Here is a 54,680-nt window from a genome sequence, read left to right as displayed (position 1 = left end):
AAGCCACCAGTCAAGTCGAGTCGCCTGCGGTTTGGCCAGGTTCGGGTTGATTCCTTCGTGGGCCAAAGACGACAAGATCTCACGCCACACTTACAACGCTCGCAGCGAAACAGTCGCAGAAAAACCCAGCTATCGCAACGGTTGGCGACTTCGACAGTTTGGACTGGTACTCAATTCCCATGGTTTGAACCGTCTATAAAACATCAAAGAAAGTTTTTGCGCCTACGGAGCGCCAATCTTTGCGCCTATGGCGGCGGGCAAAAAAAAATCAAGCACCGCTAAGTGCTTGATTTTTAAAGTGGTGCCCGGGGCCGGACTCGAACCGGCACGCCTTGCGGCGGGGGATTTTGAGTCCCCTGAGTCTACCAATTTCACCACCCGGGCGGTATTTGTGAAGACGCAGATTATGGCATATTTTTGACGCTTTTGGCTCCGCGTCCGGGGCTGGTTGTCAAATGATTTTGGCTTGGGTATGGGGCGAGCTTTGGTAAGCGTGGCACTTTCATGCCACCAAATATCGTGACGCACAGATAGCACGCGGGTTGAACCCCATATCCGTTCGCAAGCACTTTGCCACGCTGAATTCCATGCTGAACTTGTCATTCAGGCATCTTGACATTGATCGCTTGAGTCCTTTTCGTGGTTTGCACATACCGGGGGAGGGCGAGGTCGAACGCTACATGCGAAAGATCACTCCCGAATTGCTGCAGTCGGTCAAGAGTCACTTGCTCGTCCGCAGAACACCGAACAAGCTGCTGGCATTGGTTCAGTTGAACACGGGATTCCGCCTGTCTTAGCCCTTGTTTGCAAGGCGTGAGGATCTGGTGCTTGAGCATGACATTCCGCATTTGTGGATTCGCAGGAACAGTCTTTCCGACAGAAAAACCAAGTCCAGCATCCGTGCAGTGCCGCTTGTGGGGGTGTCGTTGCAGGCGGCAAAGGAGCTGCATCACCTGTCTGTGCTGGCCAAACAACGAGTTAGAGGGAATGCTGTATCTCATTTTCGCCTTTCGATAAACAAGGCTACTGCACATGAAATATAAAAGAGTGATGATCTTTATGGTGACTATTTTTAATTCCAAAGTTAAAAGAAGTTTTGCTTTTAGCTGAAGTCACTTGGTTTTGGCCGGCTCACAACCACTTGGATAGGCACTTTTTCAAGGGCTTTTGCATTTGAAAAGTACCCATATAAAAGAGTGAAATTTTTTTTAGGGAGTGCGTTTAATGCCAAAGTTAAAAGAAACTGTCTTTTTGGAAAAGCGCCAACACATATTGATGTGTGCAAGACAGGTCTTTGCGCTGCATGGTTATGAAGCCACAACCATCAAAGACATCTTGATCGCCAGTGGGATCTCCAATGGGGCTCTTTTCGTTTATTTCAAAAGCAAGAGAGAGATTTTGTTGGCCATCGTTGATGAGAACCTGGGTTTGTTTTGTAAGCGAATTGATGAGATCGCAGATTCATCGCATGAGATGGAGCGTGAAGAGGCTTTTGTGATGTTGTTGGATTTGGTGCGGCAAATTTCATTGGGTGCAGGACGTGCGATGAGTCTGCACGTATGGAGTGCGGCCATGGTGGACGAAGTGATCAAGGCACATTTGCAGCTGCACTTCCAGCACATTCTTCGTGCGATTACCCACCTGCTGGCCAACTTACATGAAGAAGGCAAGTTGGCGAAATCGGTCAAGGTGAATAAAGCTGCACATGGTCTTTTTGCTTTCTTTATTCCTGGTTACATCATCCAGTTGCTTTTTTTCTCAGCGATGGAGCCACGTGCTTACATGGATGCACATCGGGACTTGTGGTGATGCTCCCCCTCGTTCAGAGATTCTTACCCATTCCGATTTTGCTAAAACCACTCTTTTAAGGCAGGTTCTAATCCTTAGAATATTTTATACAGTCAGGAAAACTTCCGAGCCATTAAACGCTTTAGAAAGTCGTCATGAACAGACCGATCGGTCTTTTATGTGAATTGAACTTTTCTGTATAACTTGCGGATTCCATCATGCGCTTATATAAATTCTTGATTGTCTGTTTATCAAGTCTGTTGATTTCATGTGGTGGTAGTGGTGGCGCCAGTTCCTTTTCTTTCTTAAGCATTTTTGCCGGTAATCCGTATGATGGGAATGCAGGTTTCGACGGTACCGGAACCGAAGCGAGGTTTAACAATCCATTTGGTGTCGCCACAGATGCTAGCGGGAATGTGTATGTGGCCGACACCAGCAATCACACCATTCGTAAGATCACCCCGGCTGGTTTGGTCACAACCCTGGCGGGCACGGGGCGTGTATCAGGAAGTATCAATGGCACCGGCGGAGCAGCGGCGAGGTCCGATGGTAGTGTCGATGGCACCGGCGCCGCAGCGAGGTTTAACGCTCCCCTTGGTGTTGCCACCGATGTCAACGGCAATGTGTATGTGGCCGATACCAGCAATCACACTATTCGCAAGATAACCCCTGCTGGGGTGGTGACCACTTTAGCGGGCACTGCTGGTACGAGTGGAAGTGCCGACGGCACCGGCGCCGCAGCGAGTTTTTATTCACCTCGTTCTGTTGCCACCGATACCAGTGGCAATGTGTATGTGGCCGACAGCAGGAACCACACTATCCGCAAGATCACACCTGCTGGCGTGGTCACTACCTTGGCTGGCAGCGCGGGGAGTTGGGGCAGCGCAGACGGTACTGGAGCAGCAGCGAGGTTTGCGGTACCTGTTGCTGTTGCAACCGATGTCAGCGGCAATGTGTATTCGGCAGACTCTGATAGAGGTACTATCCGCAAGATCACCCCAGCTGGCGTGGTCACCACCCTTGCAGGCACACCGGGTATTTATGGAAGCGCGGACGGCACTGGAGCAGCAGCTAGATTTTTCGGTTTAAGTGGTCTTGCAACCGATGCCAGTGGCAATGTGTATGTGGCCGACTATTTAAACAACACCATCCGCAAAATCACCCCAACTGGCGTGGTGACCACTTTAGCGGGCACTGCTGGTACGAGTGGCAGTGCCGATGGCACCGGCTCCGCAGCTAGATTCGATAACCCTAGGGGTGTTGCCACAGATGCCGACGGTAATGTGTATGTAGCTGACAACTATAACGAAACCATTCGCAAGATCACCCCAGCAGGCGTGGTCACCACTTTGGCGGGTAAACGTATTGGTGCTGACGGCACTGGAGCCGAAGCGAGTTTTGATGCCCCACGTGGCGTTGCCACAGATGCTAGCGGTAATGTGTATGTGGCCGACTGGTACAACCACACCATCCGCAAGATCACCAAAGACGGTGTGGTCACCACCTTGGCTGGCACAGCGGGTGTGAGTGGTAGTGCCGATGGCACCGGATCCGAAGCGAGGTTCTTCTTACCCTATGGTGTCGCCACCGATGCCAGTGGCAATGTGTATGTGGGCGACTATTCAAACAACACCATCCGTAAGATCACCCCATCTGGCGTGGTGACCACTTTAGCGGGCACTGCTGGTACGAGTGGAAGTGCCGATGGCACCGGCGCCGCAGCGAGGTTTAACCTCCCCACTGGTGTTGCCACAGATGCCGACGGTAATGTGTATGTGGTCGACAGATCAAACCACACCATCCGCAAAATCACCCCAGCTGGCGTGGTGACCACTTTAGCGGGCACTGCTGGTACGCGTGGAAGTGCCGACGGCACCGGCGCCGCAGCGAGGTTTAACGCTTCCAATGGTGTTGCCACCGATGTCAACGGCAATGTGTATGTAGCCGACCAAGACAACTCCACCATTCGCAAGATCACCCCGGCTGGTGTGGTCACAACCTTGGCGGGCACTGCTGGTACGCGTGGAAGTGCCGACGGCACCGGCGCCGCAGCGAGTTTTTATTTCCCTCGTTTTGTTGCCACCGATACCAGTGGCAATGTGTATGTGACCGACACTGTCAACAGTACCATCCGCAAGATCACCCCGGCTGGTGTGGTCACCACCTTGGTGGGTACGGCAGGCCGTAAAGGCTTTCAACCCGGAGTGTTGCCTGGCGGTCTTTCGGAACCTTCGGGTATCGCAGTTCATGGTTCAAAAATTTACTTTTCAGACAAAAATGGCATTGGAGTGATCAATTAGATGTGATGACGCTCCACCAAAACTGAAGATGTTTTCACTTCTGTGGTCCAATTTCTTTTCTCAATCAAACCAATCCCTGCCGTCACGAACTGAGATGTCCAAGGCCCGTGCAAGCAAGACTCTCAGAATGAGACTTGCCCAGCCCAACGTCCAGAAACAGGACGTTCAAGCAGCTCAAACTTGCTGAAAATTTTGGGGAATTTAGCGAGTTTTTTCAGCGTGATTTTGTGCTGAAAAAATCGTGTGCTTTTGGCGTCAGCGTTCTACATTGCGTAGGACAATTTTTTGTCGCCTTGCTACAACCCGCATAAATTGTAGTGTTTACTAGGGCATTCACTTTTTTGAGTCCCCTGAGTCTACCAATTTCACCACCCGGGCGGTATTTGTGAAGACGCAAACTATGGCATTTTTTGAGGCGAATTTTGCTGGTCTGGTTGGCGTTCTTTAAAAGATGTTCACGCGGACTCAGGGCTGCTGTTGTCCCGAGACCATCACTTCAACGCGTCTATCTGCCCGCAGGCAAGTGATCAGCGTCCGTGAGGCTTGGGTGCCTTGGCATTCATTGGCCAGAGTTTCTGGTTGCATGGCGCCCATGCCCGTGGTGTTGATTTTGGGCGCAGAAATGCCGCCCGTTTGGATCAAGTAGCTTTTCACCGCTTCGGCGCGCCGCAGCGACAGTTTGTCGTTGTAAGCCTTGCGACCCAAGCGATCGGTGTGACCCGTGACTTCGATCGCTTCAATGTCAACCCGTTGAAGCGACAAGATCAGTTGGTCTAAGGCTTTTTTGCCATCGGCCTGAAGGCTGTCTTGGTCAAAACCGAACAGCGAATCGGCCTCGAGTTTGACTTTGACCCAGGGTGCAGGTGCCGGTGTTGGCTCAGGTGCTGGGATGGGTGGTGCCAGCACGATGGGCGCGGGAGGTGGCAGTGGAGCGGGTGCAGGTGCTTGGGCTTGTGCCAGTGCAATAGGTTCTGCGGGCGGTACATAAGGGGTGTAAGCCACGGTTTGGGCGGGTGCTGCGGGGCCACCAAATCGGTAAATCAAACCCAAGGTGTACAAGTCCACATCGCCGCGCTGGCCTACTGCGTCGTTGACTCTGTAACGCTCAGCCTCTAGCCGCAAGCTCAGTGCAGGGGTGAAGGCGTACTGCGTACCGAAGCCATATTTGTAATGGGTTTCGCGTCGGCTGGGTGAGGGGTCGGTCACAGTGACGGCACCGGTGCCGCTGAAACGGTCTTGGGTTTGCGCATAGGCCGCACCTACGCGCCCCATCAAAGACCAGCGTTCGGTGATGGGCAAAAAGCCGACCAAGTCTAAGTTCAGGCCGCGAATACGGGCGGAGCCGGTGAGGCCCCCGACGGGCGCGGTGGTGGCGTCAAATCCAAATCGACCCAAGTCAAAATAACCGGCCTCCACAGCCCAGTTGGGGTGAATGGGAATGCCCACATAGGCTTTGTAGCCGGTGTCACGGCCATCTTCCGTCAAGGTGCTGGTGCTCAAGCCTTGATCGAGTAAGCCTTGTCGGATGCGTTCGCTGTCGATGCGTGCTTTGGATTCACCCGCGCCAAGGCCCAGGTAAATGCCACTGTGGGTGTTGAGACCTTGTGCCAAAAGACCAGGGCTGACCAAGAAGGCCAGCGGCCACAAAAAGATTCGGGTGAGGACAGGCATGGGGCTCATTTTTTTCTCCAGATGGGCGCGATTCATGGGGTGGAATGTCGTGCGACTCAAGGACTGGGCACTGTGATCGTGCAGGCATCGCAGGTGATGGCCGCTGCGGCGGCACCTTGGTTCAGTGCCCGACCTTCCAGTTGGGCACCGGTTTGCAGGGTGATGGCGGTGCTGGCCAGCAAAGAGCCTTTCATGACCGAGTTGACGCCCAAGGTGATGGCGCTTCCCGCAGACCAGAAAACGTTGCTGGCTTTGGCGCCGCCGCTCAGCACCACTTGGCTGGTCGATAAAGCGTTGATGGCCGTGGCGCTGCGAATCACAAACACGGCGTTGGGATCACCCTGTGCGTCCAGCGTCAAGATACCGCCCGCCGACAAATCGATGGTCGTCAGCGATTGGTACAAGCCTGGATAAAAGGTGAGGCCTTCAAGATTGGTGCTGATGGCGGTGGGCGTGCCGCGAGCAGCGCCCGTGGCGTTGGTGAAGGCGGCCAGTGCATCGGTTTTGGCATTGCCCAGCAGCACGGCGTCGACCAGCGCACAGGCGGGGCCTGAGCTGTTGACGGCATAAATGCGGCCCACCACTTCAGGGCAAGTCAGGGGTGCGCTGAAGCCGGTGATGTTGGCCCCAGTGTCGGGTGTCAGGCCGACATCGCCTGTGATCAGTGAGGTGGGGATGTTGGTGATGGCCGCAGATCCCAAAATGGCGAAGTTGGACGCAGAGCCCAAGGCCACAGGGGTTTGGCATTCACTTGTGCCCGTGGTGAAGCGCCACACTTTGTCAACCTGCAGGGCGTTGCCCGCCAGGTCTTTGGCGCCTAGGGCACCGCCCAACACCGTGGCGGTGTAAGCCGTTGACGCGCTCAAGTTGGTGCTGGGATTGATCGATGCGATGCGGGTCTGTGCATCGTAGGTGATGACGGCCGCAACGGGTGTGTTCAAGCTGCTGGAGGGGGCCAAAGTCAGGGTGTTGTTGGTCAAACTCGAGGGCGCCATGGCTTCACTGAAGGTGACGTTCACGGTTTTGTTGATGCACACGCCCGAGATGTCGTTGTCCGGGTTGACCAAGCTGACCGTGGGTGGCGTGGTGTCGAGCGATTGGGCGGTGCTGAAGGTCCAGACTTTGGGGGCCAGCATGGCGTTGCCTGCCAAATCGATCGCTGCTGTGCTGATGGTGGCGGTGTACGTCGTGTTGTTGGTTAAAAGCGTGGTGGGCGTTAAAGTGGCTGTGCGTGCGCCCACGGCATAGCTGACGGTGCCTAGGACCGGGGTGTTGTCTGTGGTGGTTTGGAGGGTAAAGCTCACGGCGTTGAGGCTGGAAGGCGTCATTTCTTCGCTGAAGGTCGCGATCAGCTGAGTGTTGGTGGCTGAAATGGCGCCTTGTGCAGGCACTTGCTGTGTCACGGTGGGGCGCGTGATGTCGCTGGTGGAGCCCGTTACAAACGCCCATGTGTAGTTGGCAGGTAGAGGGGCGCCGTTGGTGTCTTGGGCACCAGTGGTTACCGTAGCTGTACATCTTGTGCCTGCAGGCAAATTAGCCGCTGGCGTCCATGTGGCCACGCGGCTGGGGGCGTCGTAATCAACGCTTCCGACGGTATTGACGCCCGCTGGACATTGCAAGGTCAAGGTGTCGGCGTTGAGACTGGTGGGGCTCATCGGCTTGTTGAAGGTGGCCGTAATGCGGGTGTTGACGGCTATGCCAGTCACTGCCGGGTTGCTTGCCAAAGGCGCGGTGGCCGAGACGCTGGGGGCGAGCGTCACCAATTGGCCCATGCCCAGGATCGGGTCTTTGCTGCCACCGCAAGCTGTGATGAGCAAAGATGACGACAGAGCCAGCAACCATGGGAGGGTGGTGGTGCTGAACATAGAAGTGCGCATAAAAGGGGCTCCTGTCTCGATGGTCTGCAATGTCAAAGGTGGTTGGACGGTTCGGTCTGTGGCTTGGCCTGCATCCCGCTTATGGGCGTTGACACGGCCTGTTGCCCATTTGTCGACGGTTCAGTCTGGGCCAGGGTTTATGCAACTTCAGTGCGTTGAAGCACCATGGGGGTCATTGACTGCTCAGCCCCTACTTGGATGGCAGACGAGACCTGTGGCGATGGAGAGGACTTGCTGAACAGGCTTTTCCTGTGAGAGTTTTAAGTCGGGTTTCTACGTTAGTTTCAGACGGACTCACCGCCATCAAGGGCGTTCAAGTTATGGCAAAGTACGGCCATGACTTATCCAACCATTGAAGATGCGATCGGCAAAACGCCATTGGTGGCTTTGCAGCGCTTGGGGGCAGCCGATTCGGCGGCGCGTGGCAACGTGATTTTGGGCAAGCTGGAGGGCAACAACCCGGCTGGTTCCGTGAAGGACAGGCCCGCTTTGTCGATGATTCGCCGAGCCGAAGAGCGTGGCGAGATCAAGCCGGGTGACACCTTGATCGAGGCCACCTCGGGCAACACCGGCATTGCGCTGGCCATGGCTGCGGCCATCAAGGGTTACCGCATGATTTTGATCATGCCCGAGGATTTGTCGATTGAACGCGCTCAGACCATGAAGGCGTTTGGTGCCGAACTGATCTTGACGCCCAAGAGCGGCGGTATGGAATATGCCCGAGATTTGGCTGACAACATGGCCGCCCAGGGCAAGGGTCGCATTCTGGACCAGTTTGCCAACGCCGATAACCCGCGCATTCATTACGAAACCACCGGCCCCGAGATCTGGGAGCAAACCGGTGGCAAAGTCACCCACTTTGTCAGTGCCATGGGCACGACCGGAACCATCACTGGTGTATCGCGGTTTTTGAAAGAAAAAAACCCAGCGATTCGCATCATCGGTGCCCAGCCCAGTGAGGGCTCTCGCATTCCGGGTATTCGCAAGTGGCCGCAGGAATACCTGCCCAAGATCTACGACCCCAGCCATGTGGATGAGCTGATTTATGTCAGCCAGAGTGATGCTGAGGAAACTTGCCGCCAAATGGCACGGACCGAGGGGATTTTTGCGGGCATTTCGGCTGCGGGGGCGTGCTGGGTGGCCCAGCAAGTGGCCAAGACGGCGCAAAACGCCACCATCGTGTTCATCGTCTGCGATCGCGGTGACCGTTATTTATCGACCGGCGTTTTTCCCGCCTGACTTGACCGGAGCTGATGGAATGGCTGAATACCGTTTTTGCCCACAGTGCGCAAATCCCCTGTCTTGGGTGACGCAAATGGAGGATGGCGGCGAGACCATGCGTCTGCGTTGCACGGCGTGTGACTTCACGCACTGGAACAATCCGACGCCTGTTTTGGCGGGCATTGTGCAAGTGGGCGATCAGATTTTGTTGGCCCGCAACGCGGCATGGCCTGGACGCCGCTTTGCGCTGATCACCGGCTTCATGGAGGCGGGCGAAAGCCCCGAGGACGGCATCAAGCGCGAGATTGCCGAAGAAACCAATCTGAAGGTTTCAGCGCTCAAGTTGATTGGGGTGTACGACTTCCAGCGCATGAACCAAGTGATCATTGCCTACCATGCGGTGGCTGAAGGTGAGGTGCGTTTGTCCCCCGAATTGGCCGAGCACAAGATGTTTGACTTCAAAGATCTGATCTGTTGGCCTGCAGGCACGGGCTACGCCTTGGGCGACTGGTTGCGCACCATTGGCATCGAGCCTAAATTCATGACATGGGAAGAACGTGCTGCGCAGAGTCAAGAAACTGCTCAAGAACAAAAACAGGATGCATGATGCAGATCGACAAAGAGATTGACACCAGTGGCCTGAACTGTCCCTTGCCCATTTTGAAGGCCAAGAAGGCCCTGAACGAGATGAGCAGCGGGCAGGTGCTCAAAGTGACCGCCACCGACCCCGGTGCTTGGCGCGACTTTGAAGCCTTTGCACGTCAGACGGGCAACGATTTGCTGATGCAGGAAAAGACAGAAACGGCGTTTGTGTTTGCCCTCAAACGCCGCTGAAAGCGGTCAGAGGCTCAGGCCTTTGAGGTATTCGCGGAAAGATGCCCCCACTTGCGGGTGCTGTAAAGCCAGCTCCACCGTGGCTTCCAGAAAACCTTCTTTGCTGCCGCAGTCGTAGCGTTTGCCTTGGTATTGAAAAGCGTAGACGGCTTCGCGTTGCATCAGTCGAGCGATCGCATCGGTCAGCTGGATCTCGCCGCCCACACCCGTAGGCTGGTTGCGGATTTCTTCAAAAATTCCAGGTGTCAAGATGTACCGGCCGGCCACGCCCATGCGGGAAGGGGCCTGTTCGGGGCTGGGTTTTTCCACAATTTGCTCAACACGGATGAGCTGTTTGCCCGCAGATTCACCGGCCACGATGCCATAGCGTTTGACATGTGCCAAAGGGACCTCTTGCACCGCCAAAATCGAGCGCCCTTGCTGCGTGTGCGCGGCCACCATTTGGCTGAGCACCGAGGGGCCGCCTTCCAGACCGACCATCAGGTCGTCGGCCAGCAGCACGGCAAAGGGTTCGTTGCCCACCATGGCTTCGGCGCACAACACCGCATGACCCAAGCCCAGTGAGCGGGGTTGGCGCACGTAGGCACACACCATGTCGTCGGGCTGCACCGAGCGCACCAATGCCAAGAGTTCGTCTTTGTGTGCGGCTTCGAGTTCGTTTTCGAGTTCGTAAGCGGTGTCAAAGTGGTCTTCGATGGCGCGTTTGCTGCGGCCCGTCACAAAGATCATGTGGCGTACGCCAGCGCTGTAGGCCTCTTCTACCGCGTACTGGATAAGCGGCTTGTCCACCACCGGCAACATCTCTTTGGGTGCAGCTTTGGTGGCAGGTAAAAAGCGGGTGCCCAAACCGGCGACCGGAAACACGGCTTTGCGAATGACTTGGTGGCTCATGGTGCTTTCCTTGCGAATCGGTGCGGCAATCAGCCCAAGCGTTGGAGCTGTTGGCGAATTTTGTCAAGCGTGGCACCGAAGTCGGCCACGCGTTTCTTGGTTTCGTCGAGCACCGCTGGCGGGGCTTTGGCCACAAAGGCCTCGTTGCCGAGCTTGGCGTTGGCCTTGGAGATTTCGCCTTCCAAGCGAGCAGCTTCCTTGGTCAGTCGAATTTTTTCGGCGTCTGCATCCACTTCGATGAACAGGCACAGGCGGGCCTCGCCCACCACCGCCACAGGCGCGGCTTGTGCAGCAGCGATCCATTCGGCTTCCGTGTCAAACACCTTGACTTCGCTCAGCTTGGCCAGCGACTGCAGCACCGGTGCCACGCTTTGCATGAAGGCCGTGTCACCCAGCACATACATGGGCATGCGGGTGGCTGGCGAGACATTCATTTCACCGCGCAGGTTGCGACAAGCGTCCACCAGGTTTTTGAGTTTGGCCACATGCGCTTCGGCATCCAAATCAATGCGTTCGGGCTGACTCACGGGGTAAGCCGCGATGCTGACCGATTCGCCCGCACGGCCCGCGACCACCGACACTTTTTGCCAGAGTTCTTCGGTGATGAACGGGATGATGGGGTGCGCCAAGCGCATGATGACCTCGAGTGTGCGGATCAAGGTGCGGCGGGTGGCACGTTGTTGCGCTTCGTTGCCGGTGTTGATCTGCACTTTGGCAATTTCGAGGTACCAGTCACAAAACTCGTTCCAAACAAAGTCATAGATCGTGTTGGCCACGTTGTCCAGGCGGTATTCGGCAAAGCCTTTGGCCACATCGGCCTCTACGCGCTGCAGTTGTGAACTGATCCAGCGGTCGGCCTGGCTGAACGCCAGGTAGCCATGCGCCGGGCCGCCCACTTCGCATTCGGCTTTGGTGTGCTCTTTGAGGCCGCAGTCTTGGCCTTCACAGTTCATCAACACAAAGCGGGTGGCATTCCAGAGTTTGTTGCAAAAGTTGCGGTAGCCCTCGCAGCGCTTGCTGTCAAAGTTGATGCTTCGGCCCAAGCTGGCGAGTGCTGCAAAGGTGAAGCGCAGCGCGTCGGCACCGTAAGCCGGGATGCCTTCTGGGAATTCTTTTTCGGTTTGTTTGCGCACCTTGGGCGCGGTTTCTGGCTTGCGCAAACCTTGTGTGCGTTTGTCGAGCAGGGGCTCCAAGGTGATGCCGTCGATCAGGTCCACCGGGTCAAGCACGTTGCCCTCGGATTTGCTCATCTTCTTGCCTTGGGCATCGAGCACCAAGCCGTGGATGTAGACGTGTTTGAAGGGTACTTTGCCGGTGAAGTGGGTGGTCATCATGATCATCCGGGCGACCCAGAAGAAGATGATGTCGTAGCCGGTGACCAACACGCTGCTGGGGAGGTAGAGGTCGTAGTCGCTTTGGCTGTTGTTGGCATTGACGTTGGCGTTGACGTTAGTTCCGCTGGCGAACGTACCGGACTCGGCCTTGCTCCTACTCGCTTCGCTCGCCATGTCGCTGCGCCCGAGCCCGGCACGCTCGCCAGCTGCGTTCTTGGTGCTTGTCTCGTTGTTAGGCCAGCCCATGGTGCTGAAAGGCACCAAGGCGCTCGAATACCAAGTGTCCAAAACGTCTTCGTCGCGCTTGAGGGTTTTGCCCGGGGCTTGCGCTTGTGCTTCGGCTTCGTCTCGCGCCACATACACATTGCCCTCTGTGTCATACCAAGCCGGGATCTGGTGGCCCCACCACAGCTGACGCGAGATGCACCAGTCCTGGATGTTGTTCATCCACTGGTTGTAAGTGTTGACCCAGTTCTCGGGCACAAAGCTCACTTGGCCGGACTGCACCGCATCAATGGCTTTTTGCGCGATGCTTTTGCCGGTGGCGTCGCCTTGGCCCACCTGGTTCATGGCCACAAACCATTGGTCAGTCAGCATGGGCTCGATCACCTGGCCGGTGCGTGCGCAGCGGGGCACCATGAGTTTGTGTTTCTTGACCTCGACCAAAGCGCCGGCGGTTTCCAGGTCGGCCACCACGGCCTTGCGGGCCACGAAGCGGTCCAGGCCCCTGTACTTTTCTGGCGCCTGGGCGTTGATCGTGGCGTCCAGGTTCAGCACGCAGATCATCTCCAGCTGATGGCGTTGACCCACCGCGTAGTCGTTGGTGTCGTGGGCTGGCGTGACCTTGACCACGCCGGTGCCGAAGTCTTTGTCCACGTAGTCGTCTGCAATCACGGGGATGGTGCGGCCGCAGAGTGGCAGGTTGACCTGTTGGCCGATCAGGTGTTTGTAGCGCTCGTCTTCAGGGTGCACCATCACGGCCACGTCGCCCAGCAGGGTTTCAGGGCGGGTGGTGGCCACTGTCAATGAACCACTGCCATCGGCCAAGTCGTAACGGATGTGCCACATCGAGCCGTCCTCTTCGGCGCTTTCAACTTCCAAATCGGACACCGCGCTCATGAGCACCGGGTCCCAGTTGACCAAGCGTTTGCCGCGGTAGATCAGGCCTTGTTGGTAAAGCTGTACAAAGGTTTCGGTCACGGTTTGTGACAGCTTGGGGTCCATCGTGAAGTATTCGCGGCTCCAGTCCACGCTGTCGCCCATGCGGCGCATCTGGCTGGTGATGGTGTTGCCGGACTCTTCTTTCCACTCCCAGACCTTGCTCACAAAGTTCTTGCGTGCTTCGGCAGGGGTGGGGCCCATGTCATGGCGGCTGATGCCTTTGGCCTGCAGCTGGCGCTCGACCACAATTTGCGTGGCAATGCCTGCGTGGTCTGTGCCCGGAATCCAGGCGGTGTTGTGCCCCAACATGCGGTGGTAACGGGTCAACGAGTCCATGATGGTCTGGTTGAAGGCGTGGCCCATGTGCAAAGTGCCCGTCACGTTGGGCGGCGGCAGCTGGATGGCAAATGCCGGGGCGCCTACCTTGGGGGCTTGTGTCCCACGGAAACCGGCCACACCGTAGCCGCGCTTTTCCCATTCGGGGCCCCAATGGGCTTCGAGTGAGGCAGGCTCAAACGATTTGGACAGGCTCTCTAGGCCGGGTTGATGGACCGGACTGGTGGGGACGTTGCTCATGGCGGGGGTCTTCTTAAAAATGAAAACAGCAACTCAGCAGGTGCTGTTGGGGACAAGCTGTGTCCGAAACGCTGATTTTAACGAGCCCTCCCGGGCGGGGCGGGGGGGCATTCAGGGCAGCGTTGATTGTGAGGAGCTGACTTTAGAGATCAATAGCCTGGATCAATCGATTTAATTGAATCAATTTATTGGTCGCATCGGAGGTTTGACGCTAATCTTCGATTTCTCTGGCGATTCTGCCAGGGCAATTCAAGTTAAAACCCAATAGGAGATATCCATGGCAGCACTCAAAGGCTCGCGCACGGAACAATGCCTGAAAGACGCCTTTGCAGGCGAATCCCAGGCCAACCGTCGCTATTTGTATTTCGCGAACAAAGCTGACGTTGAAGGTCAGAACGACGTGGCAGCTCTGTTCCGTTCCACCGCCGAAGGTGAAACCGGTCACGCTCACGGCCACCTGGAGTTCCTGGAGCAATCCGGCGACCCAGCGACTGGCATGCCCATCGGCTCGACTCGCGAGAACCTGGCCTCTGCTGTGGCTGGCGAAACCCACGAGTACACCGACATGTACCCCGGCATGGCCAAAACTGCTCGCGAAGAAGGTTTTGACGAAGTCGCCGACTGGTTTGAGACCCTGGCCAAGGCTGAGCGTTCACACGCCAACCGCTACCAGAAAGCTTTGAATGAACTGGTGGATTGATCCCCGGTGATTCAGCCTGCTGCACGACCCCGTGCAGCGGGTTTTTCTCAGGCCTCTGACAGCAGAGTTCTCAGACAAACCCAAAACAAAAAAATACAGGAGCACCACATGGCCAAAGAAGGCAACCTCGAAGCCCCCACACGGCACGCCCTCGGCTGGGAGAGCCCAGACTTTTACAACGAAGAAAAATGCTTCGACGAGTTGGAGCGTATTTTTGACATCTGCCACGGTTGCCGTCGCTGTGTGAGCCTTTGCGGCTCTTTCCCCACCTTGTTTGACTTGGTGGACGAGAGCAGCACCATGGAAGTCGATGGCGTCGACAAGAAGGACTACTGGAAAGTGGTGGACCAGTGCTTCATGTGCGACCTGTGCTACATGACCAAGTGCCCCTACACCCCGCCCCACGAATGGAATCTGGACTTCCCGCACACCATGCTGCGGGCCAAGGCCATCAAGTTCAAAAAAGGCGAAGTGGGTGCGGCTGAAAAGTTTTTGGCCTCGACCGACACGCATGGCTCCTTTGCGGGCATTCCGATCGTGGTACAGGCGATCAACGCGCTGAACAAGACCGAAACCGCTCGCAGCATCATGGAAAGCGTGGCGGGCGTGGACAAAAACGCCTGGTTGCCTTCATTGGCCACCCAAAAATTCCGCTCCAGCGCCCCTGACGCCCAATCGGTCAAAGTGGTGGATGGCGAGAAGACACCCGGCAAAGTGGCGATCTATTCGACCTGCTACATCAACTACAACGAACCCGGCATTGGCCACGACTTGCTCAAAATCTTGGACCACAACGACATTCCGTATGTGTTGGTCGAGAAAGAAAAGTGTTGCGGCATGCCCAAGTTGGAATTGGGCGACTTGGACTCGGTCAAAGACTCCAAAGAAGCCAATATCCCGGTTTTGGCCCAATACGCCAAAGATGGCTTCGCCATCATGGCGGCAGTGCCCAGCTGCGCCTTGATGTTCAAGCAAGAGATTCCTCTGATGTTCCCCGACTGCACCGACACCCAGTTGGTCAAAGAAGCCATGTGGGATCCTTTTGAATACTTCATGGCCCGCAAGCGAGATGGCTTGCTCAAGACCGAGTTTCCGCAAAAGCTGGGCAATGTGAGTTACCAAATTCCTTGCCACGGGCGGGTGCAAAACATTGGCAAGAAGACCGAAGAAATGCTCAAGATGATCCCTGACACCGAGATCAACACCATCGAGCGCTGCTCGGGCCATGCCGGCACCTACGGCGTCAAGAAAGGCTCGCACGACGTGGCGATGAAGATCGGCAAACCCGTCTTCAAGGCCATGGCCACCATGAAGGACGGCTCCAAGCCCGACTTCATCAGCTCCGACTGCCCGCTGGGCGGCCACCACATTGCCCAAGGCTTTGAGGTCAATGGCTTGGGTGCCCCCGAACTGAACCACCCCTTGACCTTGGTGCGCAAAGCCTACGGTCTCAAATAAGGAACAACGCCATGCAACTGACCGGAAAAATCACACCCGAGACCTTGATGTCTTTGGAGGCTTACACCAAGTGGCGCAAGCTGCACAAGCCTGAGGTGATCGCCCACCGCAAGCTGCGCAGCGTGCAGCTGGGTGAGCACATCAACATGCAGTTTGAGAGCGAAACCACCATCCGCTACCAAATTCAGGAGATGCTGCGCATCGAAAAAGTCTTCGAAGAAGAGGGCATCCTGCAAGAGATCGAGGCCTATGCCCCACTGGTGCCGGACGGCAGCAACTGGAAGGCGACCATGATGATCGAGTACACCGACATCAACGAACGCAAGCGTGAACTCGCCAAGCTGATTGGTGTGGAAGACCGCATGTTTGTCGAGGTTGAAGGCCATGCCCGCGTGTACGCGATTGCCGACGAAGACCTGGACCGCGAGACCGAAGAGAAAACCTCGGCGGTGCATTTTGTGCGTTTTGAACTCACGCCGGTCATGTGCGCGGCGGTGAAGGCGGGCGCTGGCGTCAAAATGGGTTGCGACCACACCCACTACCCCTCACACCTCGATATCACCGCGGACACCTTGGCCAGCTTGGCCGGCGATTTGAAGTGAAGCGTCGGGTCTTTTTATAGGCCCAGCAGCGCCGGGTCGCCACGACCTTGGCGAATCACTTCAGGCGCGTCGCCACTCATGTCGATCACGGTGGTGGGCTCCAGCGAACAAGCGCCCGCATCAATGACCGCGCCCAAGTGGTGTTCAAGGCGCGCACGAATCTCATCGGGATCGTTGAGCGGCACTTCTTCACCGGGCATGATCAGGGTGGTGGCCAGCAAAGGTGCTCCGTGCAAGCTCAGCAACTCTTGCAGCACCTTGTGCTCGGGCACGCGCAGCCCAATGGTTTTGCGCTGCGGATGACTGACGCGACGAGGGACTTCTTTGGTCGCCTCCAAAATGAACGTGAAGGGTCCTGGCGTGGCTTGTTTCAGTGCCCTGTACTGGGGGTTGTCGACCCTGGCGTAGTTGGCCAGCTCACTCAAGTCGCGACACAGCAGGGTCAGATGATGTTTGTCGTCAACCCCGCGAATGCGGCGCAGTTGGTCTGCGGCGCTTTTGTCGTCCAGGTGGCAGACCAGCGCGTAGCTGGAGTCGGTGGGAACCGCCAAGACTCGGCCTTGATGCAGCAGTTGCACCGCTTGCTTGAGCAGCCGGGCTTGAGGGTTGTCGGGATGAACTGTGAAAAATTGGGCCATGGTTCTTCGGATTCAGTTCATCGCATGTTTGGCGCAGTGCCTGAGCACTGCGCTGCCTCACTGTATGCGGTCTGCCAGCAATTCCCAAACAGGGGTCAATTGGCCTGGCAAATAGGGCAGGGTGCCCAAGTCGATTCGGCTTTCATCGGGGCTGTGAAAGTCGCTGCCACGAGAGGCAGCCAAGTCGAACTCTAAAGCGGTCTCGGCATAGCGCACGGCTTCTGGCGAGGAGTGGCTGCCGGTGACGACCTCCACACCACGCCCGCCATGGGCTTTGAATTCGCTGAACAGTGCGTATTCCTCGTTGGGGGTAAAACCATAGCGTGCCGGGTGGGCAATGACCGCGATGCCACCGGCTTCGCTGATCCATTGCACAGCTTCTTGCAAGCGTGCCCACCGGTGGGGCACGTAGCCGGGTTTGCCTTCGGTGAGGAATTTGCGAAACACTTCTGAGGTGTCGCTGCACACACCGGTTTCAACCAAGTGCCTTGCAAAGTGCGTTCGAGAGATGAGTTCAGGGTTGCCCACATATTGCAAGGCGCCCTCGTAGGCGTTGAGGATGCCGACTTTGGCCAAGCCATCTGACATTTCCTGGGCCCGTTCACTGCGCCCACCTCGCGTTCGGCGCAAGCCTGCCACCAAAGCGGTGTTGTGGGCATCAAAACCCAAGCCCACAATGTGCACTGTCTGATGGGCAAAGGTGACAGAGATTTCAGTGCCGGTCAGGTACGGCAAACCCAGTGCTTTGGCCGCTGCCAAAGCCCTTTCTTGGCCTGCGACCTCGTCGTGGTCGGTCAGTGCCCAGAGTTCGACGCCGTTGGCTTTGGCACGTTCGGCCAAGGCCTCGGGGGTGAGGGTGCCGTCGGACATGACGGAGTGGCAGTGCAGGTCGGCGTTCATCATGCAGGTCATTTTAGGCGCATGCCGCAGTTCAAGAGTGGCTTGTGGGGTCTTGTTTTGCCTTCAGGCGGGTTGCGAACAGCCCTGCAATTCTTCGGGCTCAAGTCTGTGGCCGATAATTCGGCCATGACCCCCTTGCAGAATTTTGCGGAGCCCCAGCCATGGCACTGATGATCACCGACGAATGCATCAACTGCGATGTGTGTGAACCCGAGTGTCCCAACGAAGCGATTTATTTGGGCGAAGAAATTTACGAAATCAACCCGTCTAAGTGCACCGAATGCGTGGGGCACTTTGACGAGCCACAGTGTGTGCAGGTCTGCCCTGTGGCTTGTATTCCCGTCAACCCGCAACACATCGAAAACCAAGAGTCTCTTTGGGCCAAATACCGCCGCCTGCAAGCTCAGTGAGGCACAAGGCTCAGCCCTGAGCGTCGGGCTCGTTTTTCGGGGGCTGCGCCACTTTGGGTGGCTTGGGCGGTTTGGGCCTATGGGGTTTGCTGGTGTGGATTTTGACCATGGCTTTTTCCATGTCTCCAGCCAGCAACAGCGGCAAGGCCAGCAGCGCACGGTGGATGCTGTCGTCGATGGCTTTGCGGTGCTCCAGCATCGGCTTCTTCAAAACCCAGCTGACCACTTCGGCCTTGTCCCCGGGGTGGCCTACGCCAATGCGCAGGCGCCAATAGTCCGCCGTGCCCAGCTGGGCATGGATGTCGCGAAGGCCATTGTGCCCAGCGTGGCTACCGCCCAGTTTGAGCTTGGCTTCGCCCGGCAGGATGTCGAGTTCGTCGTGCGCCACCAAAATTTCTTGGGGCTGAATTTTGAAGAACCTGGCCAGCGCGCTGACCGACTTGCCCGACAGGTTCATATAGGTTTGGGGTTCAAGCAACCACAGGTTTTGGCCGTTGACGGTCGTGCGGCCCACCAGGCCGTGGTAACTGCGCTCGGGCACCAGCGACACCTTGAGGTCGCGGGCTACCGCGTCGATCCACCAAAAACCTGCGTTGTGGCGTGTCTCTTCGTATTCGTTGCCCGGGTTGCCCAGGCCGACTAGCAGTTTGATCATGGTGTCTGATTATCCTTGGTGCTGTGTGGGCTGTTGCAAAGCATGGGCACCAAGCAAAAGGCCCGCTTGCGCGGGCCTTGAAGGTGCAGGGCTTTGCTGCCCGGGCCAGAAGATTACTTCTTGCCTTTGCCCTTGCCTTTGGCGTCCACAGGAGCGGCCACAGGGGCTGCCACCACTTCTTCGACAGGCGCCACCACGGACACGAGGACCGGGTTCTTTTTGCCGTGCGTGATGGCTTTGCAGCCAGCAGGCAAAGTGATGTCGTCGAGGTGCAGTGATTTGCCCATGGTCAGGCCCTTCAGGTCCACCGCGATGAATTCGGGCAGGTTGGCAGGCAAGCAAGCCACTTCGATTTCAGTGGCAACATGGGTGATCGTGCACTTGTCGGTCTTGACGGCTTCAGACTCGTCTTGGCCACTGAAGTGCAATGGCACTTTCATGTGCAATGTGGTGTTGGCATCAACACGCTGGAAGTCGATGTGTTGCACCAACTGCTTGTAGGGGTGCATCTGGTAGTCACGCAGCAAGACTTTGCTGGACTGACCGTTCAGTTCCATGTCCAGGATCGAAGCGTGGAAGGCTTCCTTTTTCAGGGCATGCCACAAAGCATTGTGGTCCAGCTCGATCAGTTGGGGGGCCGATGTGGAACCGTAAACGATGCCAGGCGTGCGACCGGAATTGCGGAGACGGCGGCTCGCACCCGTGCCCTGCTTAGCGCGCTCAAAAGCGACAAATTTCATACATTTCTCCTTCTAGGGTCCACCGCGACCAGTGCGACCCTGACTCAAAAAAGCCAACCAGTCCATGAGGACGGCTGACCACTGGGGGCCCGTAACCGATCAGGTTTGATCGGAGAACAGGCTCATCACCGACTCGCCATGGGCAATCCGGTGGATCGTTTCGGCGATCAACGGAGCCACGGAGAGTTGGCGAATCTTGGAACACGCCGCGGCTTCGGCCGTCAGCGGGATGGTGTTGGTGACCACGACTTCGTCGAGGGCTTCGCCCTTGGCGATGCGGTCAATGGCCGGACCTGAAAAAATCGGGTGGGTGCAATAGGCGTAGACTTTTTTGGCGCCACGCTCTTTGAGAACTTCGGCAGCTTTGACCAAGGTCCCAGCGGTGTCAATCATGTCGTCCATGATCACGCAGTTACGGCCTTCGATTTCACCGATGACGTGCATGACTTCACTGACGTTGGCTTTGGGGCGGCGTTTGTCGATGATGGCCAGATCGCAACCGAGTTGCTTGGCCAAAGCACGGGCGCGCACCACACCGCCTACGTCGGGCGATACGACGATCAAGTTGTCGTAATTTTGCTGGCGCAGGTCGCCCAACAAAACAGGCGAGGCATAAATGTTGTCGACCGGGATATCAAAGAAACCCTGGATTTGGTCGGCGTGCAAGTCCATGGTCAGCACACGGTCAACGCCTACGGCCTGCAACATGTTGGCCACCACCTTGGCTGAAATGGGTACGCGGGTCGAGCGGGGACGGCGGTCCTGGCGGGCGTAGCCAAAGTAGGGGATGACGGCGCTGATGCGGCCAGCCGAAGCGCGTTTGAGCGCGTCGACCATGATCAGCAGTTCCATCAGGTTTTCGTTGGTGGGGGCGCAGGTGGACTGGACCACAAACACTTCGCGGGCACGAACGTTTTGCTTGAGCTCGACGGTGACTTCGCCATCAGAGAAACGGCCCACGTCGACCGCGCCGAGCTGAGTGCCCAAGTGCTTGGCGATTTCGGCCGCCAAAACAGGGTTGGCGTTGCCGGTGAACAGCATGAATTCGGGAGGAAGTGGAGCAGGCTGCATGTGCATTCCAGCGATCAGATAAAAGGGCCTGTACGTTTGAACGTATTTGGCAGGGGAAGAAGGACTCGAACCTTCGAATGCCGGAATCAAAATCCGGTGCCTTAACCAACTTGGCGACTCCCCTACACGGGTTGACTGCCAAAGACAGTCGACCGATCAACTTTCGCTGGATGCCCACCCCAATAAAGGGTGAGACTCCATGTTGCTGCAGTGGCGTGCCAGAAATCCATCGGGTACCGACATTTCAAGGGTGTTTGCGACGCAAGGGGCAAACACAGCACTGCCAGAGCCCGTCATTCTAGCTTTCAAACCGGCGGTTGTGAGCACTTGGAGTGCCTGTGTAACGCCTGCGCAAAGAGCTTGAGCAACAGGCTGCAAATCATTTTGACCAAAGTCATATGGGTCTGCAGCAAAGACCGAAATTATAGCAGCGTTTGTGTCGCGTTTCAGGCCAGGATGCCCAAAAATTTCAGCGGTATTGATGCCTTCTGGCGGTTTGATGACCCAAAAATCAGCGGGCGGAAGTTCGATGGGGGTGATTTTTTCGCCCACACCCTCTACCCAAGCATTGCGTCCGCGCAAGAAAAAAGGGACATCAGCACCCAGTTCAAGGCCCAGTTTTTCCAAGCTGACCAAGTTTAAATTCAGATTCCAGAGTCGGTTCAGAGCCAACAAGCAGGTGGCTGCGTCGGATGAGCCCCCGCCCATGCCCGCTTGAGCCGGAATTTGTTTGTCCACGGCGATGTGCACGCCATCAGTGCAGCCGGTGCGTTGCTGTAACAGGCCGGCTGCCCGGGTGATCAGGTCTTGGGCAGGCAAAGCCACGGTGAGGTCTTCTCGGCTGATGGCGCCACCTGAACGCTTTTCGAAATGCAGGGTGTCGCACCAGTCGATGAGCATGAAAACCGATTGGAGAAGGTGGTACCCGTCGGGCCTGCGCCCGGTGATGTGCAAAAACAAATTCAATTTGGCCGGGGCCGGCACATCGTGCAACGTTTTCATGGACGGAGTGTTTCTGTTTTTGAGCCGATCAGCGGTCCAAAGCGATGCGCAGCACGGTTGCGGGAGGCGGCAGGCGACGCTCTGCGGTAATTCGGCCTTGGGCGTGCTGTGAAAGGTCAACTTGCCAACCTGCCGCATCGGCGGGTCGACCTGCCATCCATTCGAACAAGGCTGTGATGGGCAGTTCTGTGCCCGTAAGCCCTTTGGCCAGATGTTGCAAGCTGGTGCTGTCGATCTGCTGTTGGCCCTGTTCAAGGCGGGCAAACTCTGGCTGCCATTGAAGGCGAGCCAAGGTGGTGCCAATCGGGCTGAGCAAAACCATTTGCCCAGATTGGGCAGAGCCCTGCAGTTCAAAGCCGGCACTCAAGGATTCAGGGGGGTCTTTGAGCACTTGAATGGCCAAGCGGCCAGACCAGTCAGCGCCAGGCGTTGAAACTTTGGGTTGTGGTGTGGCGCAGGCCGTTAAAAGCACAAGCCATGACCAAAAGCTCCATCGGCGTAAAACCTGTAACGTCATGGTGCTGGCTACGCAAAAGCCATATTGGGCATGAAGCGACTCATGGTTTGAACTGGAAACGCTTGAGCGTTTCGTTCAAGGTGTCGTTGTCGGACTTCAGGAGCAAACCTTCGCGCCAAATGATCGCCGCCGCGTCGCGTTGCCCCATGACCCACAGCACCTCGCCCAAATGGGCGGCTATTTCAGCGTCAGGCTTGGCTTTGTAGGCTGTCTGAAGCAGTTGCAGGGCTTCCGCCAGCTGACCTTGCCTGAAGGCCACCCAGCCCAAACTGTCCTGAATGTACGCATCGTTAGGAGCCAGCTGGAGTGCTTGTGTGATCAGTAGGCGGGCTTCGGGCAGGCGGATGTTTCGATCGGCAAGAGAGTAACCCAAGGCGTTGAAGGCATGCGGGTCATCGGGTTTTCGCTTCATGAGTTCGCGCAACAAACTTTCCATTTCGTCAAAGCGTTTGAGCTTTTCACAGACCATGGCCAACTCTGACATCAATTCGGTGTTTTGAGGGTTCTGGGCCAAGGTCTGTTTCACCAAGACGTAAGCGCTTGAGGCTTGTTTGTTGTCTCGCAGCCATTGCGACTGCACCAAGGCTTTTCTGATGGCCAGCTCTGGGGTGTTGGCTCTGATCTGCTCCAAAGTCTGGCGGGCTTCGTCCAGCCGGCCCTGTTGGGACAATAAATCCGCTTGTCGGCTGGCCAGTTTGATGGGGTCGGCATCGGCAGGCACTTGCGCCAACCATTGTTGGGCTTGCGTCCATTGGCCCTTGCGTTGGGCAATTTGAGCCAATCCCATCAAAGACTCGGTGAGGCCCGCAGGCGCTGATTTGTCTGTTGCCACAGCGGCCAGCGCCACATGTTTCGTCAGTTTTTGCTCGGCTAATGCCCATTGCCCTGTTTCAAGCAAAAGCAGGCCGTGTACCCACCAAGCATCGGCAAATTCAGGCTGGTCGGTATTGATTTTTTGAAGCTGCTCCAACGCCTGGGTGTATGAAAGCTGGCCTATGAGCAAGCGGGCATAGCCAAGGCGAAGCTCGGGAGGCACAGGGCCTTGCATGGCGCGGCTGATCAAGGGGGAAAGCTCGGTCGGTGCGGCGCCGACCAAACTCAGGGCCAAGATCAAGGGGCCGGAGGCCGTGGCGTCGGCTAACAAGGCTTGGCGGGTAGCTTCAACGGCCAGAGCCAACTGGCCTGCCTCGCGCCTCATTCTGCCCACCGTAGTCCATGCTGATGCGGCTGAGGGGGCTTGTTTTAAGGCAGTTTGGAGGGCTTTCTCGACCGTATCTGCGGCCAGTTTTTTGTCTTGAACGCGTGAGAACACTCTAGGAATTGACGCGATGGCTGTGTTTCTCTCATCGGCAGGCAGTTCTCGGATCGACACGGTCAAAGCCTGCCCGGCCTCATCCAAGCGGTTCAAGGCCAACAAAATTTGCAACAAGTAACGGTTGGCTTCAGAGGACTCGGGCAAGGCGCTTTTCCAGGCCTGTGCGGCTTGAAGCGCGGCATCGCCCGAACGCGACTGGAGTGCAACATCCACGGCCCGTTGGAACAGCAAAGGGTCTCGGGTTTTGCGTGCAGCGTCCAAAATAATGGAGAAGCCACTGCCCGGAGCGCCGCCCCTGACGTTCATTTCGCCCAACAACAGTTGGTAAAAAAGCATGGCGTCCAGCCCGGACTTTTGAGCCGCAGGCCGGTCTTTTGGGGCAGCAGATGGCGCGACGGATTGTGCCCATGCGCTGTGAACGCAAAGAAACATCAACGCGACTCGATACCAGGATTTCATGGCTTCATCATAATCCACGCATCCGCCGCCCAGCGCTGTGCGGCCCTTGTCCCTTTTTTGCGCCAGAGCCCATGCCTGAACTCCCCGAAGTTGAAGTTACCCGTCGCAGTTTTGCAGAACGCATCGCCTCGGCCCACATTTTGGCGCTGCAAATGGGCAAGCCCCTGCGTTGGCCCCTCGGTGTAACTGCTGCCAGTTTGGTAGGCCGGCAAATTTGGGGTGTTCGGCGGCGCGGCAAGTATCTTTTACTCGACCTTGATGAAGGCTTGCTCTTGGTGCACCTGGGCATGTCGGGCAGCCTGAACTTCGCACCCACCCAGCCTGAAGCCGGGCCGCACGACCACATGGACCTGGTGACCGACCGAGGCGTGCTGCGTTTGCACGACCCGCGCCGATTTGGGGCTGTGGTCTGGGCGCCGGGTGAAGACTCGCCCCAAGCGCAAAAGTTGTTAGGCCGTTTGGGAGTGGAGCCCTTGAGCGCTCAATTCGATGTCAGCGCTTTTGCCGAGGCCCTTAAAAAACGACAGACGGCCATCAAGCAAGTTTTGTTGGCGGGCAACGAGGTGGTGGGCGTGGGCAATATTTATGCATCAGAAGCTTTGTTCATGGCGGGCATACGGCCCACCACCAAAGCCGCGCGCTTGTCCAAGCCGCGGGTGGCCCGGTTGCATGCGGCCATCGTGCAGGTGCTGACCCGTGCCGTGGAGCAGGGAGGCAGCTCGCTCAAGGATTTCGTGAGCGCCGAAGGGCGGACCGGCTACTTTCAACTCGAAGCTGCGGTTTACGGCCGTGCGGGCGAACCCTGCCGTGTGTGCGCCGCGCCCATCAAGTCCATGCTGCAAGGTCAGCGCACCACTTTTTATTGCTCTTCATGCCAGAAACCGTGATGACTTTGCCCGAAGGTTTTGCAAGCCGCATGGTGGATTGGCAGCGCCTGCACGGCCGCCAAAGCCTGCCTTGGCAAAACACCCAGGACCCTTACCGCGTGTGGCTGTCTGAAATCATGCTGCAACAAACGCAGGTGAGCACGGTGCTGGACTACTTTCCCCGGTTTTTGGAGCGCTTTCCCGATGTGGCTGCTCTGGCGGCCGCACCGCAAGACGATGTGCTGGCGCTGTGGAGTGGGTTGGGCTATTACAGCCGCGCCCGCAACATGCACAAATGCTCCCTGGAGGTGATGGGGCGTTTTGGCGGGGCTTTTCCGCGCCGTGCCGAAGACTTGCAAACCTTGCCTGGCATTGGCCGATCCACCGCTGCCGCTATTGCAGCCTTTTGCTTTGGCGAACGTGCGGCCATTCTGGATGGGAATGTGAAGCGGGTGCTGACCCGTGTGCTGGGCTATGGCGCGGACTTGGCCATAGCCAAAAACGAAAAAGCCCTTTGGGCCTTGGCGCAAGAGCTGTTGCCCGCGCATGCGGCCGACATGCCGCGTTACACCCAAGCCTTGATGGACTTGGGTGCCACCGTGTGTTTGCCGCGCAAAGCGCAGTGCGAGGCTTGCCCGGTCATCACTGTCTGTCAGGCGCAGGCTCAAGGCAAGCCGATGGCTTATCCGGTCAAAACCCGCAAGCTCAAGCGCAGCAGTGCCACGCTGTGGTTGCTGTGGGCGGTGAACGATCTGGGCCAAGTGTGGTTGCAAAAAAGGCCGGACACAGGCATTTGGGCGGGCTTGTTCAGTTTGCCCGTGTTTGACTCAGAAGTGGATTTGCGGGCTGTTTGGGCAAATGGCAATGAGCCGCAGTACATTGCGCCTTGGAAGCATGTGCTGACGCACCGCGATTTGCATTTGCACCCGGTGCGATTGCACGGCTGCGTCCAGTCCGCGCCGGCATGCGAAGGTCAGTGGGTGGATGCTGACGCGTGGCCAGCGATGGGCCTGCCAGCGCCAATCAGATTTTTATTGTCGACGAATTGAAAGGTACCCCGCTTCGAATGCGGGATAACAGGTGACTCTTCAGAGCGCGTCCAATTCCCGGTGCCGCTTGAGGGTGAGCCAGCGGGTGCCAAAGCTTTGCGCCAGCTGCTCGACCATGAATACCGAGCGGTGTTGGCCTCCGGTGCAGCCGATGGCCACTGTGACATAGCTGCGGTGGTCACGTTCGATGGCCGGAATCCAGTGTTTTAAAAACCCCTCAATCTGCAGCTGCATCTGCACAAACTCTTCGGACTGCCTGAGGTAGGCTTGCACGGGTTCATCACGCCCCGTGAGAGGCTTCAGGGCGCTTTCGTAGTGCGGGTTGGGCAGCATGCGCACGTCAAACACATAGTCGGCATCGGTAGGGATGCCGCGTTTAAAGCCAAAGGACTCGAACACCAAGGTCAGTTGAGCCTTCGGCGCGCTGACCAAAGTCTTGATGTAGGTCTGCAGTTGGGCCGAGCGCAGCAAACTGGTGTCGATGACGTGGGCACGGTCTCGCAGATCAGCAAGCAGGGCTCGCTCAAATTGAATGGTCTCAACAAGCGCTTTGTCGCTTTGTGGTTTGTCTCCCCCTGACAAAGGGTGTTTGCGCCGAGACTCTGAATAGCGGCGCTGCAGCGTATCCGAGTTGGCATCCAGAAAAACCGATTTCACTGTCATGCCCATGTCGCGCAGCAAGGTCATTTGCTCGGGCATCAAATGCAGTGAGTTGGCGCTGCGCACATCGATCGCAATCGCCAAGCGTTGTTCTTTTTGCTGTTGTTCGAGTTTGACGAAGGGGATCAGCAACTCGGGCGGCAGGTTGTCGACGCAGTAATAGCCCGAATCTTCAAGAGCGTGCAGTGCCACCGATTTGCCAGAGCCGGACATGCCAGTGATGAGGATGATGTCCATGCTCAACTTTCTTCGAATTTCTGGTCAGAGGGTTGTGTAAGAGCGCCCAGCATTTCGCGGGCATGGGCCAAAGTGGTGGCAGACAACTTTTCGCCGCCCAGCATGCGGGCGATTTCTCTCACACGTTCTTCGCCTTTCACGCCGCGCACTTGGCTACTGACTTGACCTTTGACCGCTGCTTTGCTCACCAGCAAATGGTGATCGGCGCAGGCCGCCACTTGGGGCAGGTGTGTCACGGCCAGAACTTGGCGGTATTGACCCAGTTGTTTCATGAGGCGGCCCACGGTCTCGGCCACAGCACCGCCAACGCCGGAGTCCACTTCGTCAAAGATCAAGGTGCCGGCTTCGCCCAGCTCGCTCGTGGTCACCGCGATGGCCAGAGCGATGCGTGACAGCTCGCCCCCAGACGCCACTTTGCCCACGGGCCTTGGCGTGCTGCCCTCGTGGCCTGCCACCAGAAAACTGACTTCTTCGAGACCGTGTTGCGCGGGAGCATCCAAGCTTTGCAACTGCACTTCAAAGCGGCCGCCTTGCATGCCCAGTTGCTGCATGGCGCTGCTGACCGCTTGGGCCAAGGGCTTGGCCGCTTGCTGGCGCTGGCGTGAAACCGCTTTGGCTGCTTGCGTGCAAGACATTTGTGCCGTTTCTGCGGCCTTTTGCAAAGCAGCCAAATCAGCTGCAGCGTCGAGCTGGGCCAGCTCTTTGTGCCAGGTCTGCAATACCTGTGGTAATTCGTCGGGGGTCTTTTTATAGCGGCGGGCCAGAGACAACCAAAGACCCATGCGCTCGTCTAGGCGGCTCAACTGCGCTGGGTCCAGATCGGTTTTTCTCAAATAACTGTGCAGGCTGTGGGCCACGTCTTCGGCTTGGGCTTGGGCCGAATTGAGCACCTCGGCCAAGGCGTTGAATTCCGGCTCAAATTGCCCGAGTGACTGCAGAGTCTGGATGGCGCGAGACAGCTGGCGCAGAGCACCGCTTTCGCTGTCGTTGTCACCGCCTTCGAGCAGCAGCGTGCCTTGGTTGGCCCCATCCATCAAGGCTTGTGCATTGGCCAAGCGGCTGTGCTGGGTGCTCAGCTCTCGCCATTCGTCCATTTGCGGGTTGAGCTTTTCCAACTCACCGATTTGCCAGGCCAGCCGCTCGCGCTCGTTGGCCAGCGTGCTTTGTGACTGCTCTGCATCAGCCAAAGCTTGCTGCGCTTGCCGCCAGCTTTGCCAAGAGGCTTTGAGGTGGCGGGTGTCGATGCCGGCGTAAGCGTCCAGCAGTCCGCGTACCGCGTCAGGCCGAGTCAGACTTTGCCAGGCGTGCTGGCCATGAATGTCCAAAAGCTGCTCGCCCAGCTCGCGCAGTTGCGTGGCGGTGGCCGGGCTGCCGTTGATCCAAGCGCGGCTTTTGCCAGCGGTGTCCACAGTGCGCCGCAGCAGCAAAGAAGCGTTGGTATCAAAGCCCGCCGTCTCAAGCCAAGTTTGAATCGCGGGCGTGGGGTCGAATTCGGCGCAAACCTCACATCGGCTGGCGCCTTCTCGCACCACGCCCGATTCGGCTCGGGCGCCCAATGCCAGTTGCAGCGCATCAATCAAGATGGATTTGCCGGCGCCCGTTTCCCCCGTCAGGACGCTGAAGCCTGGCGTCAAGTCAAGCTCTAAAGTCTGCACGATCACAAAGTCGCGCAAAGTGATGTGCGTCAGTGCCACGGCTTAAGCGCCCTCATTCCAGTGCATTTTTTTGCGCAAGGTGTCAAAGTAGTTCCAACCCGCAGGGTGCAAAAACCGCACCCTGTGCTCGGAGCGCTTGACGACAATCCGATCACCCAAAATCAGGTCGGCCAGCGACTGCATGTCGAAGTTGGCGCTGACATAACGCCCTGCCACGATCTCGATGCTGATCTCGGACGACTCGGGCAACACAATGGGCCGGTTAGACAGCGTGTGCGGTGCTATCGGGGCCATGACCCAGCCGCCGATTGCAGGGTGCATCAAAGGGCCACCCACCGACAAAGAATAGGCGGTGGAACCTGTGGGCGTGGCGATGATCAGTCCGTCGGCGCGTTGGTTTGAAACAAAACGGCCATCGACCTCGACCCGCAACTCCACCATGCCCGAGGTGCCGCCCCGGTTGACCACCACGTCGTTCATGGCCAAAGCGTTGAAAACGCTACGCTGGTCGCGCATGACGTGGGCCTGAAGCAGGCTGCGGTCTTCGGTTTGGTAGTGGCCCTGCAGCATGGGCAGCAACACATCCTGGTAGCTTTGCAAGGGGATGTCGGTGATGAAACCCAGTCGCCCTTGGTTGATGCCTATCAGCGGCAAATTGAACTGGGCCATCTGGCGGCCAATGCCCAGCATGGTGCCATCGCCCCCAATGACCAAGCCCAGATCACACTGTTTTCCAATCTCCGTCATCTCCAGCGCAGGGTACTGGTTCATACCTGTGTGCGAGGCCGTTTCTTGGTCCAGCACCACGTCGCAGCCTTGCCGCGTTAAGAACTGGGCCACGTCGTCCAGGGCGCGGCGCGAACTCTCCAGCGCCCCACCGTGAGCGGTGGTGTGGTATTTACCAAAAAGTGCAACGTGACGAAACTTGGATCTCATTCTCAAATTACATCATTAAAATGACCGCATGCTAGATGATCGTGCCAAGTTATTGCTCAAAGCCCTGGTTGAACGCTATATTGCGGATGGTCAGCCTGTGGGCTCTCGCACGCTCTCCAAGGCCTCGGGCCTTGACTGGTCGCCTGCCACTATCCGCAATGTCATGTCTGACCTTGAAGAGTTGGGGCTGATCGCCAGCCCCCACACTTCGGCCGGGCGCATCCCGACCAGCCGGGGCTACCGCCTGTTTGTGGACACCATGCTCACGGTGCAGCGCGATGGCCTCGAAACCCCCGCCCTGATTCCCGATCAGCCGCAAAAGGTGATCGCCAGCGCGGCCAACTTGCTGTCCAGCCTCTCACATTTTGTGGGCGTGGTCATGACGCCGCGCAGGCCGTCTGTTTTTCGGCATATCGAATTTTTACGTCTGTCTGAGCGGCGCTTATTGGTCATCATTGTCTCGCCCGAAGGCGATGTGCAAAACCGCATCTTGTTCACCGAGACCGATTACTCGCAAAGTCAGCTGATCGAAACGTCTAATTTTTTGAACACCCACTACGCTGGTATGGCCATCGAACAGGTGCGCAGCCGTGTGCAGCAAGAGTTGGTCAGCCTGCAAAGTGAAATCGCCACGCTCATGCAAGCGGCTGTTCAGGTCAGCACAGAAGCTTTGGCCGAAGACCAAAATGAGGTGGTCATTGCCGGTGAACGCAACCTTTTGTCGGTGAGTGACTTTTCCAGTGACATGGGCCATTTGCGCCGGGCGTTTGATCTGTTTGAACAGAAAACCCAGCTCATGCGCTTGCTGGACGTGTCCAGCCAAGCCGAAGGCGTTCGCATCTACATTGGCGGAGAAAGCCAGATCGTGCCCATGCAAGAGCTGTCGGTTGTTAGCGCGCCTTATGAGGTGGATGGCCAGGTTGTCGGCACTTTGGGCGTGATTGGCCCAACCCGTATGCCCTATGACCGTATGATCCAAATCGTCAACATCACCTCGCGCTTGGTGAGCAACGCTCTGAGCCAGTCCAAATAAGCGTTTGAGGCCCACTACAATCAAGTCTTCGGTTGGGGCGTTAGCTCAGTTGGTTAGAGCAGAGGACTCATAAACAACTTAAGAACTTAAGTTGTCTATAAATCCTCAATGAAATCAACGGGTTACAGCGCCACAGTTGTCAAAATTTGCTTCCACACCGCTTCCACACTTTGCTGAAAATTTAAGCAGTAAAGTTGGAGTGGCCCAGAGCCTAGAATCAGTATGTTTTAAGGGGCGTTAGCTCAGTTGGTTAGAGCAGAGGACTCATGAAAATTGTGCACCGAGGTAGGAAACTCTTCGTGTGAATGACGTCAAATTCGGTGAAAGCTAAGTGCAGTGATGCATACGCCAATGCCGAGCGAAGCTAGGTGCGAAAGCACCCTGAACGTGTAGAGACTAGACGGCGTCCACCTAAAGCGCAAGCCATGGTGAAGGCATAGTCCAGGGAGTAGTGAAAGCTACACAAACCAGAATCCTTTGGTCGACAGTTCAAGTCTGTCACGCCCTACCATTTATTACTCATGAACGGTTCTCTCAACCGTTCATGTATCCCGTTGCGGGCCTGTAATGGCGCCATTCCTGAAAAAGTCTCTTGGCCGTAGATGGCCGAGAAATCGGGAGTGGCCCATTTTTTGGCCCGAAATCTCTCTCTTTCTCTGTTTTCTCTTGGTCGTGCCCAAGAGGAAAGCCTAGGATTTATGCGGGTTCGGGCAAGGAAGTTTGATGTGAATCTTGCCCCTCATGATTGACCAGACAACAAAAAATCATCGTTGACTTGAGGTTACGGCAGAGCCCAACCAGGCTGATTGCGGAATACAACATGGACCGCCTCTAATGGCGGCTTAATCAAACACCGGTCGTATAGAGCGCGCTCACCTTCCAAGCCTAATCTTCAGCCACCTCAGGTATTCATTTCTTTCGCCACCAGCTTGACGATCCGAGCGCGAGATACTGCCCTGCGGGCCACCAAGGCCCCCTCGCCGGTCTGTTGTAACCATTCAAAAAAACGTTGACTGGCGTGTCGCGTCTGCGAGTCGTCTCGACAGTTGGCCAAGAAGGCGAATTGCATCTTCTGCACGTCATCCGCTACGAACACCCCAAAGGGGCCGCTCACCACCGTAGCGTCTGGAAATCCCAGAAGCGACGTAGCCTGGGTTTCCGTAGCGCCCCGGTGACAGGCGATCAAATGCAATGGCCCATGCGCAGAAGTCAGCAACTCGATACGCTGATGATCCTCTAGGAAGGGCCTTCCCACTAACTCGCGCGCGGCGGCCACGCCGAACGCGGCCGGAATTGCGTGAACCACAACTGCAACGTCTTTGCCATCCAGCTTGACCACCACGCCTCCGTCCACGGCCTTGGCACCTTTGAGCCCACTCAAGGCCGTTTTGAGCGTCGACTCCATAGCCATTTTTCGTTGACGGAAGTCAAGTCGAGTCCAATCCAGGGCTGCGCCAACATCAAAGCGCGCCGATGCGCCAGCCAACACACCCCGTTGTGCCAGCGAGATCAGGGCATCCGAGAGCGCCTCGAATACACGCTTTTTCGCATCAGCCACGGTTTTAACCTCGCCGCCGCGAAAGGCCGTCTGCCGCGAAAGATAGTCCTGAAAGCGCCGGTTGCGTTTGCCTGCCGCTCCCTTGGCATCGGCCACGTTCGGCAGCGCTACTAGGCGCACCTTGGCCTGCGCCGAGCGAAGGCCCTCCATGTACTCCGCATGGCAAATGCCGATATCCTGCTTGCCTGCGGCCCAACCCGCATTGCCGTTTGACAGAACAATGAGTACATCGCAATCGCGAACAGCCTGTAGACAGGTATCCCAACTGTCTTGTGTGCCTCCGGCCGGCGGTGCGTCTTCGTTGATCCAGACCTCGAACAGCCTTCTCCCCAGCACGTGGGCGGATTCGATTTCGGCCTTCAGTTCCTTTCGTAGGTCAGTCAGTTTGGACTTTGTACCTGTGGGGAACGCGTCGAGACATCGGCTGGACAGCATTACTTTTATGAGTGATTTAGCCAAGAAGCACTCCTGATTGATTGTCTACTGATTGACAGTACGCAATTCGGGATGCCGACGTCAGCTAGCAAGCATTCCGTGCTCGTCACTACCAAACCTGCATGCGGAAGAGACGTCCCTTATCGCCCTCGTCGTGCAGGTTCAGCACAATCTCGTCGGGAGAAAATACGGGTACCTCTGCCTCTACGCGAGGCGGCATATCGGAGTCGATCAAAGTAATGACTGACTGCACGCCAAGCTCAGCATACTCACGGATGACCTTGAGAAGGTTAACCTTCTTGCGGTCGTCCAGCGACTCGAACACACCGTCGTGATAAACGAAGTGAGGAAACCTGTCCTTAATGTGAGCACGCAGCACAGCTAGATCAAAGGCTATGCACAGCAATTTCCGGTAGGTATGCCCCAGATCGGCACTCGTGGCCTTGCCCTTTTCGTTGAGAATCTCGGCCCGAAACTCTAGGTGTCCGTTCGCGTTCGGAGAGACGCTTAGCAATGCCTTGTGAGCCAGGACTTCTTCGATGATCTCGCTGAAGTACACGCGGATCACTGAAAAAAGACTGGCTTTATCCGTATTCTGCGATTCAACGTCCGTCTCAATCTGCGACTGCAGATGCACACAGGCCTCCGTAAGTGCACGAATCTCCGTACGCAGCTCTTGCAGTCGGCGCAAGAAGCCCCGCTGCTTCTCAAGCGTTGCAATGTCAGCGCGCAGCGTCACGAGATCGTCAGTAACTTGCTTGTACTTGGCGAACACGTCAGTGCTGCTAAGAAAGTCTAATACCCCCGACCGACGTTTGCCGAGGTCATCAAGTTCCTCTGCAACGGTCTTCAGCTCGGCCTCGATCTCAGTGCGCTCCTCTTGCAGATATCCGCGCCGCTCTTCCGTGATGGCGCGATTGAAGGCGATGAGCTGGCTGAAGTCCTTCTTGATCTGTCCAGAGAAAAGGATGCCTACTTCGTTGAACAGCTTCTCCGCTTGATCGGGCTTGAAAAGTATTTGGTCTTCCTCCAATGAGGTAACGATTTTGCGGCGGGCCTGGTGGAGCGAATAGCGGCGTGCGTTCAGCTCAGCGACGCGCGCGTTGATCCCCTCCACGAGCTTCTCAGTTTGATCTTTGTCCTGCTCACGGAAGTCGAAAGCGTCAAGAAGTTGCTGCTTTTTGTCAGCATCCTTCTGCTTCAATAAAAGGATGCCCTCGATCTTGCTCAGGTCATCGACTGATCCGCCCAGTTCCGCCTGTACTGTTTGCGCGATGGCCTTTTTATCTTCCAGCTCTTCTAGTTTCGAGTAGTACTCCTCGATCAGCTTGTGATCAAAGCCAAGGATGTGTGCAACGTACGGCTTCCAGTCCTTGTGCTTCCCAATGGCGAACCGCCGCAGTTGAAACACGTCCTGGTAGTCGTCCTGCCCACGCAGCTGGTAGCCAAGTCCCTTTCGGAAGTCCCATGGTGAGACGGCGCGCCAATCAAGGAGTCCGTCGAGCATCTCCCGAGCGCGGTCAAACGACAAATTGAAGTGATCCCAGTCGGCTTCGGTTAGGTCCGTGAAGTCCTGATGTGCGGCCTCGTGCTTCTTAAAGCTGATCTTTGTGTGCTCGCTCACACCTCGCCGGACAGTAAGGTAGGTGGCGTCAGAGAGTCCAATCTCCAGGAAAAATATGAAATCCTTAAAGGCGTCTTCCTGCTTGAAAAGAAAGAAGTCCTTGTCGCGTCCGGCCAGGAAGCAGAAGTCGATCATGCGTCCCAGTGTGGTCTTTCCGAGGTTGTGCGTGTCCTTGTCCTTGTTCTTCGGCACCCTGATTTCTGCAAGGACCACGTTCAGGCCTGCACGGAACTCGATCGGCCCGAAAATATCGGGCTTGTTGCTGTATAGCCTAGAGAGCTTCATTGGGCCCCACGTATTCGATAGCATCGGTCTTGGGCTGGTACTCGACCAGTCCAAGCAGGAACAGAAAGTTGAGTGCTGGCAGGAAGAGAACATCGCCGCCTGTGACCGCCTTTTTGGCGAATGTGCGTAGGTCGCCGTAGCGATCAAAGCGGCGCTTGCGCAAATGCTTCAGCAGAAGAAGGGCTACGTTCACGACTGTGCGATCAGGATGGGAGTGCTTAGTAGGTCGTAGCATCTTCACCCTCCCCAATGTCACAATTCCAGTACATGTAGAAGAGCATAACGCGCGTCAAGGTTTTGTTAGCGCGCAGCAGAGGATCGCGCTCCAGGAGCAAGCGCACGAGATGATTCATTACCTCGTCAAATGTTTGATAGTCCTTCCGCTTTCCGATGATGCTGAGCTGAAACTCTTCAACTACGGATTCATATAGGCCTAAAAGATCTGCGTTTTCGGGTGCAGCAAGGAAGGCCTTCACCTGGGCCGTATCTTTTAGGTACCGCCGGCGAAGCTCCTTCGCGTACTCCGGAGTCATCTTGTTGAGGATGTTCTTCGTTTCGTATTTCGTCCGATCCGTCGGTGGTGTATCGACAACACTCGCCGTGCTTTTCAGATGGCGAGCAAGAGCCTGTACAACCTCGGAAAGCTGATCGGGGCTCACAATTAGAGGCGAATCAATCGGGTCGAGATTGACTTGCGAGGCAACTGCAGGGAAGTCCTTGAGCCAGCCCTCAAGCTGCTCAATCCCACACAGCATGATCGACGGCTCTGGTATGCCGCACTCTTTAGAGATGCGCGCGCGAATGCTGCTCTCTGCCCCGCCCGTCAGCTTGCGATTGGCGAACAACATGTAGTGATCCAGTTGCTTTGCCACCCTTAGCTTTTTGATGCGCTGGATTTCTTCGCCGATGATGTTATTTGTTGACTTCGGATTGAAAAAGTCGGTCTCGGAGAAGCTACGGTTGTAGCCGTAGGTGTGCTTGGCCTGAACGATTACGGTTCCGCTCCACGGAGCTTGGCTGCTTGGCAGCAGTTCTGCGGTACCTACGAATTTGGCATCGCGTCCGCCGTCGGGGCCCTTCGCAAAGCCTTGGGTTGCCATACCTAGAAGGCGTCGGCACAGCGCTACGACAAGCTCTTCAAACCGTGTGTCTCCCAAGTCTTCGTAAGCGTACTTCATGCGATCGCGGCTTCTGCCGTCCTATTTCCCGGCATCAGGCAGACCTCTTCGTTGTTAGGGCAAGTGTCTCAATCTTTTGGGCCAGAACTTCGCCCGGATGGCAGGCTTTAGCAGTCATCGGGTACCTTTTTGGGGAACCGTGCAGTCGCTCTGGCTCCACCTTTAGTTTATGTTTTAGTTGAAAATACGCCGTCACGAAGCACGTCATTCGTGAATTATGCCTAAGTGCTTGAAGCGCGAGAAGTCGCCAAGCTTTGAATATCGCGGTGCCCATTGGGGCCGTTTCTATTGGTGCATTCGCTTGGCGCGTGAATTCGAAGGCGCAGGGCCTGGGTCCGATCGCTGGCCCCGCAGTTCACCGGCTCATTCAGTCGTCGGCGATGGCCTGAAACTTTGCATGCTGCTCACTCCATAGGGCCGGAATGGTGTGTTTGGTGAACCAATGTAAGTTCAGCCCCTTGGGCTGGGTGCCTTGAAGGATGCTGTCAATGATTTTGGGATCCAGCAGCGTCAAGCGCATGCATTCGTTGACCGTGGCCTGATCCAGGCCCTCCTGCCTGGCAATTTCAACGCCACTGCGAACGATGCCCTCGTCGATCAGCCGCTGCCAGTAAAAGGCCCGCGTGAGCCCTTCAACCAGTTTGGTGTCCGGTAGTTGAGCGTGGTCTTTGGGTAGTTGAGCGTGGTCTTTGATCACCTGGGCGACGTTTTCCGGGGGCTCAACAACGCTGCGCCCACCGCGTTTGACGAACTTCAGTGGGATGAAGGTGCTGAACTCCACGTGATTCGAGGTGGTGGCCACGCTGTGGCTCACCGACTGTGCGTTATTCATGCAATCTCCAATTCACGCAGGTCATATTCCAGTTGTTCATATCCGGCCAGGTTCTTGGGCGGAAGGCCGATCAGTGCACCCCAGGCTTCAAATCGCCAGTCCACATGCAAGCCTTCCGGGGCGACGGTGATGCGCTTGATCAGCGTGCGCACGATGTCTTGTTTGGCTTGCGTGGCCAACTGGTCCCATATGCCCGCCGTGTTTTTGAAGAACAAGACCATGGCTTCAGGTTCGGTCAGCTTGGGGTTGAGGCTGTACACCTGCTCCCAGCATTTGTGAACCATCTGACCGGATCGCAACACTTCGAGCACCTTCTCCATCACGGATTTCTCTATACCCGCCGCAGGCAGATTGGCAAATTCCACGGTGCCAGCCCCCATTTTTTGGTTCTTGTTGACCACGTAGTAGCGGTACAGCTTGCCGCTGGTCTTGCGGGTGGCCATCGGCAGGTAGAGGTCTCCATCGGCCGTGAACATCATCCCGCGCAGCAAGAAGCCGTGCCTGCACTTCTGACCGAAGGTGTCGCGAGCCCGATCTCGGCTGTTCTGGGCCATGATCTCTTGCACACGGTCCCATTGCGACTGGTCAATCAGGGCCTCGTGTTGGCCTGGATAAAAGTCGCCCTTGTGCCCAATATCGCCGATGTACAGACGGTTGTGCAGGATGGTGTAAAGGGCCTGCTTGCTCAGTGGCTTGCCGTTTTTGCTCGTGACGCCTTGCTCTACGAGCTGCTTGACCATGAGAGTGGTCGACCGTGTGGCGACAAACGAGTCAAAGATTTGCCGCACAACCTCGGCCTCCTCTGGCACCACCACCAACTTTCGGTTGTCCACGCAGTAGCCCATCGGCACTGGTCCGCCCATCCACATGCCTTTGCGCTTGGAGGCGGCGAATTTGTCGCGGATGCGCTCGCCGGTTACCTCGCGCTCAAATTGCGCAAAAGACAGCAAAACGTTGAGCATCAAGCGTCCCATGGACGTGGCCGAATTGATCTGCTGTGTGACTGAACTGAAGCTGGCCTTGTACCGATCAAAGAGCTGAATCATCTTGGCAAAGTCAGCCAGTGACCGCGAAAGTCGGTCGATCTTGTAGACCACCACAATGTCGATCTTGCCGTCCTGGATGTCTTGCAACAGGCGCTTGAGGCCCGGGCGGTCCATATTGCCGCCGGTGAACCCTGGGTCTTCGTAGTTGTCCTCGACTTGTTCCCAGCCCTCGGCGCGCTGACTGGCGATGAATGCTGCGCCAGCTTCACGCTGCGCATCAATGGAGTTGAAGGCTTGATCTAGCCGTTCGTCCGATGAGACGCGGCAATACACCGCGCAGCGCTTGGGAGTGACTTGTTGCGTCTCGCTCATGCCTTCTTGCCTTTCAAGCCAAAGAAGGCCGGTCCGGACCACTGTGTGCCGGTGATTAACTTGGCAATGGCCGACAGGCTCTTGTACCGCTGGCCGTCGAATTCATAGCCACCAGTGGGTAGCACCGTGACCTTGTATTTGTGGCCATCAAATTCACGAAAGAGCGTGGTGCCCGGGAGTAGTGTCCGGGTGGATGGGGCAGCGGTCTTGATCTTCGAGAACCGGGCTCCGTAGTCGGCCAGCATGTCGCGTGTGCCGGTGGGCAGTGCGCCATAGGCCTGCTCTTGCAGCTTGTAGATCAAGCGTGACTCGATGTGCGTGCGATTGGGCCGCGAAGGCCGGTGCACAAAGAATTGATCCCACAGGGCCCAGAGCTCGGGCATTTTCATATTCGGGAGCGCGTGGAGTTGTTCGGATATTTGGCCGGTGCGAAAGATGTCGCGCATCGGCGGGGCGGTGTTTTTCAAGGTTGTGACTCCAGGTGTGTAGACGGGTTTGCATTGACGCTCTGGTAGGCATGGAAGTCGAGGAACTTGTCTCGATCAGTCGCATATACCCAACTGCTGTGCGCCTGTGCGAGGGCCTGGTGTTGATCTACGACCGCTTTTGCGATCAGGTGAGCGATTTGCGAGAGGGAGAGATACCCACTTTTCTCGGCCGGATTGCCTTGGACTGGGTTTTGAAAGTGGTTCATTGAGGGGCTTTGATTGATCAAATCTGACCTCGGAAATCGTAGCCAAAACACCCAAATTCGAGTCGTTGTTTTAGAGGCCCATCAACGCGCTTGAGAGCACAAAGCCGCATGAATCCTGGCTTTTTCTGAAACCTCCCAGCATCCATGCGGCTTGGAGCGACGGTTTTGACAGATTTCTGAAAGACTGTATATTTATCCAGCAATCCGGCAAAAATCACCAAAAGCCCCAGGACGAAGGACCAAGGGTTCAGACGCCTCATTGCCCAACGAAAAACTACTTGGAGACATTCGTGAGCCGTAACCAAACCTACGCCGACATATTGCTGAGCCTGCCTGTCGACGACACCCTCAAAACCTTCATCGAGCGCCATGCCTTGCCCATGCCCGAGGGCTGGGCATGGAGCGACACGGTGCAGACCTCAAGACGACTGATCGGGCTGATTCAGGCGCACCCCGTTGTAGCCATGCGAGACCGCATCGTGGCGGGGTTGCATGCCAGTACGCTGCTGGCTTACCCACTGGGCAAACAGGCCATGTTCCAAGCCGCCCATGACCGCCCGGCCGAACTGGTGGGCCTCATTGCCTGCAAGAGTGATCTGCACCGGGCCTTCTGGCTGTACGTCCACCACCCGGCACTGTTCGAGGCCGCAGCGGAAATCGAATACCTCGACCACCATGGCCAGCAAGCCCAGCAACATGACCTGGGCCTGAAGCGAACCATCAAGCGCGACGAGGTGTCGATCGCCGCATTCGGTGATGCCATCAAAGGCTTCTACCAGCGGGAGCTGGGGTGTGGCGAAGTGTGCGTGGTCAATGTGCTGGACCGGGCGCGCGGCACGCAGCTGATCTCCATACATGCCAAGGACCTGGCCACGGCCAAGTTGGAGTTCGAAGGCAGCCAGTTACAGCGGAGGGTGGGAAGTCCGAACATTCACATGGTGCTCGAGTACGCGCAGGCCACCGGCGTGGCTCGCACCATCATCCGTGGCGGGGCCAAGTACCACGCCATGCTGTGTGAGGCCTTTGCAAGGCATTTGCTTGGTGTGGATGCCGATGCTCAGCGGATCCAGACGCCACGCCTGAACCTGTCCACGCTGCGCTTGGGGCTGAACATTCCGCAGGCGATTGATGACGGATTCGTTGGCCTGCAGGTCAAGAGCGTGACTGTGGTCAGTGAATGCCGTCAACTCAAGATGGAGTGCACGTCCAGTGCGGCCAGCGATCAGCGCTGCGTGACGGATCTGCTGCACGATTACTTCGGCGCAGAAAACCCACTCGCACGCGGCTGGACCATCCAGGCAGCGGTGCTCAACTTCTATCTGGCGCCGATGCAGGGCAAGAGCCGATGTCAGGTGGTCAGTGTGGAGATCACCAGCAAGGGGCGACTGAACCTGCACAAGTTCGATGAGAAGCTCCGTGCGCAACTCGAGGGCTATTTGGTCCAGTTGGGCATCCTGAAGGCGCAGCAGGTGCTCAAACCCGACCGGGAGCAGGAACAGCCTGAGGTCATGGCCAGCAGCTTGTTCGAGTGAGGTGTGAATGGAGTTGACACCCAATCAGCAGGCCATCAGCTTGGCCGCCTTGATGTTTCTGCGGGGCAGTGCATCATTCGAGAGTAGCCTGCACGATGAAGAAAAAGCTGCACTGCAGCTTCTCAAGCAAGCGAAGGCTGTGGTGGCTGTTGTGGCCAACAGCCGGGATGCTGAATGCGCATTCTGCGGCATGTACCGTGGTCCGATCTTCAGGAGTGATGAAGGGCTCATGGTGCAGTGCCCGGACTGTGGCCCGTTTGCGCTGGATCCGGCCAGTCAGCGCAGTTGGCGGCTGGACGACGAATGGTTGATCCGCAAGTTGCGCGGCGCTTTGGAAATTTCGCCGCATGCAGCCTTCACGCAAATTGTCGATGGCGTGTGGGACATTGGGCGGCACAAGAAGCGGCCGGTGGTGTTGGCACGCCGTATTGATCTGGTGGAGCGCCATGGGCTGCGGATTTTTCATGGACCCGAGCCGCGCAGTCAAAGCTGGGTGATCACGCCACGGCCTTTGGTGCGGGCACCACTGGAGCCGCTGGCTGGAACAGCCACGTGGTGGCAACTGGAAGACCGGTTCGCCTTGCACGGTTTGGCATTGCGATTGCTCGATCCGGATCATGGTGAAAAAACCGATGACTTGCAGGACAACACACCAGGCGAGGCTTTCCATGGGCCGTTCACCGAAGACTTCACCTGGGTGCATCTGGAAGGGTGGCCGTACGGCCCCATTCGTTTGACCGAAGCCCAGGCACATCTTTTTTCGGCACTCTGGAAGCACCGCAATCAGCCGCAGTCTGCTGAGTTCCTCATGAGAGAAGCTGGGCTCGCCAGTGAGCGGCCGATAGATGTTTTCAAGGTGAAGGCTGCAAACCGTGGTGACCCGGTATATGAGGGACCGTTACAAGCGTATGAGCTGTTGGTCAGTAGGCAGCGAAGGCATGGCCTGTATCGCTTGAAACTGTGAGCAGATGAAAACAATCGCGCTAGCTCTTGCGGCACTTCGATTCAGCCAAAGTTGACGGGCAGTGGACGCCTGTGGGGCATAGTCACCGTAGAAACCAGTGGAGAAGAAATGAATCGTTTTGTTTAGTCATTACCGTAGTCGGGCTCGTACTTAATCTCGATTTCTTTGGTTTCAATGAAGTCATCTATGATTCCGGCGGCATTGACGGCCGCATCTCCAACCAAAGACAGGCCGCAAGTGGGGCAATGAAATTCAGAGGGGGAGTAAGCTCGTTCGATGATTTCATAACCATAGTCGGCCTCATCTTGATCTTCGGCCTTGTCTTCCCATGTCAAGTCGCCTGCTGCCACCCCCCAGGTCTTACATGCAGGGCACTCGTGCGACCAATACTGCGAGTACAAATAGTGGAAGTCGTTGTAGTTGGCTGGCAGCTTTAGGGTTTCTGCGCGGAAGAGCTTGAATTTGTCGCGCCCTAGCTTGCCGTTCTCGGTTTTTTTGAATTCAGAGGCGTGGTGGATCACCCGTTGTTTTGCAGCATTCGTCTCTGCCTGTCGGTGTGCTTTGAGTAGCGCCTTGGGAGCTCTAGCATCTGCTCCCAGCCACTCCTGAAGGTCCATGTCCATGCTTTTTAGGATCAGGTCCGCCGCATTCCAAAAGTCACCTTCCCATCCGTCGTATGGCATGGCAGCGCAAGCTGCCTCGCCAGAGTGTAGTTCAGCGTTTCGGCGGTCAGCCAGCTTTTTGCAACTCTCGATCACAGGTGTCGAGAAGTGCGGCACCGTATGATTGAGGCGAGCATAAGCTACCGAAGCATTGATGGTGCGTACTTTGGTGCTGGTAGTGATGCCGCAGGCTTCTAGCAGGCTGTTGGTGTTCTCGGATTCAACCACCAAGGAAGGATGAATTCCCGCAAGCTGCGCCTTGGCCAGTAGCTCCAAGGCACCAGCGGCCCACAGCTGGCATTCTGTTTCGAGTGAAGCCTGCTTGGCGTCAACGCTTCGCTTGGCCAAGAGCTTGGATTTTGCTAGCAGAGCATCGTACGATAGGGCTATGGGGATTGGCAGCCTAATCCCCTTTTGGGAATTTTTAAAGAAGTCCTTTTTAGTGATGCTGCTCATGCGGTTCCTTCCATGACACTGACCCGATACAGAATGCGATTAGCAGATTTGGTGGCGTCGGCTCGACGGTGAAGCATTTTCCAATTGTCAATGACCAGCACTGAGCCTGGCCCCCAATTGTGGGTGTGACTCGGTTCCAAGTCTTGATCCAAGAGCTTCTGCATCAGGGCCTTAGCCCGTGTCGTAGCTCCCTCCATGCAGCCTGGATCGAATCGAGGAAATGATTGACGTTTGGCTGTTATCGTGGCGTAAAAAGACTTAGACCCAGTACGTACTAAGAAGGGCTCCGACTGGGCTTCATCTTTCAGGATTTTTGGGATTAGCGTTGAGGCTTTCAGAAGCTCGGTGCAGGCTGTTTCGGTGGTACTCTGGTGCATGCCCATAATCAAGTAGCGAGCAGGTTCTATCCTGTGAGCCAAGTCCATATGCCAGGGCTGTTGGCCAGTACCTGTGATTCGACTCAGGGAGCAAGGGGTGGCTTCATGCTTTTTTAAGGGTATGAGCTCGTCCACTAGCCTTCGGTTCCGGGTGGGCACCGGTATCCCTAAGGCACGTCCAAGTCCTAGCAATATGAGCTTAAAGTCATGGCTCTTTGACGCTTGGCTATACAGAGAAATCCATCCACGGGCATCCAGTGTTGCTCGTTCTTCTTGAGTTAGTTGACCAACTGTATGAATAGTTGCGGTCACACTATGCCCTTTTTCACGCGCTCCCACTCGTGCTTCAGGAGCGTCTGCATGTGCGCAACTACCTTGTCTCGGGCAGCGTAGAAATCCTTTTTTGCTTTCTCTTTTTGCTCTGGCGTTTCGTTGGGCGGTGGGTTCGCTGATGCATCGCTAAGCGACCCTAGCAGCGATACGAGCTTGTTGTGTTCTTCCTCTTTGGGATTGAGTCGCAGCTTTATGCGAATGCCTAGCTCAGTGCCCCGGAAGTTGTACTGTGCTATGTCCTCAAAGTTCTTCGCTGCGTCCGCTGGTGAAATATCTTTGTTTGGTCGATTTAATTCATTCAACCGTGCCATTACGGTCAGAAATTCGGACATGTCTTTGCGCAGCTCATCAATCCAGATCTGTCGCTTCGCAGATACGTTATCGGCGGCTGTTCGCTGCGCGATAGTTTTTTGAAGGTCTGTCTGTCGCTTCGCGATGAGCCACTGCAGAATAGGCCCAACAATCATTGCAACAAAAGCGACGAACGCAAGAGTCCCTTTATTGATGACCTCTACCCACCACGCTGGGTCAATCGGTGCCGACATCTCGAATGCTCCTTAAATGTTGACCTTGTATTTTCAATCCATGATGTTCCACAATTTCATTGCGTTCCGAATGCGTAAACCTGTGTGTCAATCTCAGAGTGGGTTATCTGTTAATTCTGTTTTGCAACTGTGTGCAGGTCGAGATGACTTCGTCGAAGCTTGGCTGATGAGTGGATAGCAACCCATCTTCCAGCATGGCGGCGTAGTCCATTTTGAGTGCTTCTAACGCAGCGCCCTCAGGAATGATCTGAATTTCAGTGTTGACGGCTGCCTTGTAGTCGATCAAATTCTTCTCGACATCTTTTTCAGCAAAAAACATGGACTTGTGTTCTGCCACTGCGCGGGCAAGTTCAAGGTCATCGATCGCTACTTGAGCATGTCCCGAGTTGGCCATCGCGGCCAGGTCATACCAGTGTCGTGAATAACGCTCACCGCGCAGACGACCTTGTCGGCAGTACACGTGAGCGGCCGTGGCCTTTTCCCAGAAAGTGCGTTCAGCGGCCATCACCAAGGGTTGAGCCGTTGGGAACACGATCCCATTAATTGCCGGTGTCATGTCACATGCGACGGCGTGTCGTTGGTGAGGTTCGCCCGTGGCTCGGCCACCAAACTCCAGCTGAATGGTGGATGCCGCATAGCCCGTGCCGACCTTGATGGGCTTGTAGGCCAAGATCAGCTTTTCTTTTTCATTGCCAGCAAGTGACAAGCTGGCCTGCACCCCATCACGCTGCAGGGCCGACAGCAGGATCGGAAGCACTTCGCCCTCAATCCATTGGGGCAAACGATCACGAACCCGGTCTGTGATCTTTTTGGCTTGACTCGCTGAAGCCGGGATTGGATTGCCATCGCGCAGCAGCTCCGGAACCACCTCGCGGATGTCGTAGGTCAGGTCGATGTCCTCCGAGAAGCGGTCAATGATCTTGTAGACCTTGGACAGCGACGTGCCACCCTTGAAGGTCAGCTTGTCCGCAAGGGCTGACTCATAGATGGCAGACAGTGTCCACACCACCCAGATATCTTTTTCCAGAAGATGCGGAGGGCGCCCGGTCTGAGCAGCAGCCACTTCGAGTGCTTCAGCCTGGTCTTCGCGGCTGAGAGTGAACCATGAATCAGCCAATGGCCACCTCGCTTACTGCTTTTGCCATCCAGCTTGGCAGTCCCGCTCGAGCCTGGCGCATGGCTTCCCATTCCTGACTGGGCAGTTTGCTCCTGAGGACTTGCAGAACCTTGGGCGCCTGTTCGGGCCCAAGCCAAATGAGCGCACGAATGGCTTTGCCCGCTGGGCGCTTGCCCAGCAGCATTTGCCACCGGTTTCCGTGCTTGAGCTCAACTTCCCGATTCCCCAGTTTCAATCGCCGCGAGGGGCCAGATGTCAGGTAGACCTCACGTGTGGGGACCTGTGTGGTCAGCCCCAGTGCATTGGCTTCGGCTGCTCCGCTGGCCACCACGGTCTCTCCGCTCGTGGACTCGATTGCTTCGACAACGGATTCGGTCGAGGGTGGACGCACACCAAAGCGCCCCTGAATTGGCAGAGAGTAGGCGCCTCGGCCGAGCCTCAGCAGCTTTCCTTCACGTGCCAGGCGAGAGAGGGTCTGATCAATCGCCGCCCGAGAGCCCAGGTGCAGGAACTCCTTGGGCGAAAGCAACCCTCCCTCGGGGAGGGACTGCGCTTGCGAGAGGATGGATTGGGCGAGTTGGCTCATGATCAGGCTCTGTTTGTCAGAAGTTTACTAGATTTTCTGACAAAAAGGCAAGCTAGGGGAGTTGAGAGGGGAATTGGACGGGTCAGCCGGGGATTAAAGAACTGGAGATATCGCCAAAGTTCTTTAATCAGTTCCTTATCAGTTCTTAATTGATTTCCTGAAATAGCAGCGTTGTCCCCCAACTCTTCGAAAGGAGTTACCAATGCTGCTAGCAACACCAGCACCCGAGGCGCCAGTCTTCCTGAGCGCCACTTCCCCTGAATCCACCATGCCCAAGCAGCTGGTGCTGACCGAGGCTGACTTGGCCTCGCGTTGGGCCATGAGCCCTAAAACCCTGCAGCGCTGGCGAATGACTGGCACAGGACCGACCTATCTCAAACTCGGCAAACGGGTGAGCTACCCCCTCAACGCCGTGATCGCCTTCGAGAACTGCGTCCAGCATGTCTCGACCTCCAAGCGCATCCCCGGAAAGGCAGGTGCTGCATGAACCACCTGCAATTGCAGCAAGCTGCGCTGCCTGACCTCTCCGTGAGCCAGATCAGCCGTCTGCCGAAAGACCAGTTGGCCCATTTCAGCAACGCGGTGCAGCAGCTTAATGACTGGACGGTGCAGATGCGTGGTCGGATCAACCGAGCCATGGAAATCCGCTACGCCGACCAGATCCGCCATGCCGAATGCCTTGGCCAGGAGGAGGCGGCCAGGTTCCGCATCGATGACGGTGACCTGCAGATCGATGTCTCGCAGCCTAAGGAAATCGTCTGGGACCAGCAGCACCTGTCCCAGATCGCTGAGCGGATGGTGGTGGCCGGTGACCGGGTGCAGGACTTCATGCAAGTCCAGTTCTCGGTGGCCGAGCTGGACTACGCCCGCTGGCACCCACTGCTGCGCGCGGCCTTCCAGCCAGCCCGCAAAGAGCTGATCACCGAACCCACCTTCCAGATTCGCTGGGTCGGCGAAGTCCAGCTTTGAGCGAACGGCCACTCGGACAAACCAAAACGCAACCCCACACAACAGGAAAACCTTCAATGAACCACGACAGCTACAACCAGGCCGCAACCTATGGCCAATCCTCAACCCACGGCGCCCCGGGTGCCTGGTGCGACTTCAATGACGCCGATGCCCAGCAAGGCGAGTTCAACTTGATCCCCAAAGGCACCCAGGCCCTGGTGCGCATGGCCATCAAACCCGGCGGTTATGACGATGTCAGCAGGGGCTGGACGGGCGGCTATGCCACTGCTTCGGATGAAACCGGCGCCGTGTTCCTGTCCTGCGAGTTCGTGCTTCTCACCGGGTTGTTTGCCAAACGCAAGATCTGGAGCAATGTCGGTCTGCACTCCAACAAGGGCCCGACCTGGGCACAGATGGGCCGCAGCTTCATCAAGGCGGTGCTCAACAGTTCTCGCAACATCCACCCCGATGACGCATCGCCCGAGGCGCAGCGTGCCCGTCAGATCCGCAGCTTCGGTGACCTCGATGGTGCCGAATTCGCCGCCCGGATCGGCATTGAAAAGGATGGCCAGGGCGAGTACCGCAACATCATCCGATTGGTGATCGAGCCCGATCACAAAGAATACGCAGAGCTGATGCAGGCCAAGTTGCAACGAGATGGTGGCACGGGCGGGGGCTCCGGTGGAGCTCCGGCAATGGCCTCCCCACCATCAGCAGCGCCAGCCCCTCAGTCCGGGGCCAGCTACACCCCCCGTCCGGGTCATGCGCAGTCTCGGCCTGCATGGGCGCAGTGATGGCGGCTGTGCATGAAATGCTGGGTGTGTTCCCGTCAAGCCAAAGGCTTCGGTCATGTGGATCTTCGCTTCAAGGTGGGCCACCCCAAGCGGTACCCCATCGACTGGATCTTTTGCTCACAGCGCTGCCAGGCCTGCTTCCACCGACTGTACGCGGCCGGTGTGCGGGCACTCGAGCGCGAGGGCACTTTGCCGTCCGGAGTAGGCGTGATTGATCCGACGGACGCCGAACTGGCTGCCATGCAGCAGTGCCTCAAGCCGCTGGGTGAGGCTGCAGGTGAAATCGGTATGGACCGACCACTGTCGAGCTACACCCAGCACGAGGCCCTGCGGCTGATCAATGCCGTGGTCACGACCTATGTCGAGGCCATGGTGCAGGAACACGAGCGCAGCAAGTACCCGCCTGTTCGCATGCAACTGGATCAATCGCCATAGAGACGACTATGAGTCGATTGTCCTGAATCCACCGCAGGACGCGCGTTCTGCGGATTCCAACTTCTACCAACCAATGCGGGTGAAACAGATCACCTGCAGGGGAGACTATTTCATGAATGAACCTGAATCTTTGGCTTCGCCATTGAGTTTGCAAGCAGCAGGCGAGAACGATTTCAGCGATGAGCCGCTGCTCACAGCCAAACGAGCATCCAAGGCGCTGAACCTGCCGCTGTATTACTTCACCAAAACTGCAAAGCGCAAGGCCCTGGGGCTGCCGTTCTACTGCGTCAATCGATTGGTCCGCTTCAGATTGGGTGAGCTGCACCAGTGGCAGCTTGCCTATGCCCACAAGCTGCTTGAAGAACAAGACGCAGCTCTCCAAGAGGGAGGTGCGCATGCTTGATTTCAACGATGCCCCCACATCGATCACGCGCAAAGCAGCGGGGGATGGCACCGAAGCCAATCGTGAAAAATCCGAAATCCGAACAGCCCTCAATGACCAGCTGGCCCTCCTGGCTGTGGATATCTGGCCTTCGGGCAAGCGCCGCCAGAACAAATACCTGGTGGGCGATGTGATGGGTGGTCAGGGCGACAGCCTGGAATTGTTGCTCTCTGGCCCCAAGACCGGGCTGTGGACAGATCGGGCCACAGGCGAGGGCGGAGACATCTTCGATCTGATCGCCCGCTACTACAGCCTCAATGTTCAGACCCAATTCCCGCAGGTGCTCGATAAAGCCCGGGAATGGCTCGGCCGTGTCTCAGCCATGCCGCCCAGCGCCGTGGCAGCAAGCAAGGCCAAGGCCCCAGTGGTCGATGAGCTGGGGCCCCCAACGGCCAAGTGGGACTACCAGGATGCCAGCGGCAAGCTCATCGCGGTGGTGTACCGGCACGACCCTGAGCCTGGACGCAAGGAGTTCAGGCCTTGGGATGTGCGTCGCCGCAAGATGACGCCGCCCGAGCCCCGTCCGCTGTACAACCAGCCCGGCATGCTCAAGGCCGATCAAGTGGTGCTGGTCGAAGGAGAAAAGTGCGCCAAGGCCCTGCTCGAATTCGGTGTGTGTGCCACCACGGCCATGCACGGCGCCAACGCGCCCGTTGAGAAAACCGATTGGTCGCCGCTGTCGGGCAAGCATGTCCTCATCTGGCCCGATCGGGATAAGCCTGGCTGGTTGTACGCAGACCGTGCCTCGCAGGCCATTTTGCAGGCAGGGGCCAAGTCATGCGCCATCTTGCAACCCCCCGCAGAAAAGCCCGAAGGCTGGGATGTGGCCGATGCACTGACCGATGGCTTTGACATTGCCGGGTTTCTGGCCGTGGGCGAGCGTATGCCGATCACGCGTGAATTCGGTGCAGACGATATCGCCATGCCGATCGAGGGCATCGACTACTCCACCGAGGACGGGCTGGCTCTGGCGTTCTCGCACCAGTTCGCCGAGGACTGGCGTTACTGCGCCCCGTGGTCCAAATGGCTGGTCTGGAATGGCGTGCGCTGGAACGTGGACAAGCAGTTGTACATCATGCACCTGAGCCGCACGGTGTGCCGCAGCGCCGCCATGTTTGCCGAGACGCCGCGCATGAAAGCCCGCATGGCCAGTGCAGCCACCATCTCGGCCGTTGAGCGTCTTGTGCGATCGGATCCCCGGCAAAGCGCCACCGTTGAAGAGTGGGATGCCAATGCCTGGCTGCTCAACACGCCCGGCGGCATTGTGGACCTGCGAACCGGCGCGCGTGGACCGCATGACCGCGATCGCCGAATGACCAAGGTGACCACGGCCACGCCGCAAGGAGAGTGCCCGGTCTGGCGAAATTTCCTGGTCAACGTCACTGGGAGCGATCAAGAACTGCAGGACTATCTGCAGCGCGTGGTGGGCTATTGCCTCACGGGCGATTTGAGCACCCACGCGCTTTTTTTTCTCTATGGCACGGGGGCGAATGGCAAGTCGGTGTTCGTGAACGTGATCTCAACGGTGCTGGGCGACTACGCGGCCAATGCGCCGATGGACACCTTCATGGAGTCGCGCACCGATCGTCACCCCACCGATCTGGCCGGTTTGCGCGGTGCCCGTTTTGTTTCGGCGACAGAAACCGAGCAGGGCAGGCGTTGGAACGAGTCCAAGATCAAGGCGATCACGGGTGGTGACGACATCACGGCGCGCCTGATGCACCAAGACTTCTTCACCTACAGGCCGCAGTTCAAGCTCCTGATTGCCGGTAACCACAAGCCCGCGATCCGCAACATCGATGAGGCCATGCGTCGCCGCATGCACCTGATCCCATTCACGATCACGGTCCCTCCAGAAAAGCGTGATCCGCTCCTGACCGAGAAGCTTCTGGCCGAGCGTGACGGCATCTTGGCCTGGGCGCTGGAGGGCTGCCTGCAGTGGAAGAAGCTGGGACTCAAACAGCCCCAGAGCGTGGCCGAGGCGACCGAGGAGTACTTCGAAGCCGAGGACGCCATGGGCAGGTGGATCGCTGAGCGTTGCAACCAAGGGCCCAGCCACAAGGCTCTCACGGCCACGCTTTTCAACGACTGGAAACAGTGGGCCGAGCTCAGTGGCGAGTACGTGGGCACGCAGCGCAGGTTCTCGGATGCCTTGCTCACCAGGCGTCTGGAGAAGTGGCGCAACTCCATGGGCGTGCGTGGCTATGTGGGCCTTGACCTCAAACAGCCCACCTCGCTGCCTTCACGTGCCTATCCCTACAACGACGATTGAGAGACAAACCCAATGAAAAATATTTCAAAAATCAAGCTGATGGCCAGTTCTCTGACACAACTGACTCTATTGAACATTTGTTCTTTACGCGTATACGCGTATGCAGATAAGAGTCATAGATGTTTGAGTGCGGCAAAAGCGTCAGTCACATTGTCAAAACCGGCCGAAATGACGATGTGTTCCGGTTTTGACTGTTTCCCAGCGGCGCATCGGAATATTTCGTTTGGAGGGCAGGTATGAAGATCCCTCCAGCACGATACCCATCGCCCCTTGGGCGCATGCAGGCCACTCCCATGGATGTGGAGGCCACCAAGCGCCAAGGATGGCGAGAGCAGCACATCTTGGTCATCTCCCATGAGGACGAGCGCCTGGATTTTCTGGAGCGCCAGCTCATTCGCAGCATTGGCGAGCGGCTCTACGGTCAGAGTCTTGGCCAAGGTCACCCCAAGGGAGGTGGCCATGGTTGAAGTCTGGACAATCGAGTCGGTGGCAGACCGATTTGTCGATGCGGCCAGAACGGCCAGACGCCTGCCACGTGTGATGGTGCAGGGCTACGCCAGCACCTGGCCCATCGTGATCCTGCCAGGCGATGCCTATCCGGATCCGCACAAGGTGTACCGATTGCCGCCCCCGTCCCCTCAGGACGTGGAGCGCATGCTCGAAGTGATGCGCTGGGTGCAGATGCTCGAGCTCGATGAGCGGCACCTGGTGTGGATGCGGGCCAAACGCTTTGACTGGGTGGAGATCAGCAAGCGCTTTGCCTGTGACCGCACCACAGCGTGGAGACGATGGAAGCGGGACATGCAGGTGGTGGCTGATCTGCTCAATCGGCAGGCACAGTCACTCAAAAAGTGAGGCCTGTCATCTGGAGAGGAAATTAGCGTGTTTTGGCGGTCATGCGCGGCGCTATTGACGCTCAAGCGTGAATACGCGGTTTTTGGGGCCAAAACACGCTGCAACATTTCGGCGATTTGCAGCTACATTTTCATCTACGGTGGACAAACGAGTGCAGAGAGAGTGATGACAGTCACTCACAGTCGATGACACCTCGAAACTTCCCGGAAACAGTCGAAAAAAAGTTGAGAAAGAGTCAAAGACAGTCGATGACATCGACGTCTACTGACGGTTGTCCGACTCCTATCGATGTACTTCGATTTCTCCAGCGGCCTCGTACTCCACCAGCTTTTCAAGTGGCAGGTACACAGTCGGTTTTCCCTCGCGGAGAACTTCCAGACGGCTATGAATTTCTGATCCCACTTCGTAGGTCCCAGCAATCAGCGGCGTAAAGCCTGCTCCGGATGCTGTGGCCTCAGTCGGGCTTTTGCGGGCCAGAACCCCGCGAACTACTTTGATTTGCACGGCAGAACATTCTCGTTTTGCGGTCGATTTTACCGGTCACCCCCATGAATCATCCTGAGATCCGAATGGTCCCAGTGGACGCGCTCGTCCCCTACGCACGCAATGCCCGAACCCACAGCGATGCCCAAGTGGCACAGATCGCGGCTTCGATCACCGAGTTCGGCTGGACCAACCCGATCCTCACGGACGGGGCCAAGGGCCTGATTGCTGGCCACGGTCGCTTGATGGCTGCGCGCAAGCTCGGTCTCAAAGAGGTTCCGGTCATTGAGCTGGGGCACCTGACGCCCGAGCAGAAGAAGGCCTACATCCTGGCCGACAACCGGTTGGCCGAGAACGCTGGCTGGGATGACGAGCTCTTGAAACTGGAGTTGGCCGAGCTCAAAGCGGCCGACTTCGATCTGGACCTGATGGGTTTCACCGACAAAGAGCTCGAAGAGCTGCTCAACTGTGACGAATCAGGCGGTGGTTTGACTGAGGATGATGCAATCCCAGAAGCACCAGTAGATCCTGTTTCCAGACCTGGGGACTTGTGGATTCTCGGTAACCACCGCCTCCTTTGTGGCGACTCAACGATTCTGTCGGATGTGGAGCGCCTCATGGGTGGCCAACTGGCCGACATGGCCTTCACCGATCCACCTTACAACGTGGACTACGGCAACAGTGCCAAGGACAAGATGCGCGGCAAAGACCGTCGCATCATGAACGACGATCTGGGTGAGGGGTTCTTCCAGTTCCTCTACGACTCCTGTCTGAACCTGCTCCTGGTTACCAAGGGTGCCTGCTACGTGTGCATGAGCTCGTCCGAGCTGCACACCCTGCAAAAGGCCTGGATCAAGGCAGGGGGCAAGTGGTCCACGTTCATCATCTGGTCCAAGAACACCTTCACGCTCGGGCGCGCAGATTACCAGCGCCAGTACGAGCCAATTCTGTACGGTTGGAAGCAGGGCTCCGACCACTTCTGGTGTGGGGACAGGGACCAGTCGGACATCTGGAACTACAACAAGCCCCGGGTCAACGACCTGCACCCGACCATGAAGCCGGTCGAGTTGGTCGAGCGGGCCATCAAGAATTCCTCAAAGAGCCGGGACATCGTTCTGGACCTCTTCGGCGGCTCTGGCACCACCCTGATCGCCAGCGAAAAGACCGGGCGTCAGGCTCGCCTCATTGAGCTCGATCCCAAGTTCGTGGATGTGATCATCAAACGCTGGGAAGACTACACCGGCCAGCAGGCGGTCCGCGAGGATGATGGCGTCTCATTCGCCAACGCTATCGCATCAAAAAGCACCGAGCCTGTTGCTCAGTAGCAGACCTCATCCAAGCCACAGTGAATCACAAACCCGGCCAGGTAAGGTAAGCCCCTTGGGATTCCTGTTTCCCGTGCCGTGATGCGGCCGATCTTCCAGTCCATCCATTTGGCGATGGCTTGGGCCACAGCAGCGTGAATTTCGGCATCGATCCCAAGGTCACCGGCCAGTCCGTCTCGGACCGAGTCGGCGAAGTGCCTGCCTTGCTTACTGTCCAGGAATGCCCGGACCGATTCAAGAGGTTCGCCGGTTGTCTCTGCGATTTGTTGCATGGCGACGGGCCAGGCCACGCAGGCGTGACCGCCCATCGTTCCCCAAAAGCCCCAGGCCTCGTTTTGCGTTGTCGGTGTGGTGTTGATGTGCATGGGTTCGTCCTTGTTGCGATGCCTCTATGAACGCTTCACTTGGGGACGAAGTAAAGCGATTCATCAAATCTTTTTGATCAGTTGCTTATTTGTGACTGATCAGCCCAGACGCGCGAGGTAGCGAACGCTGTCCCCTCCGGATGGATCGATGAACAAGTAGGGGCGCCCAGGTGCGCGCACCATCACGCACAAACGGCCATCCCAGTAATCGCCCCCCTTGCCTTTGAGCCAGTCTCGAGACTTGCCCAGGTTCAATTTGAAGCCATCAAATTCTTCGGGGTCCATCTCCCGGATCTCGGTCACGTAGACCGCCTCGACGCCGCAAGCGGCAATGTCGGAGATGTCTGTAGGCTTGCGGCCAAAGGGCAACGGGATGCTGAGCTTCTGAACCTGCAATTCGCGGCCATCGAAGTTGATGGTCGTGGGCTTGGATTCGATGGTGATAGTGATGGGGTTCATGAGGTCCTCAAACGGTTGTCGTGGTGATTCGGTAGATGCGGTCTGTGCCGGTCTGCTTTTCTGAGGTGATCGCCAGCCCCAGTTTCTTTTTGAGTGCGCCTGCCATTGCGCCGCGTACGGTGTGAACCTGCCAGCCTGTGGCCTCGGTCATCTGGGGCAGCGTGGCGCCCTCTGGACGCTTGAGCAGGTCAATCAATACCGCCTGTTTGGTGCCCTCACGTGTTGTACGTGTGGCCTGGGTTGTGATCGGTGTTGCCGGTTGTGTTGCGATGCCGATTGCTTGCATGCCCGTTTGCGTGGCCATGTACACGTTGGGTTCATCGGGACATGGCTCAATCAACTGCGTGTTGACCATGGCGGTGATCACTTTCATGCGGGCACCGCCTTTGAGGTTGTCTGGGAAGTCCACCAGTTTCTTTTGTGGATGCTTGGCAGCTGCTTCGAGCAGCGAGCGCTGGGTGTCAGTCAGTTGCATTGTTTGCTCCTTGGTGCTTTTACTTTTTTTCCTGCTGCGATCCCTTCTGCGTAGGCTGCGGCCAGCGCGCACTTGATGCCCCATACCGCCACCTCGTGAAAGTCCAGCCGGTCTCTGTGCTGGGTCTCCAGGGTTTCGATGTAGAGGTGTTCGTTCGCGATGCGGTTGAACAGCTGGTCGATTTCTTGGCTTGATTTCATGCGCTTTCTCCTTGTGTTGATTGGATGTGGAGCATTGACGCTCTGAATCAAGATGAAGCCAAGTCAATTTTTCGAGCTGTCGCTTATTCCTTGAAAGACGATTGAGATGCCGCGAAGTGCGCCTACTCCATGCCGATACCCGGGTTGCGCGCAGGTGCTGAACGTGCCCGGCTACTGCACCCATCACCAGCCCCAAGTGCACCGGGAGTACGGGCGTGCGCGGCGCTGGTTCGACACAGAGCTCGGCTTCTATCAATCGGCCAGGTGGCGCAACACACGTGCAGCGGTGTTACGGGATAACCCGCTTTGCTGCAGGTGCCAGGCCAAGGGCGTTCTCCAGCCAGCCAAAGTGGTGGATCACATCGTTCCGGTCAAGCAAGGCGGTGAGCGCTTTGAGCGAGCGAACCTGCAGAGCCTGTGCGTGCCCTGTCACAACGCCAAGACCGCCTCAGAGACGGCATCCCTGCGCAACCAGGCCCCGTCCTGAGGGGGTAGGGGGTCTGAATCTCTACAGACTGGCGCCCAAGATGCGTGC

At 57.0% G+C, this 54,680-nt stretch carries 57 protein-coding genes and 2 tRNA genes (1 of these 59 running past the window's edge); 26 read left to right on the top strand and 33 right to left on the bottom strand.

Annotated elements, in window-relative coordinates; genetic code table 11:
* On the top strand, positions 1-199 hold the 3' portion of the coding sequence (locus tag Q1M54_RS13460) for an SOS response-associated peptidase family protein (protein WP_300558058.1). The gene continues 122 nt to the left of window position 1, outside the view; the window shows 199 of its 321 coding nt (coding positions 123-321); its start codon lies off the left edge, out of view; it ends in the stop codon at positions 197-199.
* 100 nt (positions 200-299) lie between these two features.
* Here Q1M54_RS13460 and Q1M54_RS13455 read toward each other — a convergent pair.
* Positions 300-384, bottom strand: a tRNA-Leu gene (locus tag Q1M54_RS13455).
* A 242-nt stretch (positions 385-626) separates the two neighbouring features.
* Here Q1M54_RS13455 and Q1M54_RS13450 point away from each other — a divergent pair.
* The 3 genes from Q1M54_RS13450 to Q1M54_RS13440 all read left to right on the top strand — a co-directional run bounded on the left by Q1M54_RS13450 (position 627) and on the right by Q1M54_RS13440 (position 4,088).
* The gene (locus Q1M54_RS13450; protein WP_300558055.1) at positions 627-797 is read left to right on the top strand and encodes a hypothetical protein; all 171 of its coding nucleotides are present in this window, start codon (positions 627-629) and stop codon (positions 795-797) included.
* Between the two features lie 427 nt (positions 798-1,224).
* The gene (locus Q1M54_RS13445) at positions 1,225-1,809 is read left to right on the top strand and encodes a TetR/AcrR family transcriptional regulator (protein WP_300558052.1); all 585 of its coding nucleotides are present in this window, start codon (positions 1,225-1,227) and stop codon (positions 1,807-1,809) included.
* Positions 1,810-2,048: 239 nt separating this feature from the next.
* Positions 2,049-4,088, top strand: a complete 2,040-nt coding sequence (locus Q1M54_RS13440; RefSeq protein ID WP_300558069.1) for an NHL repeat-containing protein — start codon at positions 2,049-2,051, stop codon at positions 4,086-4,088.
* A 465-nt stretch (positions 4,089-4,553) separates the two neighbouring features.
* On the opposite strand, the gene Q1M54_RS13435 is transcribed toward Q1M54_RS13440, so the two are convergent.
* A complete protein-coding gene (locus Q1M54_RS13435; protein WP_300558049.1) occupies positions 4,554-5,768 on the bottom strand; it encodes an OmpA family protein in 1,215 nt (404 codons plus the stop codon).
* Between the two features lie 47 nt (positions 5,769-5,815).
* Complete coding sequence (locus Q1M54_RS13430; RefSeq protein WP_300558046.1) at positions 5,816-7,636, bottom strand: Ig-like domain-containing protein; 1,821 nt, start codon at positions 7,634-7,636, stop codon at positions 5,816-5,818.
* Positions 7,637-7,972: 336 nt separating this feature from the next.
* On the opposite strand from Q1M54_RS13430, the gene cysM reads away from it, so the two are divergent.
* The 3 genes from cysM to Q1M54_RS13415 are packed head-to-tail and all read left to right on the top strand — an operon-like array spanning position 7,973 to position 9,691.
* Complete coding sequence (gene cysM, locus Q1M54_RS13425) at positions 7,973-8,875, top strand: cysteine synthase CysM (protein WP_300558043.1); 903 nt, start codon at positions 7,973-7,975, stop codon at positions 8,873-8,875.
* Positions 8,876-8,894: 19 nt separating this feature from the next.
* Positions 8,895-9,464, top strand: a complete 570-nt coding sequence (locus tag Q1M54_RS13420) for an NUDIX domain-containing protein (RefSeq protein WP_300558040.1) — start codon at positions 8,895-8,897, stop codon at positions 9,462-9,464.
* Positions 9,464-9,691, top strand: coding sequence for a sulfurtransferase TusA family protein (locus Q1M54_RS13415; protein WP_194945191.1), 228 nt, complete (start codon positions 9,464-9,466; stop codon positions 9,689-9,691). The genes Q1M54_RS13420 and Q1M54_RS13415 overlap by 1 nt, the downstream gene beginning before the upstream one ends.
* A gap of 6 nt (positions 9,692-9,697) precedes the next feature.
* Here Q1M54_RS13415 and galU read toward each other — a convergent pair whose 3' ends face one another.
* On the bottom strand, positions 9,698-10,582 hold the full coding sequence (gene galU, locus Q1M54_RS13410; RefSeq protein ID WP_300558036.1) for a UTP--glucose-1-phosphate uridylyltransferase GalU: 885 nt from the start codon (positions 10,580-10,582) through the stop codon (positions 9,698-9,700).
* A gap of 29 nt (positions 10,583-10,611) precedes the next feature.
* Entirely contained in the window at positions 10,612-13,653 is a 3,042-nt protein-coding gene (locus tag Q1M54_RS13405; RefSeq protein ID WP_300558034.1) for a valine--tRNA ligase, read from the bottom strand.
* A 277-nt stretch (positions 13,654-13,930) separates the two neighbouring features.
* On the opposite strand from Q1M54_RS13405, the gene Q1M54_RS13400 reads away from it, so the two are divergent.
* The 3 genes from Q1M54_RS13400 to Q1M54_RS13390 all read left to right on the top strand — a co-directional run bounded on the left by Q1M54_RS13400 (position 13,931) and on the right by Q1M54_RS13390 (position 16,413).
* Positions 13,931-14,353, top strand: coding sequence for a rubrerythrin family protein (locus Q1M54_RS13400; RefSeq protein WP_019425834.1), 423 nt, complete (start codon positions 13,931-13,933; stop codon positions 14,351-14,353).
* Positions 14,354-14,461: 108 nt separating this feature from the next.
* On the top strand, positions 14,462-15,811 hold the full coding sequence (locus Q1M54_RS13395; protein WP_300558030.1) for a heterodisulfide reductase-related iron-sulfur binding cluster: 1,350 nt from the start codon (positions 14,462-14,464) through the stop codon (positions 15,809-15,811).
* Between the two features lie 11 nt (positions 15,812-15,822).
* Positions 15,823-16,413, top strand: a complete 591-nt coding sequence (locus Q1M54_RS13390) for a DUF3501 family protein (protein ID WP_300558028.1) — start codon at positions 15,823-15,825, stop codon at positions 16,411-16,413.
* A 14-nt stretch (positions 16,414-16,427) separates the two neighbouring features.
* Here Q1M54_RS13390 and Q1M54_RS13385 read toward each other — a convergent pair whose 3' ends face one another.
* Both Q1M54_RS13385 and Q1M54_RS13380 read right to left on the bottom strand, forming a co-directional pair.
* The gene (locus tag Q1M54_RS13385) at positions 16,428-17,051 is read right to left on the bottom strand and encodes an L-threonylcarbamoyladenylate synthase (RefSeq protein ID WP_300558026.1); all 624 of its coding nucleotides are present in this window, start codon (positions 17,049-17,051) and stop codon (positions 16,428-16,430) included.
* A gap of 57 nt (positions 17,052-17,108) precedes the next feature.
* The gene (locus Q1M54_RS13380) at positions 17,109-17,963 is read right to left on the bottom strand and encodes a 3',5'-nucleoside bisphosphate phosphatase (protein ID WP_300558024.1); all 855 of its coding nucleotides are present in this window, start codon (positions 17,961-17,963) and stop codon (positions 17,109-17,111) included.
* A gap of 149 nt (positions 17,964-18,112) precedes the next feature.
* Here Q1M54_RS13380 and Q1M54_RS13375 point away from each other — a divergent pair, with 149 nt between their 5' ends.
* Complete coding sequence (locus tag Q1M54_RS13375; RefSeq protein WP_019425839.1) at positions 18,113-18,361, top strand: YfhL family 4Fe-4S dicluster ferredoxin; 249 nt, start codon at positions 18,113-18,115, stop codon at positions 18,359-18,361.
* A 10-nt stretch (positions 18,362-18,371) separates the two neighbouring features.
* Here the strand turns inward: Q1M54_RS13375 and pth are convergent, their stop codons facing one another.
* The 7 genes from pth to Q1M54_RS13340 form a co-directional block, all read right to left on the bottom strand.
* Positions 18,372-19,016: an aminoacyl-tRNA hydrolase gene (gene pth, locus Q1M54_RS13370; RefSeq protein ID WP_300558020.1), complete on the bottom strand. Its 645-nt coding sequence runs from the start codon at positions 19,014-19,016 to the stop codon at positions 18,372-18,374.
* Positions 19,017-19,129: 113 nt separating this feature from the next.
* Positions 19,130-19,756 (bottom strand): 50S ribosomal protein L25/general stress protein Ctc, encoded by a 627-nt coding sequence (locus tag Q1M54_RS13365; protein ID WP_300558017.1) that lies wholly within the window; start codon positions 19,754-19,756, stop codon positions 19,130-19,132.
* A 99-nt stretch (positions 19,757-19,855) separates the two neighbouring features.
* On the bottom strand, positions 19,856-20,833 hold the full coding sequence (locus tag Q1M54_RS13360) for a ribose-phosphate pyrophosphokinase (RefSeq protein WP_300558014.1): 978 nt from the start codon (positions 20,831-20,833) through the stop codon (positions 19,856-19,858).
* A gap of 41 nt (positions 20,834-20,874) precedes the next feature.
* A tRNA-Gln gene (locus tag Q1M54_RS13355) sits at positions 20,875-20,951 on the bottom strand.
* A gap of 32 nt (positions 20,952-20,983) precedes the next feature.
* The gene (gene ispE, locus Q1M54_RS13350; RefSeq protein ID WP_300558011.1) at positions 20,984-21,829 is read right to left on the bottom strand and encodes a 4-(cytidine 5'-diphospho)-2-C-methyl-D-erythritol kinase; all 846 of its coding nucleotides are present in this window, start codon (positions 21,827-21,829) and stop codon (positions 20,984-20,986) included.
* Between the two features lie 28 nt (positions 21,830-21,857).
* Complete coding sequence (locus Q1M54_RS13345) at positions 21,858-22,346, bottom strand: lipoprotein insertase outer membrane protein LolB (RefSeq protein WP_300558008.1); 489 nt, start codon at positions 22,344-22,346, stop codon at positions 21,858-21,860.
* Positions 22,347-22,386: 40 nt separating this feature from the next.
* Positions 22,387-23,997, bottom strand: coding sequence for a tetratricopeptide repeat protein (locus Q1M54_RS13340; RefSeq protein ID WP_300558005.1), 1,611 nt, complete (start codon positions 23,995-23,997; stop codon positions 22,387-22,389).
* Between the two features lie 194 nt (positions 23,998-24,191).
* Between Q1M54_RS13340 and mutM the strand changes: the two genes are divergently transcribed.
* Both mutM and mutY read left to right on the top strand, forming a co-directional pair.
* Positions 24,192-25,007, top strand: coding sequence for a bifunctional DNA-formamidopyrimidine glycosylase/DNA-(apurinic or apyrimidinic site) lyase (mutM, locus tag Q1M54_RS13335; protein WP_300558002.1), 816 nt, complete (start codon positions 24,192-24,194; stop codon positions 25,005-25,007).
* Positions 25,007-26,035 carry an A/G-specific adenine glycosylase gene (gene mutY, locus Q1M54_RS13330; RefSeq protein WP_300557999.1) on the top strand — a complete coding sequence of 343 codons (1,029 nt, stop codon included), beginning with the start codon at positions 25,007-25,009 and terminating at the stop codon, positions 26,033-26,035. The genes mutM and mutY overlap by 1 nt, the downstream gene beginning before the upstream one ends.
* 39 nt (positions 26,036-26,074) lie before the next feature.
* Here mutY and rapZ read toward each other — a convergent pair whose 3' ends face one another.
* From rapZ to Q1M54_RS13315, 3 genes are read right to left on the bottom strand one after another with little or no spacing between them, the layout of a single operon-like run.
* Positions 26,075-26,938 carry an RNase adapter RapZ gene (gene rapZ / locus Q1M54_RS13325; protein WP_300557995.1) on the bottom strand — a complete coding sequence of 288 codons (864 nt, stop codon included), beginning with the start codon at positions 26,936-26,938 and terminating at the stop codon, positions 26,075-26,077.
* Positions 26,935-28,626 carry a DNA repair protein RecN gene (gene recN, locus Q1M54_RS13320; protein WP_300557992.1) on the bottom strand — a complete coding sequence of 564 codons (1,692 nt, stop codon included), beginning with the start codon at positions 28,624-28,626 and terminating at the stop codon, positions 26,935-26,937. Before recN ends, rapZ begins: the two co-directional genes overlap by 4 nt.
* Positions 28,627-28,629: 3 nt before the next feature.
* A complete protein-coding gene (locus Q1M54_RS13315; RefSeq protein WP_300557989.1) occupies positions 28,630-29,523 on the bottom strand; it encodes an NAD kinase in 894 nt (297 codons plus the stop codon).
* A 28-nt stretch (positions 29,524-29,551) separates the two neighbouring features.
* Between Q1M54_RS13315 and hrcA the strand changes: the two genes are divergently transcribed.
* Entirely contained in the window at positions 29,552-30,556 is a 1,005-nt protein-coding gene (hrcA, locus tag Q1M54_RS13310) for a heat-inducible transcriptional repressor HrcA (protein WP_300557986.1), read from the top strand.
* Positions 30,557-31,457: 901 nt separating this feature from the next.
* Here the strand turns inward: hrcA and Q1M54_RS13305 are convergent.
* From Q1M54_RS13305 to Q1M54_RS13275, 7 genes are all read right to left on the bottom strand, one after another.
* Positions 31,458-32,573 (bottom strand): DUF4062 domain-containing protein, encoded by a 1,116-nt coding sequence (locus tag Q1M54_RS13305; RefSeq protein WP_300557984.1) that lies wholly within the window; start codon positions 32,571-32,573, stop codon positions 31,458-31,460.
* An 85-nt stretch (positions 32,574-32,658) separates the two neighbouring features.
* Entirely contained in the window at positions 32,659-34,458 is a 1,800-nt protein-coding gene (locus tag Q1M54_RS13300; RefSeq protein WP_283225027.1) for a DUF2326 domain-containing protein, read from the bottom strand.
* Positions 34,445-34,651 (bottom strand): ABC-three component system middle component 8, encoded by a 207-nt coding sequence (locus Q1M54_RS13295; RefSeq protein WP_283225028.1) that lies wholly within the window; start codon positions 34,649-34,651, stop codon positions 34,445-34,447. Before Q1M54_RS13295 ends, Q1M54_RS13300 begins: the two co-directional genes overlap by 14 nt.
* A gap of 25 nt (positions 34,652-34,676) precedes the next feature.
* Positions 34,677-35,636: an ABC-three component system protein gene (locus Q1M54_RS13290; protein ID WP_300557982.1), complete on the bottom strand. Its 960-nt coding sequence runs from the start codon at positions 35,634-35,636 to the stop codon at positions 34,677-34,679.
* A gap of 367 nt (positions 35,637-36,003) precedes the next feature.
* Positions 36,004-36,468 carry a hypothetical protein gene (locus Q1M54_RS13285; protein WP_300557980.1) on the bottom strand — a complete coding sequence of 155 codons (465 nt, stop codon included), beginning with the start codon at positions 36,466-36,468 and terminating at the stop codon, positions 36,004-36,006.
* Positions 36,465-37,826 carry a recombinase family protein gene (locus Q1M54_RS13280; protein ID WP_300557978.1) on the bottom strand — a complete coding sequence of 454 codons (1,362 nt, stop codon included), beginning with the start codon at positions 37,824-37,826 and terminating at the stop codon, positions 36,465-36,467. Before Q1M54_RS13280 ends, Q1M54_RS13285 begins: the two co-directional genes overlap by 4 nt.
* Entirely contained in the window at positions 37,823-38,293 is a 471-nt protein-coding gene (locus Q1M54_RS13275) for a DUF2924 domain-containing protein (RefSeq protein WP_300557976.1), read from the bottom strand. The genes Q1M54_RS13280 and Q1M54_RS13275 overlap by 4 nt, the downstream gene beginning before the upstream one ends.
* Positions 38,294-38,810: 517 nt before the next feature.
* On the opposite strand from Q1M54_RS13275, the gene Q1M54_RS13270 reads away from it, so the two are divergent.
* Positions 38,811-40,052 (top strand): hypothetical protein, encoded by a 1,242-nt coding sequence (locus Q1M54_RS13270; RefSeq protein ID WP_300557974.1) that lies wholly within the window; start codon positions 38,811-38,813, stop codon positions 40,050-40,052.
* Between the two features lie 40 nt (positions 40,053-40,092).
* Positions 40,093-41,016: a hypothetical protein gene (locus tag Q1M54_RS13265; protein ID WP_300557972.1), complete on the top strand. Its 924-nt coding sequence runs from the start codon at positions 40,093-40,095 to the stop codon at positions 41,014-41,016.
* 122 nt (positions 41,017-41,138) lie between these two features.
* Here Q1M54_RS13265 and Q1M54_RS13260 read toward each other — a convergent pair whose 3' ends face one another.
* From Q1M54_RS13260 to Q1M54_RS13245, 5 genes are all read right to left on the bottom strand, one after another.
* Complete coding sequence (locus Q1M54_RS13260) at positions 41,139-42,134, bottom strand: hypothetical protein (protein ID WP_300557970.1); 996 nt, start codon at positions 42,132-42,134, stop codon at positions 41,139-41,141.
* Positions 42,131-42,511: a TauD/TfdA family dioxygenase gene (locus Q1M54_RS16410; RefSeq protein ID WP_366146259.1), complete on the bottom strand. Its 381-nt coding sequence runs from the start codon at positions 42,509-42,511 to the stop codon at positions 42,131-42,133. Before Q1M54_RS16410 ends, Q1M54_RS13260 begins: the two co-directional genes overlap by 4 nt.
* 308 nt (positions 42,512-42,819) lie before the next feature.
* On the bottom strand, positions 42,820-43,389 hold the full coding sequence (locus Q1M54_RS13255; protein ID WP_300557968.1) for a hypothetical protein: 570 nt from the start codon (positions 43,387-43,389) through the stop codon (positions 42,820-42,822).
* Between the two features lie 103 nt (positions 43,390-43,492).
* Positions 43,493-44,452, bottom strand: a complete 960-nt coding sequence (locus Q1M54_RS13250) for a nucleotidyl transferase AbiEii/AbiGii toxin family protein (protein ID WP_300557966.1) — start codon at positions 44,450-44,452, stop codon at positions 43,493-43,495.
* Positions 44,453-44,498: 46 nt separating this feature from the next.
* Entirely contained in the window at positions 44,499-45,092 is a 594-nt protein-coding gene (locus tag Q1M54_RS13245; RefSeq protein WP_300557964.1) for a DUF6088 family protein, read from the bottom strand.
* Positions 45,093-45,294: 202 nt separating this feature from the next.
* Between Q1M54_RS13245 and Q1M54_RS13240 the strand changes: the two genes are divergently transcribed.
* From Q1M54_RS13240 to Q1M54_RS13200, 9 genes are all read left to right on the top strand, one after another.
* Positions 45,295-45,579: a DNA-binding protein gene (locus Q1M54_RS13240; RefSeq protein ID WP_283225038.1), complete on the top strand. Its 285-nt coding sequence runs from the start codon at positions 45,295-45,297 to the stop codon at positions 45,577-45,579.
* Positions 45,576-46,061, top strand: a complete 486-nt coding sequence (locus Q1M54_RS13235; RefSeq protein WP_300557961.1) for a hypothetical protein — start codon at positions 45,576-45,578, stop codon at positions 46,059-46,061. The genes Q1M54_RS13240 and Q1M54_RS13235 overlap by 4 nt, the downstream gene beginning before the upstream one ends.
* A gap of 56 nt (positions 46,062-46,117) precedes the next feature.
* Entirely contained in the window at positions 46,118-46,834 is a 717-nt protein-coding gene (locus Q1M54_RS13230; protein ID WP_300557959.1) for a hypothetical protein, read from the top strand.
* A 12-nt stretch (positions 46,835-46,846) separates the two neighbouring features.
* The gene (locus Q1M54_RS13225) at positions 46,847-47,269 is read left to right on the top strand and encodes a DUF6511 domain-containing protein (RefSeq protein ID WP_300557957.1); all 423 of its coding nucleotides are present in this window, start codon (positions 46,847-46,849) and stop codon (positions 47,267-47,269) included.
* A 73-nt stretch (positions 47,270-47,342) separates the two neighbouring features.
* Positions 47,343-47,672 (top strand): hypothetical protein, encoded by a 330-nt coding sequence (locus Q1M54_RS13220; RefSeq protein WP_300557955.1) that lies wholly within the window; start codon positions 47,343-47,345, stop codon positions 47,670-47,672.
* Positions 47,665-49,983 carry a phage/plasmid primase, P4 family gene (locus tag Q1M54_RS13215; protein WP_300557953.1) on the top strand — a complete coding sequence of 773 codons (2,319 nt, stop codon included), beginning with the start codon at positions 47,665-47,667 and terminating at the stop codon, positions 49,981-49,983. Before Q1M54_RS13220 ends, Q1M54_RS13215 begins: the two co-directional genes overlap by 8 nt.
* Before the next feature lie 236 nt (positions 49,984-50,219).
* Entirely contained in the window at positions 50,220-50,450 is a 231-nt protein-coding gene (locus tag Q1M54_RS13210) for a hypothetical protein (protein WP_300557951.1), read from the top strand.
* Positions 50,443-50,838 (top strand): DUF6362 family protein, encoded by a 396-nt coding sequence (locus Q1M54_RS13205; RefSeq protein WP_300557950.1) that lies wholly within the window; start codon positions 50,443-50,445, stop codon positions 50,836-50,838. Before Q1M54_RS13210 ends, Q1M54_RS13205 begins: the two co-directional genes overlap by 8 nt.
* Positions 50,839-51,386: 548 nt before the next feature.
* The gene (locus Q1M54_RS13200; protein WP_300557948.1) at positions 51,387-52,646 is read left to right on the top strand and encodes a site-specific DNA-methyltransferase; all 1,260 of its coding nucleotides are present in this window, start codon (positions 51,387-51,389) and stop codon (positions 52,644-52,646) included.
* Here Q1M54_RS13200 and Q1M54_RS13195 read toward each other — a convergent pair.
* The 4 genes from Q1M54_RS13195 to Q1M54_RS13180 all read right to left on the bottom strand — a co-directional run bounded on the left by Q1M54_RS13195 (position 52,640) and on the right by Q1M54_RS13180 (position 54,145).
* On the bottom strand, positions 52,640-53,011 hold the full coding sequence (locus tag Q1M54_RS13195; protein WP_300557946.1) for a hypothetical protein: 372 nt from the start codon (positions 53,009-53,011) through the stop codon (positions 52,640-52,642). The genes Q1M54_RS13200 and Q1M54_RS13195 overlap by 7 nt on opposite strands.
* A 99-nt stretch (positions 53,012-53,110) precedes the next feature.
* Positions 53,111-53,470, bottom strand: a complete 360-nt coding sequence (locus tag Q1M54_RS13190) for a hypothetical protein (protein ID WP_108311755.1) — start codon at positions 53,468-53,470, stop codon at positions 53,111-53,113.
* Between the two features lie 7 nt (positions 53,471-53,477).
* Positions 53,478-53,945, bottom strand: coding sequence for a DUF3489 domain-containing protein (locus Q1M54_RS13185; protein WP_300557944.1), 468 nt, complete (start codon positions 53,943-53,945; stop codon positions 53,478-53,480).
* Entirely contained in the window at positions 53,936-54,145 is a 210-nt protein-coding gene (locus Q1M54_RS13180; protein ID WP_283225050.1) for a hypothetical protein, read from the bottom strand. Before Q1M54_RS13180 ends, Q1M54_RS13185 begins: the two co-directional genes overlap by 10 nt.
* A 106-nt stretch (positions 54,146-54,251) precedes the next feature.
* Between Q1M54_RS13180 and Q1M54_RS13175 the strand changes: the two genes are divergently transcribed.
* On the top strand, positions 54,252-54,632 hold the full coding sequence (locus tag Q1M54_RS13175; RefSeq protein ID WP_300557941.1) for an HNH endonuclease: 381 nt from the start codon (positions 54,252-54,254) through the stop codon (positions 54,630-54,632).
* Positions 54,633-54,680: the final 48 nt, after the last annotated feature.

Source organism: Limnohabitans sp. Rim8 (assembly GCF_943326455.1).
Lineage (GTDB): Bacteria > Pseudomonadota > Gammaproteobacteria > Burkholderiales > Burkholderiaceae_C > Limnohabitans_A.
Note: the sequence above shows the minus strand (reverse complement) of the source record. Positions and strands in the feature narration are given on the sequence as shown.

What these genes read in the sequence shown, in the direction of transcription:
- Q1M54_RS13445 (WP_300558052.1), top strand. Translation starts at nt 1,225, where the DNA reads ATGCCAAAGTTAAAAGAAACTGTCTTTTTGGAAAAGCGCCAACACATA.
- Q1M54_RS13435 (WP_300558049.1), bottom strand. Translation starts at nt 5,768, where the DNA reads ATGAGCCCCATGCCTGTCCTCACCCGAATCTTTTTGTGGCCGCTGGCC.
- Q1M54_RS13430 (WP_300558046.1), bottom strand. Translation starts at nt 7,636, where the DNA reads ATGCGCACTTCTATGTTCAGCACCACCACCCTCCCATGGTTGCTGGCT.
- cysM (WP_300558043.1), top strand. Translation starts at nt 7,973, where the DNA reads ATGACTTATCCAACCATTGAAGATGCGATCGGCAAAACGCCATTGGTG.
- Q1M54_RS13420 (WP_300558040.1), top strand. Translation starts at nt 8,895, where the DNA reads ATGGCTGAATACCGTTTTTGCCCACAGTGCGCAAATCCCCTGTCTTGG.
- Q1M54_RS13415 (WP_194945191.1), top strand. Translation starts at nt 9,464, where the DNA reads ATGCAGATCGACAAAGAGATTGACACCAGTGGCCTGAACTGTCCCTTG.
- galU (WP_300558036.1), bottom strand. Translation starts at nt 10,582, where the DNA reads ATGAGCCACCAAGTCATTCGCAAAGCCGTGTTTCCGGTCGCCGGTTTG.
- Q1M54_RS13405 (WP_300558034.1), bottom strand. Translation starts at nt 13,653, where the DNA reads ATGAGCAACGTCCCCACCAGTCCGGTCCATCAACCCGGCCTAGAGAGC.
- Q1M54_RS13400 (WP_019425834.1), top strand. Translation starts at nt 13,931, where the DNA reads ATGGCAGCACTCAAAGGCTCGCGCACGGAACAATGCCTGAAAGACGCC.
- Q1M54_RS13395 (WP_300558030.1), top strand. Translation starts at nt 14,462, where the DNA reads ATGGCCAAAGAAGGCAACCTCGAAGCCCCCACACGGCACGCCCTCGGC.
- Q1M54_RS13390 (WP_300558028.1), top strand. Translation starts at nt 15,823, where the DNA reads ATGCAACTGACCGGAAAAATCACACCCGAGACCTTGATGTCTTTGGAG.
- Q1M54_RS13385 (WP_300558026.1), bottom strand. Translation starts at nt 17,051, where the DNA reads ATGGCCCAATTTTTCACAGTTCATCCCGACAACCCTCAAGCCCGGCTG.
- Q1M54_RS13380 (WP_300558024.1), bottom strand. Translation starts at nt 17,963, where the DNA reads ATGACCTGCATGATGAACGCCGACCTGCACTGCCACTCCGTCATGTCC.
- Q1M54_RS13375 (WP_019425839.1), top strand. Translation starts at nt 18,113, where the DNA reads ATGGCACTGATGATCACCGACGAATGCATCAACTGCGATGTGTGTGAA.
- pth (WP_300558020.1), bottom strand. Translation starts at nt 19,016, where the DNA reads ATGATCAAACTGCTAGTCGGCCTGGGCAACCCGGGCAACGAATACGAA.
- Q1M54_RS13365 (WP_300558017.1), bottom strand. Translation starts at nt 19,756, where the DNA reads ATGAAATTTGTCGCTTTTGAGCGCGCTAAGCAGGGCACGGGTGCGAGC.
- Q1M54_RS13360 (WP_300558014.1), bottom strand. Translation starts at nt 20,833, where the DNA reads ATGCACATGCAGCCTGCTCCACTTCCTCCCGAATTCATGCTGTTCACC.
- ispE (WP_300558011.1), bottom strand. Translation starts at nt 21,829, where the DNA reads ATGAAAACGTTGCACGATGTGCCGGCCCCGGCCAAATTGAATTTGTTT.
- Q1M54_RS13345 (WP_300558008.1), bottom strand. Translation starts at nt 22,346, where the DNA reads ATGACGTTACAGGTTTTACGCCGATGGAGCTTTTGGTCATGGCTTGTG.
- Q1M54_RS13340 (WP_300558005.1), bottom strand. Translation starts at nt 23,997, where the DNA reads ATGCTTTTTTACCAACTGTTGTTGGGCGAAATGAACGTCAGGGGCGGC.
- mutM (WP_300558002.1), top strand. Translation starts at nt 24,192, where the DNA reads ATGCCTGAACTCCCCGAAGTTGAAGTTACCCGTCGCAGTTTTGCAGAA.
- mutY (WP_300557999.1), top strand. Translation starts at nt 25,007, where the DNA reads ATGACTTTGCCCGAAGGTTTTGCAAGCCGCATGGTGGATTGGCAGCGC.
- Q1M54_RS13315 (WP_300557989.1), bottom strand. Translation starts at nt 29,523, where the DNA reads ATGAGATCCAAGTTTCGTCACGTTGCACTTTTTGGTAAATACCACACC.
- hrcA (WP_300557986.1), top strand. Translation starts at nt 29,552, where the DNA reads ATGCTAGATGATCGTGCCAAGTTATTGCTCAAAGCCCTGGTTGAACGC.
- Q1M54_RS13300 (WP_283225027.1), bottom strand. Translation starts at nt 34,458, where the DNA reads ATGAAGCTCTCTAGGCTATACAGCAACAAGCCCGATATTTTCGGGCCG.
- Q1M54_RS13290 (WP_300557982.1), bottom strand. Translation starts at nt 35,636, where the DNA reads ATGAAGTACGCTTACGAAGACTTGGGAGACACACGGTTTGAAGAGCTT.
- Q1M54_RS13285 (WP_300557980.1), bottom strand. Translation starts at nt 36,468, where the DNA reads ATGAATAACGCACAGTCGGTGAGCCACAGCGTGGCCACCACCTCGAAT.
- Q1M54_RS13280 (WP_300557978.1), bottom strand. Translation starts at nt 37,826, where the DNA reads ATGAGCGAGACGCAACAAGTCACTCCCAAGCGCTGCGCGGTGTATTGC.
- Q1M54_RS13260 (WP_300557970.1), bottom strand. Translation starts at nt 42,134, where the DNA reads ATGAGCAGCATCACTAAAAAGGACTTCTTTAAAAATTCCCAAAAGGGG.
- Q1M54_RS16410 (WP_366146259.1), bottom strand. Translation starts at nt 42,511, where the DNA reads ATGCACCAGAGTACCACCGAAACAGCCTGCACCGAGCTTCTGAAAGCC.
- Q1M54_RS13255 (WP_300557968.1), bottom strand. Translation starts at nt 43,389, where the DNA reads ATGTCGGCACCGATTGACCCAGCGTGGTGGGTAGAGGTCATCAATAAA.
- Q1M54_RS13245 (WP_300557964.1), bottom strand. Translation starts at nt 45,092, where the DNA reads ATGAGCCAACTCGCCCAATCCATCCTCTCGCAAGCGCAGTCCCTCCCC.
- Q1M54_RS13240 (WP_283225038.1), top strand. Translation starts at nt 45,295, where the DNA reads ATGCTGCTAGCAACACCAGCACCCGAGGCGCCAGTCTTCCTGAGCGCC.
- Q1M54_RS13235 (WP_300557961.1), top strand. Translation starts at nt 45,576, where the DNA reads ATGAACCACCTGCAATTGCAGCAAGCTGCGCTGCCTGACCTCTCCGTG.
- Q1M54_RS13230 (WP_300557959.1), top strand. Translation starts at nt 46,118, where the DNA reads ATGAACCACGACAGCTACAACCAGGCCGCAACCTATGGCCAATCCTCA.
- Q1M54_RS13225 (WP_300557957.1), top strand. Translation starts at nt 46,847, where the DNA reads ATGAAATGCTGGGTGTGTTCCCGTCAAGCCAAAGGCTTCGGTCATGTG.
- Q1M54_RS13220 (WP_300557955.1), top strand. Translation starts at nt 47,343, where the DNA reads ATGCGGGTGAAACAGATCACCTGCAGGGGAGACTATTTCATGAATGAA.
- Q1M54_RS13215 (WP_300557953.1), top strand. Translation starts at nt 47,665, where the DNA reads ATGCTTGATTTCAACGATGCCCCCACATCGATCACGCGCAAAGCAGCG.
- Q1M54_RS13210 (WP_300557951.1), top strand. Translation starts at nt 50,220, where the DNA reads ATGAAGATCCCTCCAGCACGATACCCATCGCCCCTTGGGCGCATGCAG.
- Q1M54_RS13205 (WP_300557950.1), top strand. Translation starts at nt 50,443, where the DNA reads ATGGTTGAAGTCTGGACAATCGAGTCGGTGGCAGACCGATTTGTCGAT.
- Q1M54_RS13200 (WP_300557948.1), top strand. Translation starts at nt 51,387, where the DNA reads ATGAATCATCCTGAGATCCGAATGGTCCCAGTGGACGCGCTCGTCCCC.
- Q1M54_RS13195 (WP_300557946.1), bottom strand. Translation starts at nt 53,011, where the DNA reads ATGCACATCAACACCACACCGACAACGCAAAACGAGGCCTGGGGCTTT.
- Q1M54_RS13190 (WP_108311755.1), bottom strand. Translation starts at nt 53,470, where the DNA reads ATGAACCCCATCACTATCACCATCGAATCCAAGCCCACGACCATCAAC.
- Q1M54_RS13185 (WP_300557944.1), bottom strand. Translation starts at nt 53,945, where the DNA reads ATGCAACTGACTGACACCCAGCGCTCGCTGCTCGAAGCAGCTGCCAAG.
- Q1M54_RS13180 (WP_283225050.1), bottom strand. Translation starts at nt 54,145, where the DNA reads ATGAAATCAAGCCAAGAAATCGACCAGCTGTTCAACCGCATCGCGAAC.
- Q1M54_RS13175 (WP_300557941.1), top strand. Translation starts at nt 54,252, where the DNA reads ATGCCGCGAAGTGCGCCTACTCCATGCCGATACCCGGGTTGCGCGCAG.